A 57,671-nucleotide genomic window follows, 5' to 3' on the forward strand; every position below is an offset into this window, starting at 1 on the left:
CCAGCCAGATAGAAATGTCGTGTTTTTGAACGCTGGCATGCTGGTCGGCCCGTTGCGAGCTTTCGGAGTCGACCATGTGTCCAGCCACACTGGTGACATTGAACATGCGCGAACTCGACCGTCTGAAGGTTATCCAGGCCATTGTCGAGATGGGCCTCAAGCCTGGTCGCGCGGCCGAACGTCTGGGCTTGACCGTGCGTCAGGTTGAGCGCCTGGTAATCCGCTATCAGGAATCTGGTGCGGCGGGACTGGCCTCGCGCAGACGTGGCCGTTCTGGCAACCGGCGGCTGGACGAAGAACTGGCTCAGCGGGCGCTGGCGATCATTCGAGAGCGCTACGTTGATTTCGGGCCGACGCTGGCGTGCGAGAAACTCGCCGAGTGTCATGGCGTGGTGCTGGCGAAGGAAACCGTGCGGCGCTGGATGCGTGAGGCCGGGCTGTGGATTCCGCGCAAACAGCGGCCGCCGAAGCTGCACCAGCCGCGAAACCGCCGTGCGTGTCTGGGCGAACTGGTGCAGATCGACGGCAGTGATCACCGCTGGTTTGAGGAACGCGCGCCGGCGTGCACGCTGCTGGTGTTCATCGACGATGCGACCAGCCGGCTGATGGCGCTGCATTTCACGGCGACCGAGTCGACCTTCAGTTACTTCGAGGCGATGCGCCACTATCTTGAACAGCATGGCAAGCCGGTCGCGCTATATAGCGACAAGGCCAGCGTGTTCCATTGCAACAGCCATTCGGTGACGCCTGGCAAGGGCGTGACGCAGTTTGGCCGCGCGCTGTACGAACTGAATGTGGATACGTTCTGTGCGAACAGCAGTCAGGCCAAGGGGCGCGTCGAGCGTGCCAATCTGACGTTGCAGGACCGGCTCGTGAAAGAACTGCGGCTACGCGCAATCAGCACGAAGGAGGCGGCCAATGCTTACGCGCCCCACTTCATCGCTGACTTTAACGGCCGGTTTGGCAAGATGCCGCGGAGCACATTCGATGCACACCGGCCGCTGCGTGCCGACGACGATCTTGATCTGATCCTGACGGTTCGTGTGCCGCGGCGCGTGTCGAAGGTATTGACGGTGCAGTACGACCGGGTGATCTACCTGCTTGAGGACACGGTGACGAACCGCAGCCTGATCCACCGTTATCTGGATGTGTTCGAGTATCCGGACGGACGTATCGAGATCCGGGTGAATGGCGCTGCCCTGCCCTGTGTACCGTATGACCGGCTCTCGGAGATCGATCAGGCGGCGGTGGTCGACAACAAGCGGCTCGGACACACGTTGCAGATGGCGCAGATCATTCAGGCGCAGCGTGATGACCGGCGGACGTCGGGTTCGCCCTCGAGGACCAATCAGGGTGAAGCGCCGCGACTGAAGGAGCGCAAGGCAGGCACACGGAAGCAGCGCGAACTGACGCTTGAAGGCGCGGTGCTGCGCAACGCCAGAAACGAAGGAAGGGTTACAAGCGGAAGTTTGTGACCCCTCTCGTTACTACTCAAAGTTTTTGAATTTAAATTGTCCGTCTTAAGACGACGGGCTTCCCGCCCATCTTCTGTTTGGTCATCCATGCGGCAAGCGCTGAATCGAGATAGTCAGCGTGCCCCGGAAACCAGCTAAACAGGTGCATGCCGATATCACGGACCATCGCAGCGCCCGCCTGGCCCTGCTCAACTGCCGCCTTGAGTTCGCGAACCGATTTCAGCACGGCAGCGTGTTCATCGATGTGGCAGTCACGCGGGGGAAAATTTGTCGTGCGCATCCATTCGTCTTCCTGGTCGAAATGACTGATCGCGTGTATCTCGAATGCCTCGATTGCAGCTAACGCGGTTGCATCCGAACAGGTCACGAGTCCGAGCGCCACCTCGTAGAATTCCTTATGCACATCATCCATCGGCGTGAAGCCCAGCAGCCGTGCGTCGGACCAGTCCATGCTGTTATCGCTAGCCCGTACCGGGGCTTCATTGTCTCGTGCTCGTTCCATCGTGCTCATTGCTTTAGAGTAACCCGCCCGTTGCATCCCTTAGCGCCGGCACCATGTTGCCAAGCAGGGACGGAGACCAGGTGATTGAAAAAATGCGATCGAAGATCACCCACAGCGCAACGGTCATCAACATCGACAATAGTACGGAAGTGCGCCACCGCTCGGCAAACTCGAAACGCGCGAGCAGCAACATGAAAACGAGCAGCGCAGGTATCAAACCAATGGCATACCCCAACACCAGTGCGCCGGAAATCCAGATGAAGAAGCGCAGGCCCCGGTTACGTACCACGTGCGCCGGTACCGACTCTGAGTATTGCGGCATTTCGTGCGTGTGAGCGTTCGACGCTTCAGCAGCTACCGTACCGCCCTCGATCGTCACAAGGTGTCGCAGGAAGATCAACACGCAAAACAGCAACGCGGCTGATGCCGCCGTCATCGGCATCAGCCTTGCACCGAAATTCCAGTCCCGTGCAGACCAGACTGCAGCGGCCGGAACCAGCATCATCGCGAACGCAAACAGCGTGCGATGATCGAAACGGCGCACGACCCAGCCGGTTTTCGTGTGCTGCACCACCTCTGCCGCGTTCCTGTTCTTCAAGCGTCGATACCCACGGCGCACGGCAGGCCCGATCACGACCCACAGCGCGGCCAGCAACACGATCAGCACGACCGGACGCATAAAGAAGCCCGCACCGTAGACCTCGGTCGAAATGAAGTAGTAGCGCTCGCACATGCTACCGAGCACCAGGCCGAGAATCAGAGGCGGCCGAGGCCAATCAAGACGCTTCATGATCCAGCCGAACACACCAAACAGCACGAGTGAACAGATGTCGCCCCAACTCATGCTTGCGTTGAACGCACCGAGAAAGAGAATCGCGAGGATCAGCGGCAGCAGTACACCGACACGTACGGTCGCAAGCTTCGCGAACAGACGGCTAGCCGACAGACAGATGACGGCACCCATCATGTGAGCAATCGCCAGCGTCCAGATGATCGCGTAAGTGACGCTGAGATGCTTCGTCAACATTTCCGGGCCGGGTGTGAAACCGTGCATCATGAATGCGCTCAGCAATAGCGCCATCGATGCACCCGCAGGCATGCCGAACGCAATCGTCGGAATCAGGTGACCACCTTCCTTCGCGTTGTTCGAGCTTTCCGCTGCAATCACGCCGCGAACGTCGCCCTGTCCGAACGATTCGGGATTCTTCTCAGTGCGCAGCGCATGCGCGTACGCCATCCAGTCGATCACCGCTGAGCCGACGCCAGGCACGGCACCTAGCACAGCGCCTAACGCGCTGCAACGCAGGACAAGCCGCCAATTGCGCATGGCGTCGCGAATGCCGTCCCACTGGCTGCCGCTGACCGCTGTCGTATCCGTATGGCGCGCGATACTCGTGCGCTCGATTGCCATATCCGCCAGTTCGGGAATCGCGAAGATACCGAGCGCGACCGGCACGAGCGGTAAATGGTCCCACAGATAAAATGAACCGAAGGTCCAGCGAAGCGTACCGGTCTGTGGATCGGAACCGACGAGCGACAACATCAGCCCGAACGACGCGACAGCCAGTCCTTTGAGTGGCGCCTTGCCGCTCAGCACCGCAATCATGGAAAGGCCAAATATGCAGAAGGCCAGCAACTCGGCCGAGCCTATGTACATCACAAGCTTACGCAGAAAGGGCAACAGCAGCGCGAGCAACAGCGCACCAAAAATGCCGCCGGAAAGCGAGGACATATACCCTGCACCGAACGCACGTGCCGCCTGCCCCTTACGTGCCATCTGATGACCGTCGATCACGGTTGCCGCCGCTCCAACCGTGCCGGGCACGCCGAATAGAACAGCGGGAATCAGGTCTGACACAGTAGTCACTGCCGCCATGCCGAGCAGCAGCGCAAATGCGGTGTAGCCGTCGATATGGTAAGTGAACGGAATCAGCAGCGCGAGCCCGACGATACCGCCAAGGCCTGGCACGACACCGAGTGCGAGACCCAGGATGACACCGCCCAGCATCGTGAGCAGTCGCATCGGGTCCATCACGATGACGAGCGCATGAAGGGCAGCGTTTAGCATGATGGTCGCTCCGGTTGAATATACACGCGCAGTGAACCCATCAGCTCATGATGAGCGGACATGTTGTTGTCTCCGTTGTTATCGTATTACCCATGGCCCAGCGGCGCTGCTTTCGCCAGAAACAGCGAGTGGCAGCGCCGCCAGTCCTTGTATTGCTGTCCGCGTTCAGACCGCAGTGCGATTCACCTTGCGCTGCAGGTAATCGAAATTGATGGTGAACTGCTCCGGTCGGGTCACCTGATCGTGCAGACGACGCACGTCTTCGTCCGGGAACACGTCGCCCTCGCCGCCTGCCGCCTCCATCAGCAGCTGGATATGGCAGGCCTCATCGAGCGCCAGCGCGAGAATCACAGCTTCCTCGATCGTGTGACCGGCGATCGCTACGCCGTGGTTGCGCATCAGCACCGCTTTCGAATTGCCGAGCGCCTGCGCCACGCCCCGCCCCATATCCTGCGTGCGAATCAGGTTCACCGTGTCGGTGTAGTACGGCACGCCATCTGCGAAAGTGCAGGCAGGCTGACTGACCATCTTCAACGGCTTGCCGGTCGCAGACAGTGCAACAGCGTGAATCGGGTGCGTGTGAATCACGCTCATCACGTCAGGTCGCGCCTTGTAGATTTCCGAGTGAATGAACACCTCGCTGTGGCGCCGCCCTGCGCCGCCGATCTTCTCGCCGTCCAGGTTACACACGACGATATTCTCGGGTGTGATTTCATCGAAACCGTAGCTGTGCGGCTTCATGATGAACATCGACGCGTCACCCGGCACGCGCACCGACACGTGCCCACGCGTGAAATCTCCCTGGCCATTGGTTTCGAGTATACGGCCGGCGTCGATGAGCTTCTGTTGCGCTTCTTCAAGTGTCATAAAAATCCCTCGTGCAATTGACGAACTGATGTGTTGATGGATTGCTCAATTGAGCAACGGGGCAGCGCCTCCCCGTTCATGTGCCGGTTGCGTTACATCCGCCCGCCAACTGCAGCCTTGGCCTTCGCAATCTGCTCCGGCGAAGTCTGGTACACGTCTTCCAGCACCGTGCTGATCTGTTGCGGCGAAACGTAACGGACCTCGACACCCAGGCTCTTCGCATCGGCAAGGAATGCCGGGTCTTTCATCGTGTCTGCGAATGCCTTGCGCAGCGCGTCAGCACGATCGGCCGGAATGCCGAGAGGCGCTGCGAACGGACGGGCAAGCACCTGGCTTGCTGCAATAACCTTCAGTATTTTTTTCGTCTCTGGATCGGACGTAAGATCGGACAGCAGCGGCACGTTCGGCAGGTCGGGATGCTTCTCAAGCGCCATCTGCACGATTAAATTGACCTTGTGGTCTCGCAGCCAGTCCGGGTGACGCATGCGCAACGTGCTCCATGACGTGCCGCATTCGCCGTCGATTTCGCCGCGCTGCATCGCGAGCGCACTTTCGTTGCTGCCGGGGTAGCCTGTCACGAGTTGCAGTTTCGCGTGGAAGAGATTCTTGATGGTGTTCGCCATCACGTCAGGATCGGAACCGGCACCCTGACCGCCAAAGCGCGAGGGCTTCGTGAGCAGGTCCTGGAACGTCTTGATGGCCGACGTATGCCACGTCACGCACAACGACACATCGCTGTCCATGCTACCGAGCCAGACCAGCTTGCGCGCATCGTAATCCGCTTGACCGAATAGCGGCTCTTCCGGCATCGTACGACCGAACGTACCAATCGTTGCGCCGTCCTTCGGCGCAACGCTGTAGAGATAATTGGCCGCCTTCAGACTGCCGGCACCTGGCATGTTTTGCGGCGTGATGGTCGGCTTGCCGGGCAGGTGATCACCGAGGTGCTTAGCGAGCAGCCGTGCGTACATGTCATAGCCCCCACCGACCGAGTAGCCGATGTTCAGGTTCACCGTACGGCCGCTGTAGAAATCCTGCACACTCTCGGCGTATGCGATACCGAGCCATGCGGTAGATATTGCCAGTGCCGCCGAAATGATCCGGTGCCAGCGGTCACGACTCTGCGTTGTTTGCCCTTTCATCGCTTGTCTCCTTCCAGTGTCTTATGCACGTGATGTCTGTGGCAGTACCCGGCCGCAGTCAGACACGGCCGGGTACCACGGTCTTTAATACTGGAAGCTCGGGGTCTCTTCCTTCCTGTTGCCTGCCGCATTGCGCCCTTCGAACACCTTCACAATATCCTGCGCGATAGGCGAATATTTCGCATGCGTGCGCAGCATGAAGCTGGAGAAGCCGTCACTGTTGTGATGCTTGTCCTTCTCGTTCGGCAGCACGATGCACTCGTTCTTCGCTGCATCGCGGACAATGCCCTTGGGGTCCTTCCCATCTGCCACGTTGCGGATTTCACGACGCAGCATCTTCCGGTACATTGCAATGCCGATATCGGTCGAACCCAGATTCTCGGCCGTGCGATCCGCAATTGTGCCCTGCGTGATCCAGGCCATCATGTCCTGACCGTCAACGTTGTCCACGATGAACTCGCCGTCCGCATCCTTGTACGGTACGTTGTACGTGTACACCTTTTCATACAGGTGCGCTGGCACTTCGGCGCTCTTCGGCGGAAGATAGGCGTTGTACCAGAGGTGCAGCGTATGCTCGTCGTCAACCGGCACGCGAATCTGGAACGAGTAATAGCGCGTGGCCTCGCTGCCGTTGCCGACTGCCAGCATGTTCGGGAACACGATCGGGTGACCGACCTGCCAGTCGTCCGACTGTTCCGAGTGGCCCTCCAGCAGACGGTGTTTGGTCATGCCGTACTCGAATTCCTTGAAGTCGATCTTCGCGTGGTGCGTGCTGATTGCGACCTTGATGCCTTCCTGTTCCTTCAGGAATTCGTAGTGGTGACCGTGCAGCCACTCGGTGTGAATCGGATCGAGTGAATTCTCCATGATCTGCAACCAGTTGATCGGCAGCACCACGCGGCCCATCATGCGGATTGCACCCTTCGCAACGAAACCGTCAAACTTCGGCAGCAGCGGTTTCAGTTCGGACGGCCCCATGTATGCAAACAGCAGGCCACCCAATTCCTCTATCGCATAGGAGTCCGTTGCGACTGATTTTCGAAATTCCGGATTGTCCTTTTCATTGGGCTGGTTCAGGCACTCACCTGCGCCATTGAATTCCCACCCGTGATACGGGCAGCGAATGCCATTCTCGGTCGGAATACCGTGCAGGAACGATGCGCGGCGGTGCGGACACTGTGCCGCGATCAGACCGAGTTTGCCCTGACGATCCCGGAACAGCACGAGGTCTTCACCCAGCAGCCGCACGCTCTTCGTCCACTTGCCATCCATTTCCGACAGCGCGGCAAACGGCTGCCAGTAACGGCGCATCAGGTCGCCCATCGGCGTGCCGCGCCCCACGCGCGTCAGTTCGTCATTCTGCTCTGCAGTCAACATACAGGTTCCCTCAATAGGTTACGGTGAAATGATTCGACAGCTAACTTTCCATAAATAATAAACTTAGGCGACTAAGTAACAATGCTGGTAAACACTTACCCGAAACTTTTCCAAAAATTTCCGGGTCGAGCCCTATTCCATCGCAACGTGGCTCACGCAGGCGAGATTGGCGAAGTGAACAATAGCAATTAATTGACAACATAAACTTAGTTAGCTAAGTTTACGCCAATCACACGGAGAATCCATGAACACAACCACGAACCCGGCAGCGCGTGTGCGCGTTGGCATGGTCGGATTCGGTACGGCAGCGCGCGCTTTCCTGCCTGCCCTCTCTCATCGCCCCGAATTCGAACTGGCCGCTATCGTTGACCCTGTCGAGCACATCCGCGCGGAAGCCGCTGTCGAATTCGGCATCGCGACCTACGCCCGGATCGAAGAGATGCTGCTGCATCCCGGTCTTGATTGCGTGTATGTCGGCTCACCTACGCAATTGCACCGCGAGCACGTAGAACTGGCATGCCGTGCTGGCAAGCATGTGCTGGTGGAGAAACCCATGGCGGTCAGCCTTGGCGATGCGCAATCGATGGTCGAGGCTGCAGCCGGGTCAGGCGTTGTGCTGCTGGTCGGCCATTCGCATAGCTACGACGAGCCGATTCACGCGATACACGGCCTGATCGCAGGCGGTGACCTGGGTCGGGTGCGGATGGTGAACACCTGGTGTTACAGCGACTGGATTTATCGTCCGCGGCGCCCCGACGAACTGGATGACAGCGAAGGCGGTGGCGTAACAATCCGTCAAGGCGCGCACCAGTTCGACATCATCCGGCTGTTGTGTGGCGGTGAGGCCCGCACAGTGCGTGCCAAGACGTTCGATTTCGACCCGCAGCGCAGCGCGACCGGCGCACATATCGTGTTCATCGAATTCGCAAACGGCGCGGCGGCAACGGCTGTCTACAACGGCTATGGCCGCTTTGCCAGTACCGAACTGGTCGGCGGCGTCGGCGAATGGGGTTTTGACGCACCCGCGCATGCCCCTGCACGCTCACGCACGACCGCCGCGCCCGAGGACGAATTGCGCGCCAAACAGGCACGCGCAAAGCACGCCATTCCCGGCCGCGCGCCGCATCAACCCCATTTCGGCCTTACGGTCGTCAGCTGCGAGCGCGGAGAAATTCGTCAGTCGCCGGACGGGCTGCTCGTCTACACAGATAACGGCATGTCCCCACTCCCGTTGCGCACAGACACATCACCACGTGAGCGCGTGATCGCGGAATTTTACGACGCCATCACCGGGCGTCGGCCCGCGCTGCACGATGGTCAATGGGGACTGGCAAACCTCGAGATCTGCCTGGCAGCACTGGAGTCGTCGCGCAACGGCTGCGAAATGTCGCTGACGCACCAGTGCAAGCCAAAATCCTTTTAATTCTGGGAGACACCGGCAACACCGGTTTGAAGAAACATGAATGACACGATGCTGCTCAATGTTACCGGCAAGACTGCGCTTGCTGACGGCATTTACCAATTCGAATTCCGCTCGCCTGACGGCAAACCGCTACCGCCGTTCACTGCCGGCGCGCATGTACTGATCGAAACGCCGTCGGGTATCGGTCGCCGCTATTCGCTATGCAATGCACCGTCCGAGCGCGACCGTTACGTTGTTGCGGTCAAACTCGATCCGGGCAGCCGGGGCGGCTCCGTCAGCATGATCAATGATGTGAAAGTCGGCATGCGCATCCGGGTATCGGTACCGGAAAATTACTTCGCGCTCACAGACGACGCGTCCGACTACCTGCTGGTCGCGGGCGGTATCGGCATTACGCCCATCCACGCCATGATGGCCGAACTGGATGCACGCGCTGCGCGCTACCGTCTCGTGTACTGCACGCGCTCACCGGAAACGACGGCCTTTCTCGCCGAACTTTCATCGCTGCCGTCGAGCCGCGTGCAGATTCACCACGACTACGGCAACTCCGACCAGTCACTCGACTTTGCGAAGCTGCTCGCCACGCGTGAAGGTAATACGCACCTGTATTGCTGCGGCCCCCGCCCGCTCATGCAGGCTGTCCGTAACAATGCGTCGGGCTGGCCGTCGTTGGCGGTGCACTTCGAGGATTTCGGCACCAGTGTGTCGAATGGCGAAGCATCCAGCGGCTTTACCGTCACGCTGCAACGCAGTGGCATCCGCGTGAATGTGGCGGCGGGACAAAGCATCCTCGAAGCGGTGCGTGAGGCTGGCGTCGAAACGCCGAGTTCTTGCGAGGCCGGAACCTGCGGAGCCTGCCGGACGACTCTTTGTTCCGGCGAGGCTGATCATCGAGATTTTGTGCTTGATGACGACGAACACGACAGAGCGATCATGATTTGCGTTTCGCGCGCGAAGTCGGATGAACTGGTCATCGATCTTTAATTCCTGAAGGAGATAGTGTGAGCAAATTGCAGCTTTCGGTTGCGGTCGGACCCTACGACCGCATGCGCCCCCTCGTTGACGGGGAAGTACAGATTGAGGGCGTCGATCCGACGTTCATGTTGCAGGAGCCTGAGGAAATCTTCTTCCGCGCATTCCGCCATGCCGATTACGACATCTGCGAACTGTCGCTGAGCAGTTATTCCGTCAAGACCGCAGCCGGCACATCGCCGTACATCGCCGTGCCTGTATTCCCGTCGCGCGCGTTCCGTCACACGTCCGTGTACGTCAACGCGAATGCCGGCATCAACAAGCCGGAAGACCTGAAGGGCAAGCGCATTGGCGTGCCCGAATATCAACTGACTGCGAATGTCTGGGTACGCCTCTTTCTTGAAGAAGAGTACGGGGTCAAACCGTCTGACGTGACCTGGGTGCGCGGTGGCTACGAAGACCCGGCGCGCGTCGAAAAGATCACGCTGAACCTGCCCGCCGACGTGAAGCTGGAGAACGCAGGCGAAGGCAAGACGATTTCGGGCATGCTCGAGGCCGGGGAAATCGATGCGTTGATCGGCCCGCGCGCACCGTCGTGTTTCGATCGCGGCTCCCCGAACGTGAAGTATCTGTTCGACAACCCCCAGGCCGCCGCCGCCGACTGGTATCGGCGCACGAAGCTGTTCCCGATCATGCACACGCTTGGCATCCGCCGCACGCTCGTTGAACGGCACCCTTGGCTGCCAATGTCGGTGATGAAGGCATTTGAGAACTCGAAAACGGTTGCGCTCGCGCGCCTGACCGATACGTCGGCTACCAAAGTCACGCTGCCGTTTATCGAAGATCAGTTGCGTGCTGCCCGCACGCTGATGGGTGAAGACTTCTGGTCATACGGTTTCGCGGCGAACGAACACGCGATGAACCGCTTCCTGAAACGTCACCATGAAGAAGGTTTGTCCAGTCGTCTTCTCGACGCGAAGGAACTGTTCCACCCGGCCAGCCTCGAAAGTTTTGGCATTTAATCCGCTGCACTGCACAGAGCCGCTAGCATAAAAGAGACGCCGGCAAATTTGAACTGCACCCCAAAAGTTGGACGCCCGTCCAACGATTAGGGGTGTTTTTTCATGAGCAAGTACAGCGTGCAGTTCAGGCAGTCGGTTTCAGGGCAGCTCGGTGCTAGCCAGCGAGGCAGACCTCACGATGAATGAGGTCACGCAGCAAAACACAGCCCTGGTCGAGCAGGAAGCCGCCGCGCAATCGATGCAGAATCAGGCCACGAATCCGCAACGTGGAGTCGGTGTATTTCAGCTGTAGCGAGGGCCCAGCGGAGGCCCGTTTCGAGCAGGAACAGGATTGCGCGTTGAGGGCGGCCCGATGCTCGACGGAGCCGACGACCCGTGGGGAACTCTCCCGGCGAAGTTTCGGCGCCGGGAGTCAATCTTGTTTCATTGCATCAGAAACGTTTCTCGAGACCGAGGCGCACGTACGCCTGGTGATTCGTTGAAGACGGTGTGATGTTGTAGATCGACGCAACAGCAGCGTGCCCGGTTGAATCCGTACCGCTCGCCTTCTGGTAGATACCCAGCAGATAAAGCAACGTCGTCTTCGAGAGTGCGTACTGAGCGCCAAGCGCGGCCTGATTGTACGATGCACCCGTGTAGCCGCTCACACCGGATGTTTTCGTGTACTGGTACACGGCACCGAGCAGGACAGCACGCGTTACCTGCCAGGTAGCGTTGATTTCGCCCGTGTTGAAGGTTGCCGTTCCGCTGATCCCGCGCGCTGGAACCGGTCCGGCCGAACGATTACCGAGGCCCCGGAACTGCGTATTCGAATAGTTCGCACCGAGCGTCATCGATCCTAACTGGTACGCCGCACCGACCGCGATCGCCTGCGTCGAATTCGCGGACGCAAATCCTGTCGTCACGGGCGAGCCGGCGAAGTTTGCACCCGGCACGCCGTTCGATGTCGCAGCGGGCGCCCCCGTATCCCCCCAGAGCGAGACATTCGGCTGACGCACGTTCAGATAGCCGACGCCGGCGGTAAAAGGACCGTGCTCATAGCTTCCACCGAGCGAATAAATCTGATTGCGCGAGAAGTCGCCCGGCACCCCGCCCATTCCATACAAACCACCGGCGCGAAAGCCGTAGAAGTCCGGACTCATGTACTTGATCGAACTGTTGGTACGATTGGTGTGCGCCATCTGGTCAACGTCGCCGGGGTGCGCAAGCGGCGGCCCGCCCCACGTGTTGGCAACAGCAAACGGATTGACAAAATCGACAATCGAATCGTACTGGCGACCCAACGTCACGGTGCCGTAATGCTGGTTTGCCAGCCCAACATACGCCTGACGGCCGAACATCAAACCACCCTGTCCGAGTTTGCCGTTCGTTATGTCGAAACCGTTCTCGAGCCGAAATACTGCCGCCAACCCGCCGCCCAAATCTTCCCTGCCCACCAACCCAAAGCGACTGCCGTTCAACATGCCCGAAGTCATGTTGACAAGCTGCTTTCCGCCTGCGTTGCTCGTATAGTTCACACCTACGTCGAGCAAGCCATACAGTGTCACGCTGCTTTGCGCGAATGCTGTACCAGCAATGCCTAGCCCGGCACCTAGAACAATCCATTTCTTCATAAGGCCTCCTTTGTTGATATTTATCTCGCAGCATTCCTGTCAGGACGGGAATTTCGATGTACCTCAGGCGACGCACGTACGGCACGCTTCGACTTTCGGCGCCTCCGTGTTCAACACCTTGATTTACTTAGGTGACTAAGTTAATATTTTCCAATGCTATCATCTTCGTCAAATACATGGATGCTAGGGTTAACTCACATATACGGTGTATGCGATCGCGAGCTCGGTTGATCATAGACAAGTGTTTTACTTAGGCATCTACTAAGATGACGTACCTAACTCACGGAGTGCACCAGATGAACTTAGCCAGAATCGATACACCGAAATCCGCACCGCGCGTGGGCAATGACGAGCGCATCGCGCATCTGGTCAAGGATGCTTACCGTGGCTTGTCGAGTGCGCTACAGAGCCGCCTGAAAGCACATGGCGTGATGTATGGCCACTGGACATTCCTGCGCATCCTTTGGCAGACGGACGGCATTACGCAGCGGCAATTGAGCGAGCAGGCCGGCGTCAAGGAACCTACGACTTTCACGGCACTGCAGTCGATGGAGAAACTGGGGTACGTCACGCGCCAGAAAATGCCGGACAACCGCAAGCAGGTCAGAGTGTTTCTCACGTCCAAGGGCGCGTCGTTGCGGGCGTTGCTGGTACCTGCCGCGGAGGAAGTCAACGAAATCGCGCTCGCCGGTATTCCAGCAAAGAATGTCGCGATCATGCGCGAGACACTGCTTGCGATCATCGACAACCTTGCGCGCGCCAACGCCTTTGCACTGAACGATGCGCAAAACGACGAACCCACCGCATAAAACTTCTCTATGCAACAATCCGCGACGCAGCAGGATGGATTGACCGGCGGTCGGTTTTATTTCGGTGTGTTTGCTATTTCACTTGCTACAGCACTCGGCATGCTCGACAGCGTGATTGCAAATGTGGCATTGCCGACCATCACGAAGACGATTCACACCAACCCGTCGGATTCAGTGTGGATCGTCAACGCGTACCAGCTTTCGATCATCATGTCCCTGCTGCCGCTGTCGTCGCTGGGAGACCGTGTGGGCTACGCGCGCATCTATACCGCGGGGCTCGCGCTTTTCACGTGTTCATCGCTGATGTGCGCGATGTCGCATTCGCTTGATGCGCTCATCTTCGCGCGCGTTTTGCAGGGCTTCGGTGCGGCAGGTATCAGCAGCGTCAACACTGCACTCGTCAAGACGATTTATCCGTCGCGGCTGCTCGGCCGTGGTGTAGGCATCAATGCTTCGGTCGTTTCGATTTCTACCGCTGCCGGTCCAACGATTGCGGCGGCGATTCTGTCCGTTGCGCCGTGGCCCTGGTTGTTCGCGATCAACGTGCCGCTTGGGCTTATAACGCTCTTTGTCAGCTTCTCGGCGCTGCCCCGTCCGCCCGTAACAAAAGCGCCCTATGACTATGGCAGTGCCCTACTGAATGCGGCGGCGTTCGGCCTGCTTGTGCTAGGCGTGGATCGTATGGGGCACAGCAATGGGATCACCGCAGGCGTCGTAACCCAGCTCGTTGCGGCCGGGCTTTGCGCGTGGCTGCTCGTGCGTCGCGAGCGGGGTCGCACACAACCGCTGCTCCCCGTCGACCTACTGCTCAAACCCGTGTTTCTTCTGGCCGTACTCACTTCGATTTGCTCTTTCACCGCACAGATGCTGGCGTTCGTGTCGCTGCCTTTCATGTTGCAGGACGCGCTCGGGCACAGCGCAATGGAAACGGGCGCGTTGATTACGCCGTGGCCGCTCGCCATCATTATTGTGGCGCCTCTCGCTGGAGCGCTGTCGAACCGCTACGAGGCGGGCGCACTCGGCGGTGTCGGACTCGCCATTCTGGCCGCAGGTCTGACGCTGCTCGCGCTGTTGCCTGCGCACCCGGCTTCGGCCGATATTGGCTGGCGTATGGCTGTGTGTGGAATCGGTTTCGGATTGTTTCAGACGCCGAACAATCGGGCGATTCTCGCTGCCGCGCCGCCGGGTCGCACCGGTAATGCGAGCGGCATGATCGGAACGTCACGCACGCTCGGCCAGACCCTCGGCGCTGTACTTACCGCGCTTATTCTGATGGTGGCGCCGGGTCACGCAGGTCCGATCGCGTTGACTACCGGAGCGGTCTTCGCTGCGGCTGGTGCGATGCTCAGCCTGTCCCGCCTGGTGCGGCAACGCCCGATCTGAGTGCGTGCGGCAAGTCCTGGAGAACAAGATACGGAATATCGCTTCATGACCGCGTGCTGCCTCGTGCAAAGGGCATACGCGCCCGAGCCAACCAACTCTGCTCGGCAGCACGCGCCCCCCCGTTGTCGCCACTTCCGTGGCAAGCGGTTGAACGGCAGAATGACTGTCCTGCCCTGCACTGCCATCCAGGTAGGCACCTCGTTAAAAGCTTCGCGGCCGAAATGGCGCTGTCGGTGGGTACCAACGGATTCCTCAGTTCATGCCCCAACATGGCTATGAAATCGTTATGCCGCTGGTTGCTTTCCCCTCCAAGGTCACGAGTGTCCACCAATGTCAGGGCCGAGCCGGCGAAAACGGCAAGGTCAAACTGCGGTCAGCGCGATGTGACATGACCCAGATTGCCCTGAGTTGAGCACCGCCCATCGCATCTTGAATTCGTCCTGCAATCTCGTCCTTGCGAACAGCTCGCCAGGGCGGAGGCTTGCCTCGGAAACGCAGCGGCTGCTCCACTGGGCCGTGTCGGGATCAGCTTCTTGCAGATTCCGCCAATGATGCTCACAAAATCCCATGCTCACCACCAACGCGTCCGTCAGTGCGTCACGCATCTGGCGATCGGTCTGCAACCGGCGAAGATAACGTAGGTCAGCCTCCACGAGTTGCCTGCAAACGATGCAGTACTCGGAATGGGCTGCTGCAGGATTTTTCATGACGCTCCGACGTCCCGCGCCATGTACGTGGTGACGCCCGCCGTTAGCTGACGAATCTGCGCGGCTTGCTTTGCTGTCAGCGCAACAGCCACGTTTGCGGCGCTCTCTCCCGCAACTGACGCTAATCGCAGCGCATTACTATCGCCATAAAAATGCCAGCATGGGTTACGGGTGCCTAAACGGGCAAAGAGGAGATTTGATTCCCGCTTGGCGCCCATCGTCGCTCCCCGACCGACCGCTTCCGGAAGAAGCTGGAACGAGGTTGGACGACGATGCCCGGAGCAACGACCGCAGAGATGCCAGGGCGGAACGCAAAAAAGAAGGAATACGAAGCCCGGCCATGGACGATCCAGCAAAGGCAGCAATCGGGGAAACAGACCATCGGTCCACCTATAGTCAGGAAAATGCCGTAACGGCAGGTCAGATCGGACTATAGGCATCATCAGCCACGAGGCCCTGGCGGTTGAAGGAGAATGCCATCTCCATTGGCAGAATACGCGTGGACCGAGGCCGCTGGCAAGCGGCACTCGTCAGTCCCACAAGTCGACAGCGTCTCGCCCTATCTCCGCAGCGCTCCCATCACGTCATCGTGCCGAATCACCCCGCTGTTGATATTGACCTCACGTTTGAAGACGAGCCTGTTCTCGTCGAATTCGCATACGAGCGTATCGCGAAAGGCCGTTTCGGCGAATATCCATGTCATCTGCAAGCGCGACGCGTCGAGCCAGCATGCTCGCGCAAGCACCGGACTGCCCCGCAGATGATAGTTGTGGTGCAGATCGCTGCCGGGCATCTCGTTCGGCGCTTCGATCCAGCGTCCCAAGCCCGCCACGATAACGTGCTGCCCGTCCGCATCGGTCAGACGGAATGTGCATTCGCTGTCGGTAAATTCGAATTGCAGTTCCTCGATGCCCTGCGCGTTCGGCTCCATCGCAAATCGCCGGATACCGGCGGCATCAGGCGGCATGCCGCCAATCGAGCCTTGGGGTTGCGACGCGCGAAGATAAGCTTCTTTCCATACAACCGGCGCGTCCTCTTTCTGCCATTCGACAAGCTTCGCCGCGAGCCGCGCATCGGCGCCCTCTTTCGACCCCGCGCCGAATGCCGCCGGAAAATATCGGTCGATAAAAGGCATCAGCTGTGCGCTGTTCCTGATCGCGCCAGTCACGGCCAGCGTCGCGCCATGTTCGGGAAATACCACGGCCATCTGAACGAATACGCCTCTCGCGCTGTATGCACCGTTCGGATGCGTCCACCAGTGATACCCGTAACGCCCCGACTCGACGTGTGCCTTCGTCGAATCAGCAACCCACGCGGCAGGCAGCAAACGCTTGCCTTCCCAGACGCCGTTCTGCGCATGCAGAATGCCGAGTTTCAGCAGATCGGCTGTTTTCGCCCATAGTCCGTTGCCGCCGGGGTTGATGCCGTCTGGACCGACGTCCCACGTTTCACCGGTAATGCCCAGCGGTTCGAGCAAGCGCGGCTTCAGATAGTCGTGCAGCGTATCTCCTGTCGTGCGGCTCAGGACGGCCGAGAGCATGTAGCTCGCGGCGCTCGTGTACAAAAAGGCGCCGCCCGGCCGTTCGACGAGCGGAATCCGAAAAAATGCCTCGGTCCAGCTACTGCCCATCCCGCGCCATCGCGCGCCGGACGTCGTGGTCCCATGGCCCACGCGCATCGTGAGCAAGTCCTCGATCGTCATCGCCGCGAGCCAGTCGTCCACCACGTCCGGAAGCGCCTCGGGGAAAAACGACACGACCTTGTCGTCGAGGCGGAAGTGGCCTTCTTCGATCGCGAGGCCGATCGCGCAAGCGGTGAAACTTTTCGCGGTTGAATGCAGGTTGCGCAGTCGATCCGCGCGGTACGGCCAACGCCACGCTTCTGCCACCACGTTACCGTTGCGGTGGATCATCAGCGCGTGCAAGTCGAGGTTGGCGGCCTCCACGTCATCCAGAAACGCCACGATCGCGTCGGCATCCACGCCCATGGACGACGGATTTGCGCGCGTGAGGCCATCCAGCGCGGTACCGCTCAACAATAACGAAGGTTTTACACCACGCTCGGAAAAAGAGTCTGACATGTTGTCTGCAGATTGATTAACGTTGGACAGCAGCGGCAACATTTGCCCCCTTCGCTAGGCGAGCGTGCGCGCTTCGGACGCCACGACTGCCCATACGCGACCCTGCTCGCCGGCTCCCGTATGGACAAGCTGGACAAGCACTCATGCCGTCAGCGCAACACGCAGCTGCCCAGCCGTCGTTTCCAGTACGGGTGCAACGAACTGATAGAGATCCTTAGGATCTGCCGGTGCGGGAATCAGGTCAATATTCTCGCCGATGTTCCGTGCGTCGGTCACGTCGCGCAGATAGCGCAATGCCGAGAAATCCTCAAGCGCAAAGCCGACTGAATCGAACACCGTAACCTGCGCCGCATCCTGACGTCCGGCGACTTCGCCCGACAGAACCCGCCACAACTCGATCACCGGAAAATCCGCGGGAAGCTGCTGGATGTCACCTTCGATCCGCGTCTGCGGTTCGAACTCGACGATCACGCGACCGCCCTTCAGCACGTCCGCATGCAGTTCGGTCTTGCCCGGACAATCGCCGCCGACGGCATTGATGTGCATGCCCGGTTCGATCATATCCGGCGTCAGAATCGTCGCGTTGGTTTTATCCGCGGTTGCCGTCGTGACGATATCCGCGCCGCGCGCCGCTTCAGCCGCGCTGCCGGCACGGATGAAGGTCAGGTCCTCGAAGCCGGACAGATTGCGAATCAGTTTTTCCGTTGCAGCCGGATCGATATCGAACAGACGGAACTCCTTGATGCCGAGCATCGCCTTGAACGCGAGCACCTGAAATTCGCTTTGCGCGCCATTGCCGATCAAAGCCATCGAGCGGGAATCCGGCCGCGCCAGTACTTTCGCGACGAGTGCCGAAGTTGCGGCGGTGCGCAGCGCGGTCATGATCGTGAACTCGCTGAACAGCACCGGGAAACCGGAGTCGACTTCCGCCAGCACCCCGAACGCCATCACGGTCAGCATGTTGACGTGCGTGTTTTTCGGGTGACCGTTGACGTACTTGAAGCCGTATAGCGTGCTATCGGACGCCGGCATCAGTTCGATCACGCCGCCCGGCACATGGTTGGCGACGCGCGCCGACTTCTCGAATTCGTTCCAGCGCAGATAGTCCGAGCGGATGTAGTCCGCCATCGTGGTGATAAACGCTTCCACGCCGATCGATGTCACCAGCTTGCGGACATCGCTTACATCAATATATCTCGTCATTTTTTGCCCAGCCTTGTCAACATTCGAAGCAGGTCATGCGCTCAGCAGATTGCCCGAGCGGATCACTTCGTGGCCCGACACCCGCCCAAGCGGATCGCCTTGCCGCACGTATCGCGCGTCTCTTCGCATATAGAAAATACCCGCGGTACGCGAGTGAATCGATGTTCTCGTGCCGTCCACTGTATCGACGATCACGAAAATCTGTTGCCCGACGCGAACGTCCGCACCGGCTTCCACGCAATGCAGCAGGATGCCCGCGGACGGCGCGTAGAACTGTTCGCTGCCGGCCAGCGGCGTCGCTGGCCAGGTGAGCGGCGGCAACGGAGCCGCTGGCACGTCGATCGCGCCGCAATACGTCAGGTAGTCGACGATCGCTGTGGCGTCCTCTTGCGCCAACTCGTCGGTCACGTCACGCTGGCCGCGATGTTCGACCGTGATCGCGGTGCTGCCGCGCGGAATCGGGAACTGCTCGCCCAGGCGTTGTTGCAGTTGCCACCAGGTGAAGCTATGCGCTTCGTCGAACGACTGGCCGCCCGAATCCACCGCCAGCAGCGACGCCCTCGCCCCCAGATAGCGCGCGAGCGGCTCCGCGTCCGGCCAGATCGCTTCGCCGGTATAGAGATGCAGCGTCGCTTCGCGCGAGCAATGCAGGTCGAGAATGATGTCCGCGTCCAACGAGAGCAGCATCAAGGTGCGCTGCAAATCGTCGAACGCCTGGCGAGGCTGTTGTGCGAGCAACAACTCGCGCCACACTGCACGGATCGCCGCACGGTTCGCGTCCGCGTCGGCGCCCAGCTTGCCTTCCACCGCCGCGGCGATTTGCGGCGCGAGCAGCGGAAAGCCCCGATTGAAGTTGCGGCCGCTCGCCAGGTCGAACCGTCCAATCCCATAGCCGAGCACATATTGATTCAGGCCAATCGGATTGGCCGCGCTGACGAGCACCACTTCACAGCGCAAGCGCCCTTGCTGCTCCAGGTGTTGCAGCTTCTCCATCACGGTCAACGCGACCAGCATGCCGGGGATTTCGTCCGCGTGCAGACCGGCCTGGATATAAATCTTCTTGCCGTGGCCTTCGCTGCCGAAGTGATGTGAAATCAACTGATGCGCGGTGCCATCGGAAGCGGCAAGAAGGCGGTGTTTAGCGCTGTGCATTAAAGAATCGTCCTGTGGTTCATCAACTGACCGCGACGATTGTGGCAGGCGCGCCGGGTTAGCTTACTTCGCGCGCCCGGCGGATTGCCGCCTTGCCTGACGAATGCCAGCAACGTCGAGGTACAGATGAGATGCTAAGCATTCGCGCGAACAGCAGGAAGCGTGCTCCGGGTTATCGTGATCGGCAATTTAGATCGCCCTCACCCATGCAGCCGCCGCGCCGTGTCAGTTGTTTCTCGCCATGCCGCGTGTGAGCCGCGCATACGAAACCATCATGCTCGCCAGTTCCTGCGAGATCGACGTCAGCGGCGAGTTGCTGCGACGGATCAGGCAAATGTCGCGCGGCTGGAAGGTCTCGCGGATCGGCACCCTGACGAGCGACCCCGAAAACAGTTTGAAATCGGCGAGCACGCCGGGGTCCATCGTCAGATAGTCGGTCTCGCAGACGAGAAACAGCGACTCCAGCAGCGTCTCCGCGGTCACGACGATCTTCGGCATGCCCAGCCCGTTGGCGGCGAACATGCCCACCAGCCGATTCGCCGCGATGCCCACCACCCCCTCGCGCTTGAAGCCCACCCATTCGGAATCGGCCAGTTCGGCAATCGAAGTCGCGTTAGCCTTCGGGTGGCCGGCGCGCGCCAATACAGCGGGCGAGGAACGGTAAAGCCGGTCGATGTGCAGGTCGACGACGTCGTCGAGTTCTGGCGCGAGCGGGCAAAGCGCGAAATCGAGGTGGCCGTCGCGAATCCGTTCGATCAACATTTGCGACGACCCGTTCGACAGATGCACGAGCACGCGCGGATAACTCGCGCTGAAGCGTTTGAGCGTCGGCACCAGCAGTTCGGCGAGCGGCTCGGACGTCAGCCCCAATGCGATGCGTCCGGTCGGCTCGCCTTCCAGTTCACGCATGTCCTGATCGATCCGCTCGCAATCCTTGAGTATCGACGACGCCCGCGCAAGCAGTTTCTCGCCGAACGGCGTGAGGCTGATTCCCAGATGCGAGCGGGTCAGTAAAGGCACGGCGAGTTCGGCTTCGAGGCTCTGGATCGCGTGGGTCAACGCGCTCTGCGCGATATCCAGCGAACGCGCGGCCGCGCGAAAACTGCCCTGCTCGACGACCGCGCAAAACACTCTGAGTTGACTCAACGTCATGGGATCACCTTATGCGATTGCGCTTGCTGTGCGCTTGTTTTGCATTCACTAACAGTTCTTCGGCCCGCTGCACATACGGGTATTTCTGTGATCTGCCGATTAGATCGTGATGCCATGGATCGGTCTTCCGAGTCAAAAAATGAACACATAGGATTTGCCGCAACCCGTGCTTGCGCGCAGGCCCGCTTCACTGCCACCCGTTTCACTTCACCTTACTTGCATCCGGCTATGCCGAGGATAAATACGATGAAAAAGACCTTACCCATGATCGCCGTACTCGCTGCATTCTCCGGCGTCGCGCATGCGCAGAGCAGCGTGACGCTGTATGGCCTCGTCGACACCGGGTTGGCGTTCAATTCGAACGCCAAAGGAGGCCGGCAATACTCGGCGGCCTCCGGCAATCTGCAGGGCGATCGCTGGGGCCTGCGCGGCACGGAAGACCTGGGCGGTGGGATCAGCGCGATCTTCCGTCTCGAAGGCGGTTTCAACATCGACAACGGCACGCTCGGCCAGGGCGGCGCGTTGTTCGGCCGTAAAGCCTACGTGGGTCTGTCCGGTCCTTATGGTACCGTCACCCTCGGACGCCAGTACGACCCGCTCGGCGACTACGTCGGCAGCTTCGAATCGGCCAATGCCGAAGAGCTCGTGACCGGCACCGAATGGGGCAGCATCTACGGCGCTCACCCGGGCGACATGGACAACCTCGACAACTCCGACCGCATCAACAACGCCATCAAGTACGCGAGCAGGAACTACGGCGGCTTTACGTTCGGCGGCATGTACAGCCTCGGTGGCAAAGCCGGCGACTTCACCAGCAACCAGTTGTTCGGCGTCGGCGCCGGTTATCACAACGGTTCGTTGAGCCTCGGCGTCGCGTACGAAAAAGCCAAGGACCCGAACTACTCGGTATTCGGCACCAACCCGAGCGCCAATTCGCCGACGTCGACGAGCACGCTCAACATGTCGAGCCCGGTGTACAGCGGCTTCGCTTCCGCCGGTGCATGGCAGGTGATCTCGGCCGGTGCGGCTTACCGGATCGGCAATGCGACGATCGGCGGCGTGTATAGCAATGTCGCGTTCCAGAACCTCGGCAGCGAAGCCGGCGCGGGGCTGAACCCGAAACATCTGAGCGGCACGGCGTCGTTCAATATCGGTGAACTGAACTTCGCGTATCTGGTGACGCCCGCCCTGCAACTCGGCGCGGCCTACACCTACACGCGCGGCAGTTCGGTCGGCAGCATTTCCGGTGCATCGTATAGCCAGGTCAATCTCGGCGCCGACTACTTCCTGTCGAAGCGCTCCGACCTGTATCTGGTCGGCATCTACGAACACGCAAGCGGCGTCGATTCGACGGGCAAGCAGGCGGTGGCGGCTATCGCCAATCTGTCGAACTCGTCGACAGACGTGCAAACCGCCGTCGTGGTCGGCATCCGTCATAAGTTCTAACGTACTGCCTCCTCCACCGCAGTCAAAAAAGGTGCCTCCGGGCACCTTTTTTATTGCGACTGCTTCTACTGTTTGCGCCGTCCCGACTGCCCGATTCGAACCGGCAATCCAGACGGCCTCACGCAGACTCAAGCGCCGTCACGCAAAGCAATGCGATGCCCTTGCGCGCCTCGCGCGACCTCGACCAGATGCGGCGTTCCGTACTGCGCGCTTTGCTGCGCCTCGTCGGGATTGAAGTACGCATCGTCCGCGAGACGCTGCACCGGCACGTCGCGCGACAGCACCTTGAAACCGTCCTGGCGGTTGCCGCGCAACTCCGGCACGGCTTGCAGCAAACGGCGCGTGTACGGATGGCACGGATCGTCGAATACGGCGTCGCGCGAACCCTCTTCGACGATATGCCCGCGCAGCAGAACCAGCACCCGGTCGGCGATCTGTTCGACCACGCCGAGGTCGTGCGAAATGAGCAGACACGCAAAGCCGTAGCGCGCCTGCAGCGACACCAGCATATCGAGCACCTGTTTCTGCACGGTCACGTCGAGTGCCGAGACGGGTTCGTCCGCGATGATCACGGCCGGACGGCTCGCCAGCGCTCTCGCAATCGCCACGCGTTGCCGCTGGCCGCCAGACAACTCGTGCACGAAGCGGCGCGCGTGATCGCCGAGCCCGACGTCGGTCAGCGCGGTCGCGACCCGTTCGGCGCGTTGCGCCGCGCTCAGCGTGCGGTCCGCACGCAGTCCTTCAGCCACCAGCGCGCCGACTCGCATGCGCGGATCGAGCGATGAATACGGGTCCTGGAAAACCATCTGGATCGCACGGCGCGCGGTTTGCAACTGCTTCGCCCCGGTGCCGAGAAAACGCTCGCCGTTCAGTAGCACCTCACCCTCCGCCGGTTCGACGAGACCGAGCACGACCTTCGTCAGACTTGTCTTGCCGCTGCCCGATTCGCCGACGATCGCCAGCGTCTCGCCGGCGCGCAAGCTGAACGACGTGCGATGCACCGCACGCACGCTCCGCTTCGCGCCGAACCACGACGCGACGCCGCCGCTCGCCGCCTGATAGTCGATCACGACGTCACGCACGTCGAGCACCGGAGCGGGCGCCTGAAGCGATTCGGACGATTCGGGTGATTCAGGCGATTCCAGTGACTCGGCCGATTCCGGCGCTGCCGCAGCAGGCAGCCGCCGTGGCAGCGCATCGAGCAAGGCCAGCGTGTATTCGTGCGACGGCCGTGAAAGCACCTGCCCGGCCGCGCCCGTCTCGACCGCGACACCCGCCCGCATCACCAGCACGCGCTCGGTATAAGCCGCCACCAGCGCGAGGTTGTGACTGATGAAGATCAGCGCGGTGCCCTCTTCGCGCGTGAGCTCCGTCATCAGATCGAGGACTTCCTTCTGCACGACGCAGTCGAGCGCGGTGGTCGGCTCGTCGGCGATCAAAAGACGCGGGCGCAGCAGCATCACGGCCGCGAGCATGATGCGCTGACGCATGCCGCCCGAAAACTCATGCGGATAACGCTTCATGCAGCCTTGCGGATCGCGCACCCGAACCCGTTCAAGCATCGCCACGGCCTGCGCCCACGCCTGTGCGCGCGGCACGCCGCGCCGCCGCACGAGTGCTTCGGTCAACTGCTCGCCGACGCGGAACGCCGGATTTAGCGACACCATCGGCTCCTGAAACACCATGCCGATGCCGACCCCGCGAGTCGCGCGCCACTGCGCCGGCGTCTGGTCGAGCAACGACTGGTCCGCGAACGTCACGCTGCCGCCGATGATCTGCGCCGCGTCCGGCAGCAAGCCGAGCAGCGTTTTGCCGATCAGCGTCTTGCCGCTGCCGGACTCGCCCACCACCGCCAGCGACTGTCCCGCATCGAGGTCGAAGCTGACGCCATGCACCACCGGCTTCGCGCCGCCATCCGGCGTGCCGAAACCCAACGTCAGATCGCGCACGCTCAGGAGCGGCCGGCTGGTTTGAGCGCCCGCTGCATGAACGCCATGCGCGGATGCCGCGCTGGTTGAAATAGCGGGCGCGGATTCACGCGTCATCATTTAGCCCCTCCGTTCATGCGCGGGTCGAGCAGATCGCGCACCGCGTCGCCGAGCATATTGATGCCGAGCAGTGCGAGCGAAATCGACATGCCCGGGAAAATCGCCAGCCAGATTGCGCGGTCGATGGCGTTGCGGCTGTCGGCGAGCATCCCGCCCCAGGTCGGCGCGGGTGGCGGCACGCCGAGCCCGAGAAAGCTCAGCGCGCTTTCGGCCAGCAGCGCGGAGCCGAACAGCGAAGTCGAAAAGATCAGCAATGGCGCGACGCAGTTCGGCAGCACATGGCGGCACAGCGTCCACACACCGCCGTTGCCCATCGCCTGCGATGCGACCACGAAATCGCGGCTGCGCAGGGACAACGTGCCGCCACGCGCGAGCCGCGCGACCGACGGCGTATACGCGAGCCCCAGCGCGAGCACGACGGACCACTTCGACGGCCCGAGCACCGTCATGATGCCGAGCGCGAGCAGGAGTCCCGGAAACGCCATCAACGCGTCGACCAGCACCAGCATCAGCCGGTCGAGCCAGCCGCCGATATAACCGCACACCGTGCCGAGCATCGTGCCGAGCGAGAGCGCGAACAGCACCGAGCCGATGCTGACGGTCAGGCTCACCGACGCGCCGGCCATGATGCGCGACAGCACGTCGCGGCCGAACTCGTCGGTGCCGAGCCAGTGATGCAGGCCAGGCCCCGCGTAGCGCGTCACCAGATCGACCTCGGTCGGATCGTAGGGCGTGTAGACGAGCCCGATCAGCGCGGTCGCCACCAGCAACCCGACCAGCACCACGCCGATCTTCAGATTGAATCGTTTGAAGGATCGCAGTTTCATTTAGAGCTTCATGCGGGGATCGAAAATCGGATACAGCAGATCGACGACCAGATTGACAAGGACGTACAGCAACGCGATGACCAGCAGGCAGCCCTGCACCACCGGATAGTCGCGGGCATAGATGCTTTCCACCAGCAGGCGTCCCATACCGGGCAGCGTGAAGACGGTTTCGATCACCGCGCCGCCCGCCAGCAGATGGCCGAGGATCAACCCGACCACGGTGAGCGCCGGACCGAATGCGTTCGGCAAGGCGTGGCGCAGTAACACGCGCGGCTCCGACAGCCCCTTCGCGCGCGCATGGGAAATGTATTCGAGCCGCAGTACTTCGAGGCTGCTCGCGCGCATCATGCGCGTGAGCACCGCGATTTCGCCGAGCGCGACCGCGACCACCGGCAGCACCAGATAGCGCACCGTGCCCCAGCCGACGTCATGGAAAGATTCGTAGCCGAAGGTCGGCAGCCATTGCAGCTTCACGCCGAACAGCCACATCAGCAGAATGCCGATCCAGAAGCTCGGTAGCGAGACCAGCAGAATGCTGGCGAACACGATTGCCGGATCGGCACGCCGGTTCTGCGACCACGCGGCGAACAGGCCCGCCGGAATCGCGATCAGGCTCGCGAGCGAGGTGGCCGACAACACGATTTCCGCAGTGACCGGAAACGTCGAGCGGATCAGTTCCGCGACCGGCTGATGACGCGCGATCGACATGCCGAGATCGCCATGCAGCAGGTGCGTGACCCACAGCATGAATTGCTCCGGCACCGACCGGTCGAGTCCGAACTGATGACGCAATTGCTCAAGCAAAGCCGGATCGTTGACGTCGCCGAGCATCAGCGAAGCCGGGTCACCGGGAATCGCGCGCATCATGCCGAACACGAGCAAGGTCACGATCAGCACGGTGGGCACCGCCATCGCAATGCGTTTGATCATGTAGGAAAACATCGCGTTCTTTAGTCCTTGCTCACGTTAAACAGGCGGATGCGGCGCATCGGCCACGACGACACACCGTGCAGCCGGCTGCTGACCAGCATCAGATCGGGCGTGTAGTACATCCCGAGAAGCGGCGCGTCGACGAGCATCATCTGGTGCAGCCGTTCGAAGGTCTGCTTGCGCGTCGCCTCGTCCGTCACGCCTTCGAGGCTGTGCAGCAGTTCGCGCGCCGCCGGGTTTTCCCACTGCGCCATCGGTGTTTTCGACTTGTCGCCGAGCACGTCGCCGAACATCAGCGCGGGATCGATCCGCGCGGAATAGCCGAACGACATCATCTGAAAGTTGCCCGAGCGGAAATCGCTCACCTGCTTGCCCCATTCGACGATGTCGAGTTCGGTGCGGATGCCCGCTTTCGTCAGCAGCGACTGCGCGTAGACCGCCAGCGTGTACATATGCTCGAAGCGCCGGCTGGTTTCGAGTTTCAGCGTCTGACCGTGATAGCCCGCCTCGGCCAGCAGACGCTTCACCTCGGGCAGGTTCTGCGTATAGCCGCTTGCGTCGATCGGCGAGAACAGCCTGTTCGCGTCCGGCACCAGCGACGGGTTGTAGCGTGCGTGGCCGTCCGTCACCGCGTTGACAATGCCGGGCAGATCGAGCGCGAGCGTAATCGCGCGGCGCATCCGTACGTCGGACAGCAGCGGGTCGCGGGTCTGCATCAGCAGCGCGGCGGGGTCGGCGCTCGGACCTTCGACGATATGCCAGCGCGGATCGGGTGGCAGCAGACTGTTCTCGCTGATCGCCATCAGGTCGATCTGGCCAGCCGTCAGCGCGGACTTCTGCGCGGCTTCGTCGGGAATCACCACGAAGCGCACGTCCGCATGGGCGACCTTGGCGCCCGCGCCGCCGCTCGGCGGCTCCGTGCGCGGCCGGTACTGCGCAAACGGCTTGAGCAGCACGTACTGGCCGCGCTTCCAGTCGGCAAAGACATAAGGGCCGGTCGCGACCGGCTTCAGCCATTTGCCGTCGCTGTCGACGCTGGACGGATGCAGCACCGCCAGCGGACAGCGCGGGTCGACTGTCTGCTTGAGAAAGAGCGCGTGCGGCCGGTCCAGTTCGAACACCACGGTGTACGGGTCCGGCGTGCGCACAGCCAGGACCTTCACACCGCGCCGGCCGTCGAACACGCTGCGGCACTCGAAACCCGAACTGCGCTTCATCAGAAACTCGAAACTCCACTTGACCTCGGCCGAGGTCATCGGCGCACCGTTGTGAAACAGCACGCCATGGCGCAGATGAAACGTGTAGGTCTTGCCGTCGGGGGAAATCGTCCAGCTGTCCGCGAGCATCGGCCCGACGCTCAAGTCGGCACGCAGCGCAACCAGCGATTCGACCACGTTGCCGAGGATGTTGTCGGTTGCGGTGTTGCGCTCCACGTTGCCGGGCATCGAAGTCGGCGTGTCCGTGCCTTCGGCCACCCTGATCTCGTGCGTGACCGGCTGAATTGCCGCCCGGCCCGGCGCCGGCTCCGTGGGCGAAGCCGACGCCCAAACCGCCGAAGCCGCGGCACACCCGCTGAGCAGCACGGCGATCTGCAGCAGATGCCGGGAGAAACGAGTCCTGCAGTCGGTCACGAACGGCACTCCACGAAGGTCTGCGCCTCGATGTGGGGGATACAGTCGACACCGGGTAGCACAACGGGAATACACGTTTGCGGGAAAAGATTGGGCGGGAACATCGGGTCTCCGTGCGTGGGAATCGATCTGCTTGGGTTTGTGGACATCGACCCATTGCAGCGATGCTAAGCACGCCGCTATAGCGAAGGAAGTCACGACAAAATATCGTGATCTATTTTTTAGATCACTCTCCTCGCGCAAAACCCTCAATTGCGCGAGAGGAGCAAAGACAAGGGTCGCCGCGAGGTGCGCCCAGAGCGGGCCTGCGCGTCAGCCGGCAGGCGCGACCAGCGCCCCATCTATGCGATGGCGAGCCAGCGCCTCGGCCACAAATCCGGACGACTTCATGTCCTCGACAAACTCGCGCAGGAAGCGCGCGGCGTCGCCGCCCCGGCTTCCCGGCATGCCCATCGCCTGCCGGATGACCATGAAGCGCTCGTCCAGCAGCCGCAAACCGGGGTGGCGCGCGGCGTCCGCTTCGAGCTGCTGCCTCACACCCGCAGCAACCTCCAGCCCGCCATCGAGGAACGTCCGCACCACGGTGGGCGAACTCGGCGCCCGCACGATCTGCGCGTGACGCAGTTCGCGCGTCAGAAACAGGTCATAGGCACTGCCTTTGCCAACCGCGACGCGATGAGCCGCGACGTCGACGTCCGCATTGCTGCGAATCGCGGATTCGTTGCGCACGAGGTAATAGCCTTCGATCAGTACATAGGGCGCGGTGAACTCGATGCTCGCGCCCCGCGCGGGATCGACCGCGAAGAAACCGATGTCGGCCCGCTCATCGGCGAGGGCCTCGACCGACTTGCCTGCGGTGTCGAACACGACCTGCTCGACCTCGACGCCGAGGCGCCGGCCGAATTCGTCGGCCAGATCGATGGAAACACCAAACAGCCGGCCGGTCGCGGCATCGCGGTTGGCGAGGATCGGATTGCCGAGATTGAGCGATGCTCTGAGTTTGCCAGTCGGCGTGAAAGCAGCACGGATCGAATCGGTGACGGCCATGGTCGAGTCTCCAGACGGCGCGATTCGGACGCGCCGCGTCTACAGTTCAAAAATCAGGGTTTAAGGAGGCCGGCAATCTTCGACAGCGCGTCGAGCGTATGTTTCAGGTGTGCTCGCAAAGCCTCGGATGCCTCTTCGTTGCGATCTTTCTCGAGCAGGCTCAACACCTGCAGATGCTGCTTGCAGTGCTTCACATAGCGCTGCCGGTCCTGCATCGAGCGGTACGAAAGCAGCCGGCGCACGCGGTTCACGCGCCTGATCGTATCGATGAAAAACGGATTGCCGGATGCTTCGACCAGCGACTCGTGAAACCGCACACCGCGTTCGTGCAGTTGATCCGCGGTATCGGTCTGAATGCCGCCGTCGAGCAAGTGCTGCTCCGCGGCCCGGCAGCGCGCGAGCACGCCCGGCGCCAGACGAAAGCCCGGCTCCAGCAACGCCGCGGGTTCCAGCGCCAGCCGTAGCCGATATGACTGCAGCAGACTGTCCGGCGTCGTCAGCATGGTGGAGAACACCCAGCCATAGCCCGGCTTCCGGTCGGCCCATCCTTCCTGCGCGATACGGCCGAGCACGGCGTTCAGTTGCGTGTTGGTCAGGCCGTAGCGCGTGCGGATCAGTTGCTCGGAGAAGGTCTGCGGTAGCGCGCCTTTGAGCAGATCGTCGGCGATACGGAAGTAGACGCTCGTCACCACATCTGATTCGGCCAGGCCGAGCGCGTCGACCACGTCCGAAAGCGGCGCTTCGACGGGCTTGGCGAGAAAGAAGCCGCGGTTGCGTTCGCGGCTCAGCACACCCTTCTCGTGCAGAAGCGAAAGCGCTTCGTTCACCGGCGAGCGCGACACGCGAAGCCGGTCGGCCAGCATCTGCGCGGGCAGATGGCTGCCCACCTCGATGCCGTTCGCCTGGATCAGTTCGACGATTTTGCTGGCAATGGATTTGTCGTGATTCATCAGTGTGAAGTCGTATCGCGGCCGCGCTGTCGCCCGGCCGCTCGCATCAGCGGGATTGCGCTGCGATCGTGCTGCGCAGGATCGAAGGTATCACGCCACCCGAGCGCAACAGTTGCACCTCCAGCTGTGTTTCAATCGCCGCGCGGGCTTCAAAAGCGTCCGCTGCACCACTTGTGCGAACCACGCGAATCGCCACCGCGCAGCGCGGCGCCAGCGCGTCGGCGGGCGCGTCCACCTCGATGGTGTCGCCAGGCTCAATGCGCAACGTCGCGGGATTCACGCCAGGCGGCAGACGCAGCGGCAGAATCCCCATCCCGATCAGATTCGAGCGGTGAATCCGTTCGAAGCTCACTGCAAGCACCGCGCGGATGCCGAGCAGACGCTGTCCTTTGGCCGCCCAGTCGCGCGACGAACCGGTGCCATAGCGCTCACCCGCGATCAGCACGACCGGGTCGCCGTGCTGCCGGTAACGCTCGGCCGCGGCGAAGATCGGCAGCACGTCGCCGCTCGGCACATGCAGCGTATGGGCGACCGGCACGTCGGGCTTGAGCAGGTTGACCAGCGTTTTGCTGTGGAATGCGGCCCGTACCATCACCTCCCAGTTGCCGCGACGGGACGCGAATACGTTCAGGTCGTTGCGGTCATCGCCACGTTCGACCAGATAATCGGCGACGAGGCTGTCTTGCGGAATCGCACTCGCCGGGGAGATGTGGTCGGTCGTGATGTCGTCGCCGACCACGAGCAGCGGATACGCCCGATAGCAGCCGAGTTGGCTCGCTTCTGTCACGGTCGCGAAAGGCGGCCGGCGCAATGCGGTCGACGCCGGGTCCCATGGAAAGCGTTCGCTCTCCGGCGCCTTCAGCGCATGCCAGACGGGATTCAGGCTGGCGGCGGCGAATGCGCGCGGATAGTCGTCCGGCTGTGCGGCAATGCTTAACAGTGCGGTGATTTCCTCGCGCGCCGGCCACAGATCGCGCAGATGCACCGGCGTGCCGTCCGCCGCGATCTGCACCGGCTCGCGGCTCAGGTCCACCTGCGCGTCGCCGGCCAGCGCGAACGCGATCACGAGTGGCGGCGACATGATGAAACCGAGATCGAGATCCGGATGAATGCGGCCGGCGAAGTTGCGGTTGCCGGAAAGCATCGCGACTGGATGAATCGAACCGGCTGCGAGCGCCGTGCGAATGGGTTCGGTCAGCGGCCCCGAATTGCCGATACAGGTCGTGCAGCCGTAGCCGACGATATCGAAGCCGACTGCGGCCAGGTCGTCGATCAGACCGGCCCGCTCGAGATACGCGGCGGCGGCGGGCGAACCCGGCGCGAGCGACGTCTTGACCCAGGCGGGTGTCGTCAGGCCGTGACGGCGCGCGTTGCGCGCGACCAGACCCGCCGCGATCAGCAGCGCGGGATCGGACGTGTTCGTGCAACTCGTGATCGCCGCGATCGCAACCGGGCGTTTCGGCAAGCCGGCCGGTTCGCGGGCCGGCCTGAAATTCAGCGCGGCCAGCGCCGTCGCGGTATCGGCATAGCTCAGCAGGTCCTGCGGCCGGCGCGGCCCGGCGACGTGCATGCCGATCGCGCCCAGATCGATGTCGAGCACGCGTGTATAACGCGGCTCCGCGTCCGGGTCGAACCACAGGCCGGTATTTTTCGTGAACGCCTCGACCAGTTCGATGGCCGCCGCGTCGCGATGGGTCGCCTTGAGATAGGCGAGCGTGTTTTCATCGACGGGGAAGTAGCCCGTCGTCGCGCCATATTCCGGCGCCATGTTGGCCACCACCGCGCGGTCGCCGGCGCTCAGCGTCGAGACACCGGGGCCGAAGAACTCGACGAACTCGCCCGATACGCCGATCTGACGCAGGCGTTGCGTGACCGTCAAAGCCAGATCGGTCGCCAGCGTCCCGGCCGGCAACGCGCCGCTCAGACGAACGCCGACGACATCAGGTATCCGCTGCATGACTGGCAGGCCGAACATCACCGTCTGCGCTTCGAGTCCGCCGACGCCCCAGGCCAGCACGCCGATGCCGTTGATCATCGGCGTATGGCTATCCGTACCAATCAGCGTGTCCGGCACCGCCCAGCTTTCGCCGTTACGGTTTTCGATCGACACGACGCTCGCGAGTTGCTCGAGGTTGATCGTATGCATGATGCCGGTGCCCGGCGGATGAATCCGCACGCCCCGCAACGCGCGCGACGCCCAGCGCAGGAACCGGTAGCGCTCCTCGTTGCGGCGCAGTTCGAGTTGCAGGTTGCTTCCCGCGGCGTCCGGGCGGGCGAAGTACTCGACGGCCAGCGAATGGTCGACGGACACGTCGACCGGCAGGACCGGATTCAACGCGGTCGGGTCGATGCCCTCCTCCGCCAGCGCGTCGCGCATCGCGGCTACGTCGACAAGCGCCGGGGTGCTGGTCGTGTCGTGCATCAGCACGCGGCCTGGATGAAACGCGATCTCCGATTCGCTGGTGCCGGGTTCGAGCCACTCGAAAATAGCCTGGACTGCGCTATCGCGATCACGTCCCTCCGTGCTGCGAACAATATTTTCGAGCAGCACCCGCAGGACAACCGGCAGGGATCGCAGCTGCGCGCCGAAGAGTGCAGGAAGATTAATGAACCGGTAGGACGCCTCGCCTACGCTCAAACAGTGTCCGCAGGGCGGATAAACGTTACCCACGATTGTATTTTTTCACCGAAAAATGCAATATACAGGAAATTTCGGCGATCCGTAAAGCGGCGTCGGAGCAGTTATTGGAGCGACGCAAGCATCCTAAAGAAACCCAATCGAAATCCACGGCACCGCCGCCACCAGAATCAATCCCACGCCCAGCGCCAGCATGTACGCGATCATCGGCTTCATGCCATCTTCCGGATTGATGCGATTTATCGCGCAAGCCGTGTAGTACCCCACGCCGAACGGCGGCGCGAACAGCCCCATGCCCATCGCGAGGATGGCAATCATCGCGTAATGCACGGGATGCACACCGACCGTCGCGGCGATGGGAAACAGCAACGGGCCGAACAGCACGATCGCGGGAATGCCTTCGAGCAGGCTGCCGAGTACGATGAACAGCGCGATCGATGCAATCACGAACGTCACCTTGCCGCCCGGCAATTGCGTGAAGAGCGTGGCCAGGTCGTCGGAAAAACCGGATTGCGTCAGACACCATGCCATGCTCGTCGCCGCACCGATGATCAGCAGGATCGCGCCTGATAGCGCGGCCGTTCCCACCAATATCGGCCAGACGCGCCGCACGTCGAAGCGGCGGTAAATCAGCAGCCCCGCCAGCACGGTATAGACAATGCCGATGGTCGACACCTCCGTCGCGGTCGCCACGCCTTCGACCACGGCAAGGCGAATCACGAACGGCAAAGCGAGCGCCGGCAAAGCGATCCAGAAACTGCGCAGCAATTCGCGGTGCGTGGGGCGGGCGGCGCCCTGCCCGTCCTCGTGTGTCATATGGCGATGCCGCCACCACACCAGCGCGCACAACATCAGCCCGACCACGAGGCCGGGCAACAGACCGCCCGTGAACAGCGCGCCAATCGACACGCTAGTCACGGAACCGAGAATGATGAGCACGAGGCTCGGTGGAATCGTTTCGGTTTGCGCGGCGGTGGCCGAGAGCAGCGCGACGAATTCACCGGGCTTCGTGCCGCGCGCCTTCATCTCGGGGTACAGCACGGGCGCCAACGCCGCCATATCCGCCGATTTCGAGCCTGAAATGCCCGACACCAGATACATGGCGCCGACAAGCACATACGACAAGCCGCCGGGCACATGGCCCAGCAGATTGGCGAGGAACGCCACCAATGCCTTCGCCATGCCCGTCATTTCCATCAGCATGCCGAGGATCACGAAGAGCGGCACCGCCAGCAGCACGATCTGCGACATGCCCTGGTCCATCCGGCTCGCCATCACGAGCAACGGCAGATGTGTGGCGATCGCCAGATAGCCGAACGATGCGAGGCTGAACGAGAACGCGATCGGCACGCCGGAAAACACGCACAAGCCCACCACCCCGACGAAGAAAATAATCAGGTTCCAGCTGCCGATACCGAGCAGCATGGGTTGCAGCAGATAAAGACCGGCACCCACCGCGCCGGTCAGCGCGATCGCGGCGAGCACCGGCCGCCAATGCTCCAGCCGGGCGAGTTGAAACAATGAACTCGCCATCATCAGGCAGATGCCGGTGGGCATCGCCGCGGCTCGCCAGGCATTTGAAATGTCGAGGGCCGGGTCGGTCAGATTGGCTTCGTCGATCACGTAGTCGAGCGTCGCGCCGCACACCAGTACGAGGAACGCCAACGGCGCGATCAACGCCAACGCGCGCCAGAAAGCCTGCCACGCCGGCGGCGCCATTCGGACAAACGCGGCCATGCGCATATGTTCGTTGCGCTGGAACGCGATCACCGCGCCCATCATCGCCAGCCAGAGAAAGAGCAGCGAGGCGAGCCCATCGGACCAGATCAGAGAGTGGCGAAACACATAGCGCGACACCACGCCGATTAGAAGCAGCACGATTTCCGTAGCGACCAGCAAGCCGGCGACGCCTTCGGTGAGCAGCACGAGGCCACGCTCCAGCGCCCCGAACAGATGCTGCAGTTTGAGCCGGTTCTCAGCCAGAACAATGCGCATGGTTCACCCCAGCGGACCGGTGTATTTCTCGAGCAACGCCCAGGCTTGCGGGCCGAATTTCTCACGCCATTCCGTGTAGTACCCCGCCTGTTTGAGCTTGTTGCGAAAGAGCTCACGATCGGGATTGATGATCGTGATGCCGGCCTTCGTCATCTGGTCCGGCACGACCGCGTCCACTTTCACCATGTCATCGCGTTGTGCGAGCACCGAGCGCGTGAATTCCTCCGTGATGACGCCCTGGAGATCTTTCGGCATCGCCGCCCACATGCGCTGATTGCCGAGAATCCAGTAGCCGTCCCACATGTGGTTGGTCATGCTCATGTACTTCTGGATCTCATACAGCTTCATCGCGTAGAGCAGCGACGGGTAGTTCTCCGCGCCGTCCACTACTTTCGTCTGCAGGGCCGTGTAGAGCTCGTTGATGCTGATGGGCGTCGGACTCGCGCCCAGCGCCTTGAACTGCGATACCCACATCGGGCTGATCGGTACGCGAATCTTGAAGCCTTGCAGATCGTCCGGCGACTTGATGGGCTTGTTGCTGATGATTTGCCGCCAGCCGCCCTGCATCATTGCCGGAATGGCGAACAGGCCGACCTTTTCCATCTGGCCGCGCAGATAGGCGCCCACGTCGCCGTCGAGCGCCTTGAAAGCATCCGGCGAGTCCTTGAGGCCATAAGCGAGCCCCGGCAATGCACAGGCAGGCACGATCGGCACCGCGAGTTGCGACGACGACAGGAAGAAATCCAGCGAACCGCTGTGCACCTGGTTGAGCATGTCGCTGCCCAACTGGCTATTCGGAAACAGGTTCATTTCGACGCGGCCATTGGTACGCGTTTTGATCCGTTCGGTAGCCTCCTTGATCCGCACATTCATCGCGTAGGCCGGCGGCGTGTCGCTGCCGATCTTGATCCGGTACTCCGCCGCGTGCGCAAAGCGCGCCACCAGAGGCGCCGCAAACAATGCCGCGCCACTTTTCAACACCAGACGACGAACTGGCTTGTCCATGATCCTCACCCTCCTTTACCTTCTCGTGCCGGTCTATCCGGCTGGTACTGCATGTCTCCGATTTTTTTGGGGCGATACCGATGAAATCGGTGCTATGGCACCGCGTCCAGCGATTCCGCGTCTTGCACCACGGCAGGCAGCTCGACGGTGCGCCCGCTCCGCATCGCCTGATGCACGGCATCGAGCGTACGCATCAGGCGGATGCCTTCGTCGGCGCTGACCGAGTGATTCGGCTGCCCCGCAATGGCGAGCGTGAACTCGCGGAACTGGCGCTGGAACTCAATCGCCTCGTCGAGGTAATGGCGTTTTTCATCATCGCCTTGCGCCACGATCAGGTCGCCGTTGAACACCAGTTGAGTGTCGTTCTCGATCACGGCCGTACCGCGTTCGAACACCAGCACCTTGCGATTCTCAACGGGCCGCTGATTGAACGACAGATGCACCGAGGCGAGCCGTTTGCCAGAATACGCGAGCAACATCATGGCTTCATCCTCGCCGGCCCAGAAATCGTTGCAGCGCACCGCTTCGGCATGCACGCGCAACGGGTCGTCCCGCATCACCATCTGCACGAAATCGAGCACATGGGGGCCGTTCAACGCGACCACGAGGCCGCTCGCCTTGTCCGCTTCACGCCACCATGGCGCCTGCGCGTCGGGCCAATACACGCCGAGGCTGACCTGCGCGGAAATGAGTTTGCCGAATTGCGATTGATGTTCCGCCAGGTAGCGGATCGCCCGGAAATGACGCCGGCATTGCGCGACGGCAAGCACCACCTGACACGCGCGCGCGGTTTCGGCCATCGCGCGCGCGTCCTCCGCGGTGTCGGCCATCGGTTTTTCGACCAGTACGTGCTTGCCGGCGCGTGCGGCCTGGATGGCCACCGGTGCATGCAGATGATTGGGCAGGCAGATCACCACCGCGTGCACATCGCTGCGTGCGAGCGCTTCGTCCACGCTGTCGAACGCCACCTGGGCGCCGTAACGCGTCGCGGCATCGCGCGCGAGGCGGATATCGCTGTCGACCGTTGCAATCAGCGTCGCCAGTTCCGGCTGTGACGACACCGCAGCCAGATGCGACCGCGAAATGCGTCCGCAACCGATCACCGCAATTCCAGGCACAAGGCTCATACCGACCTCCGGTTATCCTGTCTCCGGCCGGGATCGCACCCGGCGCGTTTGTGGTTCATTCCGATTCGTTGTGACGCGTCTGGCGTTCGCGCGCCGGGCCGTCGCGCGAGATCGCCTTGAAGTCGCGCGTGCGCTCCGTCAAGGCAATTTCCGTCGGCAGCCGCTCCATTGAACTGGCGCCGTAAAAACCGTGGCACGACGGGCACGCTCGCAACACATAGGCGGCATCCTCGGGTGTCGAGATGGGGCCGCCATGGCACAGCACGATGATGTCGCTGCGCACCCGCGTTGCCGCGCGCGCCCAGGCCTCGATCAACGCGGGGCATTCCTCCAGCGCGACGCCGGTCTTCGCGCCTATCGCACCGCCGCTCGTCAGCCCGAGATGCGCGACGATGATGTCGGCGCCAGCTTCGGCCATCGCCGCGGCTTCGCTCGCGTTGAACACGTAGGGCGTGGTCAGCATGCCTTTGCGGTGCGCCATGCGGATCATTTCCACTTCGAGTGCGTAACTCATCCCCGTTTCTTCGAGGTTCTGGCGAAATACGCCGTCGATCAGTCCCACGGTCGGGAAATTCTGCACGCCTGAGAAACCCATCTGCATGAGTTCATCGAGGAACCTGTCCATATCGACGAACGGGTCCGTCCCATTGACGCCGGCCAGCACCGGCGTGCGCCTGACGACCGGCAAGACCTCGCGCGCCATGTCCTTGACGATCTCGTTGGCGTTGCCATAGGCGAGCAATCCCGCGAGCGAGCCGCGCCCCGCCATCCGGTAACGCCCCGAGTTGTAGATGACGATCAGATCGATTCCACCGGCCTCTTCGCATTTGGCCGACAAACCTGTCCCTGCGCCGCCACCGATAATCGGTTCGCGCCGCGCGATCATCTCCCGATAGCGGGCGAGCAGTGCAGTTCGTTCGAAACGTGGCATAAGTGGTTCACCTCGTCGTGAGAGGGTGCCGCAGATGCGAGCCGGCGAGCTCGCGGTACGCGGCAACGACCGCATCCGCAAAAGCGGCGTCGTTGATATGCAGCGGCAAGCGCTCGATACGCCGTGCCGGTGTCGTCTGAAGCGTGGCTTCAAGCGCCTCGAATAGCGCGCGGTCAGCGTCGGGGTCGTAGAACGGCATGCCCTCGGCGTCGATGGCCGACACGCCGCGCTCGGGAATGAGCAACCGTACCGGTCCTTCACAACGGTTGAGCCGCTGCGCGATCCATGCGCCGATTTGCCGGCATTCCTCGACGGATGTCCGCATCAGCGTGACCTGCGGATTGTGCGGATAAAAGAGCCGCTGCGCGTAGCGCGCCGGCACGGATTCAGGGGCGCCGAAGTTGACCATGTCGAGCGCGCCGCACGAAACGACGTAGGGCACCTTAGTGCGCGCGATGGCGCCGAAGCGATCCGCGAGACAGGGAAACACGCCGCCCGCGAGAAAGTCCGCCACTTCGGTGGTGGTCAGGTCGATCGCACCTTCTATCATGCCGCTGTCGATCAGCTTTTCGAGCGACTGGCCACCGGTACCGGTGGCATGAAATACCAGACATTCGTATTCCCCCTCCAGCCGTTCGCGCAACTGGTCGACGGCGGGCGTCGTCACGCCGAACATCGTGATGCCGACAGTCGGCCTGGAATCCGTGGCCGGTGATCCGTCCTCGCGCGTCGCGTCGCGTTTCACCATGCCGACCATGGCATTCGCCGCATTCGAGAGAATCGCGCGGCTGATGCGATTCAGCCCGGCGATATCGACCACGGAATACATGAGCAGGAGATCGCTCGCGCCGACGTACGGCGCCACGTTGCCCGATGCCACGGTGGACACCATCAGCTTGGGCAGACCGACCGGCTGCGCGCGCATTGCCGCGGTGACGAGCGCGGTATTGCCCGAGCCGCCGAGGCCGATCATGCCGCCCACGTCGTCGCGTGCCGCCATGAACCGCGACAGCGCGTGACCCATCATCGCGATGGCCGCACCTCGATCAGGAGCGTGGCGCACAGCGTGCGCGCCGTCAGGATGGCAGGCCGCGACGGTGCCGGCGTCGACGTCCGGTTGCACATGGCCGCGTGGTTCGCCGAGCGTGCCGACGTCCACCAGTACCGCGGGCACGCCGGCCGACCGCAGCCGCTCCCGCACGAAGCCGAGTTCAGCGCCCTTCGTGTCACAGGTCCCGATGACGTACACCGTGCGCATGATGTCTCCCGTGTAATGACGGCGAGCCGGCTAGATGGTCAGCACGCCGCCGTTGACGTCGATCGTCGCGCCCGTGATGTAGCGGGCGCGATCCGACAGCAGAAAGACCGCGACGTCCGCAAGATCGTCTGCTGTGGTGAAACGGCCTAGCGGTATGCCTGCCAGTTGGCGCTCGCGATCTTCCTCCGTCAGCAGGCCCGCGACACGCTCGCCCTCGGTCGTGCCGGGCGCCACTGCGTTCACGCGCACGCCATGTGCACCGAACTCCTTCGCCAGATGGCGCGTGAGCCCCAGCACGCCCGCCTTTGCCGCCGTGTAGGGGGAACCGAGCGCCGGACTCGTCTGTCTGCCGGCGAGCGAACTGAAGTTCAGGATTGCGCCGCCGCCGCGCTTGATCATCAAGGGAATCGCGGCCTGACAGCACAGGAATGTGCCTTTCAGATTCGAATCCATCACGAGGTCGTATTCCGCCTCGGTAATATTCAGCGTCGGCACGAGCGGCGCATAGCCGCCCGCGCAATTCACCAGCAGATCGACACCGCCCGCTTCTTCGTCCAGGTGGCGAAAGAATGCCTTGACCTGCTCCGCGGAGGTCACGTCCAGCGTCGCCGCTTTCGCCGATGCGCCCAATTGCTGCGCCGCCTGCCGCGAACGCTCGCTGTCCAGATCCGGCACATGAACCGTGGCGCCCTCGTTGATCAGATAGCGGGCGATCACGGTGCCGATGCCCCGGCCCGCGCCAGTCACGACGGCAACTTTCCCTTTGAACGTGTCCATCTGCTGCTTCTCCTTTCTGACTTCATGCAGTTGCGATTGCGCGTCCAGTCTGGCGCGCGACGGTTAAGCAAACTGGTTAATCGAGCACCACACCGCCGTCCACCATGAGCGTTTCGCCGTAGACGAACGACGCCTCGTCGGAGAGCAGAAACAGCACGCCTGCCGCGATTTCTTCCGGTCTGGCGAAGCGGCCCATCAGCACCGAGTTTTCGACGGTCGCACGTTCCTCGGCGGTCATGCCGAGATGCATATCCGTCCAGATTGGGCCGGGGCAGAGGCAGTTCACGCGGATCGCGCCGCGATGCACCGCGAGTTCGCGCGCGAGCGAGCGTGTCAGCGTGACCACGCCGCCCTTCGACGCGCCATACGCGGAGGTGGACAGCCGTCCCGCGCCGCGCTTGGCGGTATCCGACGCAACCGTCACGATCCGGCCGCGTTTGCGCGGCACCATCGTGCGAAGCGCATGCTGGACACACAGGAACGTGCCGCGCAGATTGATGTTCATCACCCGGTCCCATTCGCTGACGGTCAGATCGAGCACGCGCGTCTTGTTCGTGACCCCGGCGCAGGTGACGATGCCTTCCAGCACGATGCCGCTCTCGCCGGCTTGCTGGAACACATTGGCAATCGACGCTTCCGACGCCAGATCGGCGACGACCGGCACACAACGCACGCCGAGACGCTCGGCCTCGCTCGCGGTCTTCGCGAGACCGTCCGCGTTCGCATCGACACAAATCGTGTCCACACCGCGCGCGGCCAGATCGAGTGCGACTGCGCGGCCAAGGCCGCCGGCACTGCCCGTCACCATCACGCCCTGAAGATCGAAGTTCATGCGCGCCCTCCCGCGATTGTTCGGTCTTTCACCGGCCATTCGAACAGCCCGACCGCCGACGCCGCCGCTCGCGCGGCGATCGACGCCGGCTCGGCGCGAGCGTAGTCGGGATTGAAAAGCTCGACGGTCCACCAGCCGTCATAGCCGCATGCAACGAGCGCATCCACCACCGTCTGGACCGGCGCCACGCCCTCACCAGGAAATACGCGGTCCGCGAGCATGTCCAGTTGCGCGAGCGGCTTGTCTTTCGCGTCGGCGAGTTGCACGTTGAAGATGCGTTCGACTGGAATGTGCTGAATGTCGCTGACGCGGGAGCCGCCCTGATGAAACAGAAACGTATCGATCAATATTCCGCCGTTCACACGATTGGCCATGTTCACGAGTTCGGCGGCACTCGCCAGCGTCGAGATTTGCGGCGAGGTTCCCATGAATTCGAGGCATAGGCGTACGCCGTAAGGCCGCGCGAGATCGCACAGCGAAGCGAATTCTTCCGCGGCAACGGCGAGATCCCCCGTTTCGCGCAAGGCCGGCACGGCAGTCACGTTTGCGCACTCGAACGCCTCGCAGTGCTGCAAAAACGTATGCAGACGACGCAGCAGGATCTCACGCGCTTCGTCCGCGCCACCACCGCGTTGCCGCCGGCTCACGAGCGGCACGCCGCCGTGGTACTGCCATTCCGCAAGAAACGCAGCCTCGGCGAAATGCAGACCGTAAGCGCTCAGCCAGCCGCGTACCTCGGTTGCCTTCCCGCCTTGCGCGAGGTAGCGCTCAAACTGGTCGTAGCGCAAGCCGATGCCGCTGAAACCCGCTCGCGCAGTCTGTTCGAACGCCTGCTCGAACGTGCATTGCGCGAGCGTCACGGGGCTCAAGGCGAATCTCCGCTGCGAAGGCGCGCGATTCACGATACTTCTCCGGCAGCGCGCGTTCTGGTGCCCACTGGCTTCTTTTCACGCCTGAGTTGCGCACCCTCGGCCTTTGACGTGTCCGCAAGCGGCTTCGCTAGCCGCTCGGGCAGCATGATTTCATTGGTCATCAGGCGAGTCGGCAATCTGACGATTTCTCCCTCAGCACCGTTCCGGCCGATCAGACCCAGCAGCATGCGCACCGCGATCCGGCCGATCTGATGCGTGTCCTGCGCGATGACGGGCATCGGCGGATCGACGAGCCGCGCCCACGGCACGTCGTCGAAACCAATCACTTCCACGTCGCGATTCCGTTGAAGACCGAGTTCGCGCATGGCGAGCAGCGCCCCCTCGGCGATCGTGTTGCTGGTCGCGAACAACGCGCTCGGACGATCTTCACTGTCGAGCAGCGCCAGCGCCGCGGCGCAGGCCGAATGGGCCTGCAAACCGCCGAACCTGATCCAGTCCCGGCGCACGGGAATGCGTGCTTCCTTGAGCGCGTTTCTGAACCCGGTCATCCGTTCACGCGAGGTCATGAGGCCGCGTGACCCCGCTAGCGCGCCGATCCGCGTATGGCCCTGTTCGATCAGATATTGCACTGCAAGGCGCGCACCGCCCTCGTTGTCGCTCAGCACCGCGCCGCAGGGAAACTCGTCGATCATGCGATTGATCGCGACGAGCGGAAACCGCTCGGGCAAGTCGCGCTCCATGTACCTGTGGTCGCCTTCCGCGGGCGCGACGATCAGGCCGTCCACGCGTCGCTCCATCAGGCCCATCACCGCCGCCCGCTCGCGTTCGAGATCTTCACCGCTATTGGCAAGGATTACGGAGTAATGGTTGAGCGCCGCTTCTGCCTCGACACCCCCCACCACTTCCGCAAAAAAGAGGTTGGCCACATCCGACATCACGAGTCCGATGGTGCGCGAACGATTCGTGCGCAAGCTGCCTGCCACGCGATTCATCCGGAATCCAAGTTGCTGCGCTGCGGCGATGACAAGCTCGCGTGTGGCGGGACTGACCCGCTCCGAGCCGTTCATCACACGCGAAACAGTCTGATAGGACACGCCAGCCTGTTTGCCGACGTCTTTCAATGTCGGCGCGCGATCGTTTTCGTCAGATTTCATTTTTCCCGGCAATGTGATCGTTCACATGACCAACTATAGAAAACCCGACGCGGAAGTAAACCCGCTTATGCGAACGTTCACACGGTTTACGGGTAAACCTGATCGGTACATGGGAAATAACGAAAAGCGTGACGTACGCTGTATCGCTGGTTGTTTTGCAATCAGGCTTTAAGTTGTCCATCGCGGCATGTTGCGCGATGGACATGCGATCTTGTGCGTCGCGAATGCGGCGACCGGAGAGGAATGACCTGGGCGTCGCGATTGCGACTGCCGGAGGGAAGTGAGGTCGTGCGAAAGCGCGGCCAAATGCGAAGAGCCGGTGCAAGCGCCAGGCGTTGTTATTCGCGCATCATTGCGCCCGAAGAATCCGCTGCGCCTTCAGAATGACCGGCATGTCCACCATCTTTCCATCCACGGCCACCGCCGCGCCCGCGCTCCTGTCTACGGCCTCCATCACACGCGCCGCCCACGCGCGCTCGGCGTCACTCCACGCATAGGCCCGATGCACGGCCTCGACCTGTTTCGGATGAATACACAGCTTTCCGCCGAAGCCGAATTTGCGGGCAAAACGCGCATGCTGTTCGACGGCCTGCGCATCGTCTATGACGGTCGACACACCGTCCACTGGCGCTTCGATACCCGCCAGACGCGAAGCGAGCACGATCATCGAGCGAAAGGCGTTCAGTTCCTCACCGTCGCCATCAATGCCGAGATCGATCTGAAAATCGAGTGTGCCGAACGCCACCCGCGCGACGCGTGGCGCGCCACACAGTTCATCGAGATTGGCCATGCCGCGCGCGGTTTCGACGAGCGGCATCAACGCAAGCGCGTCGTGCGCGTGCTCGAGCACGGCATCGATCTGCGCGCGTGTCTCACACTTCGGCAACACGATGCCCGCAACGCCGGCATGCGCAGCCAAGGCGGCTACATCGCCGGCAAACCAGCCGGTGTCGGCCGCGTTCACGCGTATCCACATCGGGCGTGAAGAATCGCGGTGCGCGCAAGCCAGGTACGCAGCAACAGTGGCGCGCGCGGCCTCCTTGTCAGCGGGCGGCACCGCGTCTTCGAGATCGAGGATCACCGCGTCGGCGCCTGCCGAGCGGGCTTTCTCGATACGCTCGGCGCGGTTGCCGGGAACGAACAACCACGAACGTGGCGACGCGGCCGTCATGCGGCCCCCTCCGGAAACAACGTGACGACCGTATCGCGTGAGGCAATCTGCCAGGCGTCGGCGATGATCCGCGACACCTCGTCGTCCGACGCCGCACCCGAAAACGCCGCCAGCCGACGCACCTTCTCCGTGATTTCATCGCGCGACAGCGTGTTGCCCGGATCGCCCTTCGGTTCATCGACACGGCCTGTATGCACGCGGCCGTCACGCGTCCTGACGGTGACCTTGCCGATCCATCGCGCCGGATACGCGCGATCGACTTCGTCGTCGTAGACCATCTGCACGCGGTCGCGGAACGCCGCGATGTCCGCTGCGTCGTAACCCTGTTCGAACTCGTTGACCCCGGCGTAACCATGCACGGCCACGAGCCCCAACACCGTGCCCATGTTGAATTTCGCCTGATGCACGGTGCCGGGCACGATCACCGCGCCCAGCACGTCGAGCGCGCCCTGGTGAACGTGCGCGGTCACCGATTCGATATCCTGCGCGCCGAGCCGCTCGCGCGTCATCACCGCTAGCAGCGCATCGGCGGCCGGGTGCGTATGGCGGCACGACGCGTGATACTTGAACGACGTCTCCGCGGTCGCCCAGCGCTCGCCGAGGCGATCCGTCAGGCGCGCCGGATCGGCGTCTTTCGACATCCCCGCAGCCATGCCCTGCTCCCCTTCCAGAATCCGCTTTGCGCCCTTGAAGCCGTCGCGCGCCAGTTCTGCTGCCATCAAACCGTTCGCCGCGGCCATCGCCGTGTGAAGCTGCTTCGAATCCGCCACGTCGCGCAGGAACTCCCAGAGCCCGCTCGCCCGTGTGCCGGCCGAGCCGAACGCATCCAGCATCTGCTCCGGCGAGAGCGCGAGCAGGCGGCCTGCGGTCGCCGCGGCCGCGATCGTTCCCACGGTGCCGGTCGTATGAAAGATCTTGTAGTGGGAACGGCCGAGAAATTCGCCGACACGGATTCCGACTTCATAGCCCGCGACCACCGCCGCGATGAACTCGCGGCCGCTCGCCCCGCGCGCCTGAGCCAGTGCGAGCGCGACGGGAAACACCACGGTCGCCGGATGGAATACCGAGCCGTTGTGCACGTCGTCCTGCTCAGCGAAGTGCGACGCGGCGCCGTTTATCATCGCCGCGAAGTACGGGGTTGCACGGGTCCGGTCGATCAGTACGTCGGCCGTGCCCGGACCGGACGGCGAGCTGCCCGCACGGCGCGCAAACGCCGCGATCGTTTCGACCGGCCGCGCGCCTCGTCCGGCGAGCGCCGAGCCGAGCCAGTCGACATACAGGTTCACGGTCCGCTCGACGACCTCGCCCGGAATCGCGTCGAAGCGCACTCCGGACGCGAAAGTCGCGAGATTCAAGCTGGGATGAGATAACGTATTCGTCATGGCGTAGAGGTCCTTCAGATCGTGCCGGCCGCACGCAACGCGTCGATTCGCGCGCGATCGTAGCCGAGTTCGGTGAGGATGGCGTCGGTGTGCTGGCCGAGTGCGGGCACCGCATCCATGCGTGGCTCGACGCCCTCCGGCAGCCCGGGTGGTAGAAGCGCGGGCACCGTGCCGGCCGCTGTCCCGACCGAGCGCCAGCGTTCGCGTGCCGCGAGTTGTGGATGCCGCCACACATCGTCCAGCGTGTTCATTTGCGCGTTCGCAATGCCGGCGGCATCAAGCCGTTGCATCACGTCCGCCGCGCTCAGCGCCGCAAAGGCCTCGACGATCAATGCATACAGCGCCTCGCGCGCCGCATTGCGTTTCGAATTGGCATTGAAGCGCGGATCGTCGGCAAGTGCCGGCTGCCGCAGCACCTGCTCGCAAAACAGTTTCCACTCGCGCTCGTTCTGCAGTCCCAGCATCACGATCTTGCCGTCCCCAGCCGGGAACGGACCATACGGATAGATCGTCGCGTGTGAGGCGCCCGATAACGCCGGCGGACTTTGCCCGTCAATCGCGTAATAGAGCGGGTAGCTCATCCACTCGATCATGCTTTCGAGCATCGACACGTCGATCCGGCAACCCTGGCCGGTTCGGCCGCGCATCAGCAGCGCACTCAGGATGCTCGAATACGCAACCATGCCCGCCGAAATGTCCGCGATCGAGCATCCGGCCTTGGCGGGCTGGCCCGGCGAGCCGGTGATCGACAGAAAGCCGGACTCGCTCTGGATCAGCAGATCGTAGGCCTTCCTGTCGCGATACGGTCCGTTCGAACCGTACCCCGAGATGTCGCAGACGATCAGGCGCGGATGCCCCGCTTTCAGCGTCTCGTAGCCGAGACCGATACGCTCGGCCGCACCGGGCGCAAGGTTCTGCACCAGCACGTCGGCATCGGCGAGCAGCGCCTTCAGAATTTCCACCGCCTCGGGCTGCTTGAGGTCGAGCGCGAGGCTTTCCTTCGAGCGGTTCACCCAGACGAAATGCGACGACAGTCCGTGCACACGTTCGTCGTAGCCACGCGCGAAGTCGCCGCTGCCCGGCCGTTCGATCTTGATGACGCGCGCGCCGAGATCGGCTAGCTGACGTGTGCAGAACGGCGCCGCAATCGCGTGTTCAAGCGTGATGACCTTGATTCCGTCCAGTGGCCGCATGATGATCTCCACTCAGAACGAACGCGGCAGGCCGAGCAGATGCTCGGCGACGTACGACAGGATCAGGTTCGTCGAGATCGGCGCGACCTGATACAGGCGCGTCTCGCGGAACTTGCGCTCGACGTCGTATTCGCATGCGAAGCCGAAACCGCCGTGAAACTGCAGGCATGCGTTTGCCGCTTCCCACGAGGCGTCGGCCGCGAGCAACTTCGCCATGTTGGCCTGCGCGCCACATGGCTCGTGCGCATCAAAACGGCGGGCTGCCTCAAAGCGCATCAGGCTCGCCGCCTCGACATTGACGAACGCGCGCGCAATCGGAAACTGCACGCCCTGGTTCTGCCCGATCGGGCGGCCGAACACGACGCGCTCCTTCGCGTATGCGCTCACCTTGTCGATGAACCAGTAGCCGTCGCCGATACATTCCGCAGCGATCAGCGTGCGCTCGGCGTTCAGTCCGTCGAGAATGTATTTGAAGCCCTGCCCTTCCTCGCCAATCAGGTTCTCGGCCGGAATTTCCAGGTTGTCGAAGAACAGTTCGTTGGTCTCGTGATTGACCATGTTCAGGATCGGTTGAACCGTCAAACCGTTGCCGATGGCCTCGCGCAGATCGACGATGAAGATCGACATGCCTTCGGATTTTTTCTTCACGTCGGCGAGCGGCGTGGTGCGGGCGAGCAGGATCATCAGGTCCGAATGCAGAACGCGCGAGATCCACACTTTCTGGCCGTTGATCACGTAGCGGTCACCGCGGCGCTCGGCCGTCGTCTTGATCTTCGTGGTGTCGGTGCCGGCGGTCGGCTCCGTTACGCCCATCGACTGCAGGCGCAATTCACCGCTCGCGATCTTCGGCAGGTACTTCTGTTTCTGCGCGGCCGAGCCGTGACGCAGCAGCGTGCCCATGTTGTACATCTGGCCATGGCACGCCCCCGAGTTGCCGCCCGAGCGGTTGATCTCTTCCATGATGATCGACGCCTCGGTGAGGCCGAGGCCGGAACCGCCGTATTCCTGCGGAACCAGCGCGGCCAGCCAGCCGGCCTTCGTCAGCGCCTTGACGAAGTCGTCCGGATAGCCGCGCGCTTCGTCGATCTTGCGAAAATATTCGCCGGAAAACTGCTGGCACAAATCACGTACCGCTTCGCGGATGTCCTGGTAGGCGTTCTGTTGCGTCGTTTGCATGATCGATATTCAGTTATGGATTGGAGCCGGTTCAGACAAGCATCGCGATGGCCTGCATCGTCAGAGATTGACGCATGCAGGCGGGCCCGGCAATTTGTATCTTGCGAATCCGGGATTCGGCCCGCGTTAACCGGATGTGCGGCGACACGCTTGTTTTTCGTTCCGCGAGCCGAAACATCCGGATTCAGACTGGTCGATCGCATCTGCGCTTACCATGGTCCGCAAACGCTGCCATCAGGATTTCTCCGTACTTCCGCCAATTTTCGTGAGCTGGGTGGCAAGCGATAATCCGGTGACATTCAGGAATGACCTCATGCGTTTCGATCTGATCGATCTCAATCTCTTTACTCATATCGCCGAGGCCAACAGCCTCACCCGAGGTGCGGAGCGTTCGAATCTGTCCCTTCCCGCGGCCAGCACCCGCATCAAGAATCTGGAGGAACAGGTCGGCATCAAGCTGTTGAGCCGCACGAGCCAGGGAGTCAAAGTCACGGCGCCGGGAGAGACGCTGCTCACGCACGCCCGCCGCGTGCTGCGGCAACTCGAACAGTTGACCGGCGACCTCCAGGAGTACGCGTCCGGCATCAAGGGGCACGTCCGCGCCTTTGCGAATACCACCGCGATGAGCGAGTTCCTGCCTGCCGTGCTGCGCGGCTATCTGGTCGATCATCCGGACGTGACCGTGGACATCCAGGAGCGGCTGAGTCCGGACATCGTCCGGGCGGTGCAGGAAGGCGTCGTGGACTTCGGCATCGTTGCCGGCAATGTGCATACCGAAGGGCTCGAAGTGATGCCCTACCGGCGCGATCGTCTGGTCCTCGTCTGTGCGTTGAACCATCCGCTCGCGGCCCACACGCACACAGCCTTTGCCAATACGCTCGATTGCAATTTCGTCGGCCTTCTGGAAGCGAGCGCGATCCACAACTTTCTCAAGCGTGCGGCGGCGGATTTGCAGCGCACGCTGCGCTGGCGTATCCAGGTCAGCAACTTCGAGACCGCCTGCCGGATGATCGAGGCGAACGTCGGCGTCGGCGTACTGCCCGAAGGCACGGCGCGCCGCCACGCAAAGACCATGGCGCTGCGCATCGTTCAACTCGACGACGATTGGGCCGAACGCCAGTTGCAGATCTGCGTCGCGGATCTTGACGCGCTGCCGCTGTTCTCACGCAAGCTCGTCGACCTGCTCGTTGAAGATGGCTTGGGGCGCCAGGGTTGAGCAAGGCTCCGTCGCAAATCATGTGGCTGGCGCGGCGAACGGGTTGGGCGTGGCGCCGGGGGATCTGAATCTCGGCGAAACGAATCTGACAGGCGGCTCACTGATAATGCCGGTCAAGCGAATGGCAGAGACCGGGACTAGACCCGGTTGCTGCGTTCGGAGAAATAGCGGCCCGGTGACTCACCGAACGCCTTGCGGAACATGGCGATGAAATTGCTCGGCGTCGCGTAGCCGAGCACGTCGGCAACGTTCGCAACGGCCTCCCCGTTTGCGAGCTTTTCGAGCGCCAACGCGAGGCGGGCCTGTTGGCGCCACTGCACGAAACTCATGCCGGTCTGCGCCATGAAATGCCTGCGCGCGGTTCGCGCCGAAAGACCGGCCCACGACGCGAGTTCGGGAAACGTCCGCTCATCTTCGGGATGCTCGATCAGAAGGTTCGCTATCGCCAGCAGCCGGCGCTCGGCCGGCATCGGCAGATGGAGCACTTCGCGTCGAGCCAGGCGGATTTCGTCGAGCAGCACGGCGACGACGCGCTCCTGCTCAGGCTGCAGATCGTCCCTGGCGGTCCAGCTTGCCGCCCGGCGTACGAGCGCGCGCAGCATCTCGCTGACACCGATCACACACGGGTCTTCCGGCAAGCCGGCGGTGACGTCCGGCCTCAGCATCACGCCCCACCCGCTCAATGCCCCGCTTACACTCGCCTTGTGATCGACGCCGGGCGGGATCCAGCCTGCGCGATGCGGCGGCAGCAGCCATGATCCTCGCGCGGTGCGAACGCGGATCAGACCGCTTTCGATGCAGAAGAGCTGACCGCGCGCGTGGCGATGCCAATCGTATTCCCGCGTTCCAAGCCGGAATTCGTCTTCCGGCTCATCCATGCTCCAGAAAGCGAACAGGGCGGGACCATCCGGGCGATCGTTCGGATCCGACATGCGCTTATCTCCCCGTTCGAAATTGGCCATGTTTCATTGTTTATCGTCCAACTGTCATTATCAGGCTACCACGGTTGACCGTTAGCCTTGAGTGCATCCGAGGAGTGGAATGGCCGCTCCTGATCCAACCAGGAGGACGAATGCAACGTGCGCATATTTCGATCATCGGTGCAGGCCTTGGCGGGTTATGCCTCGCGCAGGGTCTCAAGCGGGCGGGCATCGACTTCGATGTCTACGAGCGGGATCCGGCCGCCACGAGCCGCGGCCAGGGGTATCGGATCAGGATCGACGCCGACGGGCAGCAGCCGCTGTCGCAATGCCTGCCTGCCGGCCTCTACGCGCTATTCCGGCAAAGCTGCGGCGCCGCCAGAAGCGTCCAGTTCCTGAATGGCAACCTCGAGCAGACCGCAGGACGGCCGGCCAGAAGCTGGCAGGCATCCGCCGTCGAAAGCGGCCCACAACCCAAGGCCCACGATCTCAGCGCGAACCGGCAGACCTTGCGTGAAATTCTGCTGAGCGGCATCGAGGAGCGGGTGCATTTTGCCAAGGCATTCCGGCGCTTCGAGCTCATCGGAGAAGGCGAAGTGCGCGTCCGGTTCGACGGCGGCGAGGCGCGGACTTCGACGTTGCTGGTGGGCGCCGACGGCGTGAACTCCCTTGTGCGCGAACAACTCGCGCCCGCAGCGGAGCCGGTCGATACCGGCGCGGTCTGCATCTATGGCAAAACGACGGCCACGACAGCGCTCCGGGACAGCGTCGGCGCGGCATTGTGCAGCGGCACATCCGTGATTTTTGCCGATGGCTTCGCGATGATTCTCGATCCGATGCTGTTTCCAGAGCCGCTGCCCAGCCTCGCGGCAAGGCTGGCACCGGCATGCCGGCTTAACCCTGTCGACGATTACCTTTACTGGGCGTTCATCGGGCCTCGCGCCAGGTTGGGCGTGAGCGCCGCCGCGTTGCCGGATCAGAGCCGCCTGACGGCGCTCATCGACACGATCGTTCACCGCTGGCATCCCCGGCTTCGCACGTTGTTCGCAGAGGCTGATGCCGCCACGCTCACGATCGTGCCGGTCCGCAGCGCCTCGCCGGCCATCGCGACGTGGCGCGCCGGCCCGGTGACACTGCTCGGCGACGCGATCCATGCGATGAGTCCTGCTGGCGGCGTCGGCGCCAACTCCGCGCTGCGGGATGCGGCGGCACTCGCCGGCGCGGCGGCGAACGGGCCGGACCTGCGCCAGGCCGTCGCCCGCTATGAAATCGCGATGCGCGCGTGGGCAGAAGCCGCGATCCGCGCTTCCGAAGCCGGTGCGCGCCGTTTGTTCGGCGCGACATCCGGGATTTCGCCCCCCGTGTTTGTCAGCCAATAGCCATACAGCCCACATCCCCAACAGAATGGGATGTGCCTGCCATATAGGGAGGCATGCGTGGTTGCCGCAAGCAGCCGTTCCTGCAAAAGGAAAATCGTATGTTGATGCGAGACACAATCCCTACCGCCCTGAACCGAGGTGCCGCCCTTCTTTCCGAAGACCCGCTCGCCCCCGCCTCGCTCAAGACCTTCCACCACACGTTCGACATCTATCTGAAGGACTCGAACGCATTCATGAATACGTACTTCTCCCGTTACTTCGAGTGGCAAGGTGTTTGCCGGGAGCGGTGGTTTCATGAGTGCATCCACAACGATCTGCTGGGATCGGACGGCATGTTCGTGACCAAACGCGCGCATCAGGAGTACGTCCACGAAACCTTTCCGTTCCAGCACGTGGATTGCTATCTGAACACGGTGCAGGTCAGGCAATGCTCGGCCTACCTGCTGTTCCGCTTCTGCGTGGATGGGCGGGAGGTGTCGCAGGGTTACCAGCAGATCCTGTACGCCGGGCGGGACCGGAAGATCAGGCGGTTCCCGGAAGGGATCGTCGAGCGGGTCAAGGAATATGAACTGCCGTGGACGGCGCTCGCCGCCTGATCCCAGCGGCGGACTTTCGCCGTTCGGTTTTACCGCTGGGTTTTATCTTTGAGTTTTACCGCTAACTTCCAACCGTAACGGTTACTCGGGACGCCGGCGCAAGGAGCGCGTCGGCGCTTTACTCAATGCACGGTCCGCCGGCGAGCCCGGCACCGGCAAGCGCACGGTGAAGGTGGTGTGCGAACCGCGCATCGACATGCATTCGATCGTGCCGCCCAGCAGCTCTGCCGCGCGGCGGCAGAATGCGAGTCCCATCCCCGCGCCGCTTCCGTGCCGCTTGGTTGAGAAGAAGGCGTCGAAGATATGCGGCAGCACGTCGGGTGCAATGCCGGGCCCCGTGTCGCGGAATCGCAGGACGCAGAAGCCATGCTCCCGAACCGCGCTGATGGCGATCTCGCCCTCGCCGCTCACGTGAATAGCGTGTAGCGCGTTTTTCAGCAGATTGAACAGGACAAAAACCGCCAGCGTGTCCGAGCCCGAAAAGGATAGCGCAGCGTCGATCGGCGCCACGGTGACGCGCGCGCGTTCGTCGCCGCGGAACGGATAGCGCTCCAGCGCCGACGCCACACATTGCTGCATGGAATGCGGGCTGAAGCGGGTGCGATCCAGACGATCCAGAGTAAACGACGCAAGCGCCATTTCGATCATCGCGCTGGTACCGGAGACCTCCCGCCTGATTGCCGTAGCGAGCTGGCTGATGCGCTCGGACTGCCCGGAATGCACCTCCTGATCGTCGTACAGCCCATGCGTGACGGCTAGCCGGTAACCTTTGAACACATGCGACCAGACGCTCGATATTTCATCGGCGTGCATGGCGATTGTCGCGAGCGGTGTCGCGATTTCGTGCGCGATGGTCGCGGCGATCGCATAAGGGTGAATCAGGTGATAGCGGACGATCGTGATCGCGAGCAGCCCCAGACTGAGGGCAATGAACAGCACGCCCGGCGGATAGAACGCGTAGCCGTAGTTGACCGCATAGTCGACGGCGGCGAACGAGTACAGGCAAAGGCTCGCAAAGCAGAGGTCGAGCCGCCTGCGCGCCTCACCGCCGGCCTGTTTGCGGGCGGCGAGCAGAAGCTGTCCGCTGCGAGCGGCCAGCAACACGGTCTGCAGGACGTGCAAAGGATGCAGCGGCCCGGCGCTCGGATAGTAGCCAAAGAAAAAATGCCGGTAGCCGGCGACCACTTCGTTGCCGGGCAGCAGCACGGCGAGGACAAGACACATGCCGTAAGACGCGAGCAATACCGGCTGCTCGCGGCGCCTCGCCGCCACCTCCGTGACGAAGTGATAGAACGTGGTGGGCAGGAAGAGAATGAAAAGATAACCGATCCGGACCAGCACGCTTGCAATGTGGGGATCTTCCGTCTGGAACAGCACCGTCCACGTGCCCTGCCAGGCAAAGGTCGCCGTGCACATCAAAAGAAACGGCGCGGACAGACGCGTCACCCCTTGTGTAATGAGCACGTAAAGGCCGAACACCACGAACAGCGCAGACACAAAGGCAGTCGGAATGGCGTACATGTGGCTCAATGGGGCTGGAAACGGGGGGCTATGCCGGTATGTTTATAGCAGAGTACGCGAAGCGGCCGGTGCTTCACGTGTGGACCTGTTGATTCCGGTCACTGCGCCATTGAGAAAATGTCGTCGTGTTCAGACCCACGTCGGTCGGATCTATTCGGGTCCAGCAATAGAAAGCGTCTTCCCAGCCCGGGATGGTTTGCGGCGTGACCGTCCTGAAGTCCGTACCCGGACGGAAAGCCAGGTGGGGCCAGAAAACCGGCATCGTTTCGCGCACCGCCATCCGCCTCAGCAGATCCGCCGGCCCGCTCTCGTCCGCCACGATTTCCGCCTGAGCGATCCAGTCGTTCTCGGCCCACGCGAGGAAAACGCTCGGGTTGCCGGCGCGGTCGAACATCAGGATGGCATTCTGCTCCGGGCGCCAGTAGTACTCGACGATGCCTTCCGCGGCAACCACCGCGTCGATGGCTTTCCTCGTTCTGGGATCGCAATAGGTCATGCCGTTTTCGCCCAGACCTAACCAGCCGGCCTCTGAACAATGCCTGTTTCTGGCGTCTTTCAGAAAATGAACCAGCCGCTCGGCTGAATCGCTGTCTGTTTTTCTCAGATACAGATCGACGATGCCGGCATTGAAGGCTTTCACCGCCACGGTTTCGTCCGCGACGCCGGTCAGGAGCACCTTTGCGCAACGTAAATTGGATATGGACGAAAGGAATTCGACACCACTTAGTCCGGGCATATCGTAGTCGACGACCACCGCGGCCACTTCTGAAAATCGGGAATCCCGGGCCAGCACGTCCCGCTCGGCCGAGGTTTCGACAAACCGCTCCATGCCGACCTCGCTCAGACCGGCCGACGCCGGCGCAAACACCAGCGAATTCTCGCGGGCATGGTTGCGGATAAAAGCGAGTGCCGTTTGAGGCCGCGTGAAAAACAGATTGGTGGAAATATCCGGAAAGAATCGGCGTAATGCATCAAGGTAGCTGTCGCTGTCATCCACGAAAACGACGGATGCCGGATAGTAAACAGGGGGGCGAATAAAATTGTTCATGTTTTTACGTGGCATAGGCGGCGTGTCTCGCACCGGCTTGCACGCCGGCTTCTCTCGCGCGGGCTCCCGGGCCGATTCCCGCTGAACCATATAGTACCGGGGTCTTTGCATAAACAGTGCAAACCTGGGCAGCCTTTGCGTCAGAGTATGCGGATGGAATAATTTAATTTTAATCGGTCGAGCCGATTAATCCGCGCGCGATGAAAGGTAATGCCGGGCATCACGGTTTTTCCAGCGTCCCAGCCTCCTGCCCGGCAAACCACTGCAGGATGCGTTGCCGCCCCGGATGCAAAGCGCCTGCGGTTTGCAGCCAAAGCACATAGACCCCTTTGGTCTTCAAAGGTGTGCCGAAAGGGACAACCAGATCGCCGCGATTGATTAATTCCTGCGCCAGGGTCAAGTCCGTCATCGCGACGCCCAAGCCGCGAGCAGCAGCATTCATGGCGAGCTCGTCGAGATTGAAGGTGATGTGCTTGTAATGTCTGGCCGCCGATCCCCCCTGCGCCTTCAACCACGTCGTCCACTCGTGCTGGCCCGTGGAACCGTGAATCAGCGTGTGCTGCGCCAACGCTTCCAAAGACCTGGGAAGCGGTTTGTTGTTGACAGAGGAAGGTGCGCATACCGGCACCAGGACTTCCTCGAACAGCGTGAGGAACGTCGGCGACTCCGGTGACGGATCCTCCCGCGCTTCGGGCAGATAAAGGATATAGGCGTCGCAGTGACCCGATGGATCGACCACTTCCGTCGCAACCGTTTCGATCGAAAGGGATAGATCGGGATGCCGGGCATAAAAATCGGTCAGCCGCGGCAATAACCAGCGGACCGCCAGCGATACGAAGATGCGGATGCGGAATGGCCGGTCCCGCGGCGATATCCGCTCATCGAGCGTCTGCAGCTCCCCGAGTATCTTGCGCGTCACCTCCAGTACCGCCTTGCCTTGCTCGGTCAGTTGCACGCTGCGGCTATTGCGAACGAACAGCGGCACGCCGTAGTGGCTTTCCAGTTGCTGAATCTTCCTGCTCACCGCACTTTGGGTCAGATGCAGCTTTTCTGCCGCATCGGTGAAGTTGTCCGACTCCGCGACGAGCAACAGCGCCTGAAGGCTTCGGATAGACGGCGGACGATAGAGCTTATCCATGCGTTTTTGGAATTCTTCAATGAATTTATAGCGCTGGATAACGCATCCAGCTCCCAATATATTGACACTCAAGCCAAGGCGATGTCGATCAAGCATGCTGATTATTCATGCTTTCGGCAGCCTGGTCATCTACGGCATCGAGAGGGGACACTATTTTGGTCAAAAATATATGCGGCTGGATCGCTCAGGCCGGCGTCTCGCCTCCAGGCGCGAGCCTGACGGGAACGCAGAAGGCGGATTGGCTGGTGATCGGCGGAGGTTTCACCGGATTGTCGGCAGCCCATACGCTTGCCGAACTGCATCCGCAGTCGCGCATCGTGGTGGTCGATCGGCAGCGCGCCGCTCAAGGCGCTTCAGCGCGGAACTCGGGTTTCGTGGTCGCTTACGAGCGGCCTGCCGCTGACGAACTCGCTGGCCGGCCGCGCAATGCGCATTACCACGTCGCGACTGCAATCGGCAAAGCCGCATGCGCCGAAGTTGGCCGGCGTGTGGCGAACCTCGGCATCGCGTGCGATCTGAGCGACGCCGGTTACTTCTTCGCGGTTCACGATCCGGCCAAACTTGAAGAAGCGGACGTTCAGGTGCAAACCCTGCGTGAAGCAGGTGCGGCGGCCGAATTGCTGCAAGGCGAAGCATTATCGCAACGGCTGGGCTCGCCCTTCTACCGCGCGGGGATTTGGTGTCGCGGCGGGAACGGGCTATTGCAGCCGGCGAAGTATGCAAGAGGTCTGCTGGATACGTTGCCCAAGAATGTTTCAGTCTACGAGAACACCGAAATCGCCGGGCTCGAGCACTTGAGCCGCGGCGGTATCCGCGCACGCTCCGTCGACGGTGACATCGAGGCGAAGCAGGTGCTGGCGTGTGTCGGGGCATTTCTGCCACGGGTCGGCCTGGCGGACAGTGCGGTCTTCCCGCTCGAGCTCAGTGCCTCGCTGAGTCGGCCGTTGAACGACGACGAGTATCTCCGGCTGGGGCGCGCGGCCCCCTGGGGCGTACTGTCGACTCGCCCTGCCGGCGCCACGCTGCGCCTGACGCCGGACCGGCGGCTGCTGATCCGCAACACCGTGGAATATCGGCACCGCGACCTTGCCGGCCCTTCTCTGGCGGCGCGCCGGGCCCGGCACCTGCGCGGATTGCAGCGACGCTTCCCGTGGATCACGGATGAACATCTGCAATTTACCTGGACCGGGCACCTGAGCGCGACGCGATCTGGCGAGCCCCGTTTCGGAAAACTGGCGGAAGGGGTTTATTCCGCGGCCGGATGCAATGGCTCCGGGGTCGCGCGCGGCACGCTGTGGGGCCGGCTGCTTGCCGAAATGGCGTCGGGCGGCCAGTCAGCGTTACTGACTTCCGTGCTTGGCAATGCAAACCCTGGCTGGCTCCCTCCCCGGCCATTTTTCGACATCGGCGCCTCGATACGTTTGCGATATGAAGCGCATCAGGCAAGAACCGAGTCTTGAGCGCGGCATGCGTCATTCGCATAGCCACGCGAACCCACCTGCTCAACTTTCATCCGCCAAGGAAAACACCATGCGCGCCTGTCATCCCGTCACCCGTCTGCGCCGCGCGGCCTTCACCAGCGCCTGCATCGCGGCAGCCCTCTCGGTATGGACGGCGTCCGCCGCCCGCGCCGCGGACACCGAACTGAACGTGTACAACTGGTCGGACTATATCGCGAAGGATACGATCCCGAGCTTCGAGAAACAGACGGGTATTCATGTCCGCTACGACAACTACGACAGCAACGATACGCTGCAGGCGAAGCTGCTCGCGGGCAGTTCCGGCTACGACATCGTGGTGCCGACGTCGAACTACATGGCGAGGCAGATTCAGGCCGGCGCTTACCAGAAGCTCGACAAATCGCAACTGCCCAATCTGAAGAACCTCAGCCCCGTGCTCATGCAGATGGTTGCGGGTGCCGACCCGGGCAACCAGTACGGCGTGCCCTGGGCATTCGCCGTCACGGGCATCGGCTACAACGTGCAGGCCGTGCAGAAGGCGCTCGGGCCGAATGCGCCGGTCGACAGTTGGGCGTTGGTCTTCGATCCGGCCAACCTTGCGAAGCTCAAGGGTTGCGGCGTCTCGTTCCTCGACGAGTCGGTCGACGTGTTCGCCGCGGCGCTGCAGTACATGCATAAGGACCCGAACAGCACCAACCCGGCCGACTACCAGGCCGCGTTCGAGATGCTGAAGAAGGTGCGCCCGTACATTACCGAGTTCAACTCGTCCGGCTACATCAACGACCTCGCGAACAATGACGTCTGCGTAGCGATCGGTTTTGCCGGCGACGTCGGCATCGCGCACCGGCGCAGCGCCGAGGCCAAACGTTCGTATGACGTCCGGTTCTCAAACGTGAAGGAAGGCGGTCTTCTGGCGTTCGACGTGATGGTGATCCCGAAAGACGCACCGCATCCGCAAGCGGCGCTCAGATGGATCAACTATATCGAGGACCCGAAGGTCAACGCGGCGATTACCAACGAAGTGTTCTATCCGACGGCGAACCACGCGGCACGCCA

The 57,671-nt window shown here is 62.2% G+C and carries 47 protein-coding genes, 1 pseudogene and 1 riboswitch (1 of these 49 running past the window's edge); of the genes and pseudogenes, 12 read left to right on the forward strand and 36 right to left on the reverse strand.

Annotated elements, in window-relative coordinates:
• Positions 1–98 precede the first annotated feature (98 nt).
• The gene (locus PQQ95_RS16615; protein ID WP_408438707.1) at positions 99–1,475 is read left to right on the forward strand and encodes an ISNCY family transposase; all 1,377 of its coding nucleotides are present in this window, start codon (positions 99–101) and stop codon (positions 1,473–1,475) included.
• A gap of 31 nt (positions 1,476–1,506) precedes the next feature.
• Here PQQ95_RS16615 and PQQ95_RS16620 read toward each other — a convergent pair whose 3' ends face one another.
• The 5 genes from PQQ95_RS16620 to PQQ95_RS16640 form a co-directional block, all read right to left on the reverse strand.
• Positions 1,507–1,986 (reverse strand): bacteriohemerythrin, encoded by a 480-nt coding sequence (locus PQQ95_RS16620; RefSeq protein ID WP_408438463.1) that lies wholly within the window; start codon positions 1,984–1,986, stop codon positions 1,507–1,509.
• A 4-nt stretch (positions 1,987–1,990) separates the two neighbouring features.
• Positions 1,991–4,045 carry a tripartite tricarboxylate transporter permease gene (locus PQQ95_RS16625; protein ID WP_408438464.1) on the reverse strand — a complete coding sequence of 685 codons (2,055 nt, stop codon included), beginning with the start codon at positions 4,043–4,045 and terminating at the stop codon, positions 1,991–1,993.
• A gap of 165 nt (positions 4,046–4,210) precedes the next feature.
• Positions 4,211–4,912 carry a class II aldolase/adducin family protein gene (locus PQQ95_RS16630; RefSeq protein ID WP_408438465.1) on the reverse strand — a complete coding sequence of 234 codons (702 nt, stop codon included), beginning with the start codon at positions 4,910–4,912 and terminating at the stop codon, positions 4,211–4,213.
• A 92-nt stretch (positions 4,913–5,004) separates the two neighbouring features.
• On the reverse strand, positions 5,005–6,054 hold the full coding sequence (locus PQQ95_RS16635; RefSeq protein WP_408438466.1) for a Bug family tripartite tricarboxylate transporter substrate binding protein: 1,050 nt from the start codon (positions 6,052–6,054) through the stop codon (positions 5,005–5,007).
• An 84-nt stretch (positions 6,055–6,138) separates the two neighbouring features.
• Complete coding sequence (locus PQQ95_RS16640; RefSeq protein ID WP_408438467.1) at positions 6,139–7,431, reverse strand: Rieske 2Fe-2S domain-containing protein; 1,293 nt, start codon at positions 7,429–7,431, stop codon at positions 6,139–6,141.
• A 244-nt stretch (positions 7,432–7,675) separates the two neighbouring features.
• Here PQQ95_RS16640 and PQQ95_RS16645 point away from each other — a divergent pair, with 244 nt between their 5' ends.
• The 3 genes from PQQ95_RS16645 to PQQ95_RS16655 are packed head-to-tail and all read left to right on the forward strand — an operon-like array spanning position 7,676 to position 10,848.
• Positions 7,676–8,854, forward strand: a complete 1,179-nt coding sequence (locus PQQ95_RS16645; protein WP_408438468.1) for a Gfo/Idh/MocA family oxidoreductase — start codon at positions 7,676–7,678, stop codon at positions 8,852–8,854.
• Between the two features lie 36 nt (positions 8,855–8,890).
• On the forward strand, positions 8,891–9,838 hold the full coding sequence (locus PQQ95_RS16650) for a PDR/VanB family oxidoreductase (protein WP_408438469.1): 948 nt from the start codon (positions 8,891–8,893) through the stop codon (positions 9,836–9,838).
• Positions 9,839–9,855: 17 nt separating this feature from the next.
• The gene (locus tag PQQ95_RS16655; RefSeq protein WP_408438470.1) at positions 9,856–10,848 is read left to right on the forward strand and encodes an ABC transporter substrate-binding protein; all 993 of its coding nucleotides are present in this window, start codon (positions 9,856–9,858) and stop codon (positions 10,846–10,848) included.
• A 431-nt stretch (positions 10,849–11,279) separates the two neighbouring features.
• Here PQQ95_RS16655 and PQQ95_RS16660 read toward each other — a convergent pair whose 3' ends face one another.
• Positions 11,280–12,461 carry a porin gene (locus PQQ95_RS16660; protein WP_408438471.1) on the reverse strand — a complete coding sequence of 394 codons (1,182 nt, stop codon included), beginning with the start codon at positions 12,459–12,461 and terminating at the stop codon, positions 11,280–11,282.
• A 296-nt stretch (positions 12,462–12,757) separates the two neighbouring features.
• Here PQQ95_RS16660 and PQQ95_RS16665 point away from each other — a divergent pair, with 296 nt between their 5' ends.
• Both PQQ95_RS16665 and PQQ95_RS16670 read left to right on the forward strand, forming a co-directional pair.
• The gene (locus PQQ95_RS16665; RefSeq protein ID WP_408438472.1) at positions 12,758–13,270 is read left to right on the forward strand and encodes a MarR family winged helix-turn-helix transcriptional regulator; all 513 of its coding nucleotides are present in this window, start codon (positions 12,758–12,760) and stop codon (positions 13,268–13,270) included.
• Between the two features lie 9 nt (positions 13,271–13,279).
• On the forward strand, positions 13,280–14,653 hold the full coding sequence (locus tag PQQ95_RS16670) for an MFS transporter (RefSeq protein ID WP_408438473.1): 1,374 nt from the start codon (positions 13,280–13,282) through the stop codon (positions 14,651–14,653).
• Between the two features lie 202 nt (positions 14,654–14,855).
• Here the strand turns inward: PQQ95_RS16670 and PQQ95_RS16675 are convergent.
• The 6 genes and pseudogenes from PQQ95_RS16675 to PQQ95_RS16695 form a co-directional block, all read right to left on the reverse strand.
• Positions 14,856–15,076: pseudogene (locus PQQ95_RS16675) on the reverse strand (two-component system sensor histidine kinase/response regulator); the annotation flags it as partial.
• A 280-nt stretch (positions 15,077–15,356) separates the two neighbouring features.
• Positions 15,357–15,803 (reverse strand): hypothetical protein, encoded by a 447-nt coding sequence (locus PQQ95_RS36625; protein ID WP_494471479.1) that lies wholly within the window; start codon positions 15,801–15,803, stop codon positions 15,357–15,359.
• Positions 15,787–15,853: riboswitch (Fluoride riboswitch) on the reverse strand. (Overlaps the previous gene by 17 nt.)
• Before the next feature lie 66 nt (positions 15,854–15,919).
• Positions 15,920–17,440, reverse strand: a complete 1,521-nt coding sequence (locus tag PQQ95_RS16680) for a serine hydrolase domain-containing protein (RefSeq protein ID WP_408438474.1) — start codon at positions 17,438–17,440, stop codon at positions 15,920–15,922.
• Positions 17,441–17,581: 141 nt separating this feature from the next.
• On the reverse strand, positions 17,582–18,643 hold the full coding sequence (gene ocd / locus PQQ95_RS16685; protein WP_408438475.1) for an ornithine cyclodeaminase: 1,062 nt from the start codon (positions 18,641–18,643) through the stop codon (positions 17,582–17,584).
• A 33-nt stretch (positions 18,644–18,676) separates the two neighbouring features.
• Positions 18,677–19,795, reverse strand: coding sequence for a succinylglutamate desuccinylase/aspartoacylase family protein (locus PQQ95_RS16690; RefSeq protein ID WP_408438476.1), 1,119 nt, complete (start codon positions 19,793–19,795; stop codon positions 18,677–18,679).
• A gap of 225 nt (positions 19,796–20,020) precedes the next feature.
• Positions 20,021–20,947 carry a LysR family transcriptional regulator gene (locus tag PQQ95_RS16695; RefSeq protein ID WP_408438477.1) on the reverse strand — a complete coding sequence of 309 codons (927 nt, stop codon included), beginning with the start codon at positions 20,945–20,947 and terminating at the stop codon, positions 20,021–20,023.
• A 246-nt stretch (positions 20,948–21,193) separates the two neighbouring features.
• Between PQQ95_RS16695 and PQQ95_RS16700 the strand changes: the two genes are divergently transcribed.
• Positions 21,194–22,393 (forward strand): porin, encoded by a 1,200-nt coding sequence (locus PQQ95_RS16700; protein WP_408438478.1) that lies wholly within the window; start codon positions 21,194–21,196, stop codon positions 22,391–22,393.
• Between the two features lie 128 nt (positions 22,394–22,521).
• Here the strand turns inward: PQQ95_RS16700 and PQQ95_RS16705 are convergent, their stop codons facing one another.
• From PQQ95_RS16705 to PQQ95_RS16800, 20 genes are all read right to left on the reverse strand, one after another.
• The gene (locus PQQ95_RS16705) at positions 22,522–24,441 is read right to left on the reverse strand and encodes a dipeptide ABC transporter ATP-binding protein (protein ID WP_408438479.1); all 1,920 of its coding nucleotides are present in this window, start codon (positions 24,439–24,441) and stop codon (positions 22,522–22,524) included.
• Positions 24,438–25,268, reverse strand: coding sequence for an ABC transporter permease (locus PQQ95_RS16710; RefSeq protein ID WP_408438480.1), 831 nt, complete (start codon positions 25,266–25,268; stop codon positions 24,438–24,440). Before PQQ95_RS16710 ends, PQQ95_RS16705 begins: the two co-directional genes overlap by 4 nt.
• The gene (locus tag PQQ95_RS16715) at positions 25,269–26,210 is read right to left on the reverse strand and encodes an ABC transporter permease (protein ID WP_408438481.1); all 942 of its coding nucleotides are present in this window, start codon (positions 26,208–26,210) and stop codon (positions 25,269–25,271) included. It abuts the gene before it with no gap.
• 8 nt (positions 26,211–26,218) lie between these two features.
• Positions 26,219–27,829: an ABC transporter substrate-binding protein gene (locus tag PQQ95_RS16720; RefSeq protein ID WP_408438482.1), complete on the reverse strand. Its 1,611-nt coding sequence runs from the start codon at positions 27,827–27,829 to the stop codon at positions 26,219–26,221.
• A gap of 312 nt (positions 27,830–28,141) precedes the next feature.
• Positions 28,142–28,876 (reverse strand): ABC transporter substrate-binding protein, encoded by a 735-nt coding sequence (locus PQQ95_RS16725; protein WP_408438483.1) that lies wholly within the window; start codon positions 28,874–28,876, stop codon positions 28,142–28,144.
• Between the two features lie 53 nt (positions 28,877–28,929).
• Positions 28,930–29,826 carry a GntR family transcriptional regulator gene (locus PQQ95_RS16730; protein ID WP_408438484.1) on the reverse strand — a complete coding sequence of 299 codons (897 nt, stop codon included), beginning with the start codon at positions 29,824–29,826 and terminating at the stop codon, positions 28,930–28,932.
• A gap of 46 nt (positions 29,827–29,872) precedes the next feature.
• Complete coding sequence (gene acnA / locus PQQ95_RS16735) at positions 29,873–32,464, reverse strand: aconitate hydratase AcnA (protein ID WP_408438485.1); 2,592 nt, start codon at positions 32,462–32,464, stop codon at positions 29,873–29,875.
• Between the two features lie 126 nt (positions 32,465–32,590).
• On the reverse strand, positions 32,591–34,459 hold the full coding sequence (locus tag PQQ95_RS16740) for a TRAP transporter large permease (protein ID WP_408438486.1): 1,869 nt from the start codon (positions 34,457–34,459) through the stop codon (positions 32,591–32,593).
• A gap of 3 nt (positions 34,460–34,462) precedes the next feature.
• Entirely contained in the window at positions 34,463–35,464 is a 1,002-nt protein-coding gene (locus PQQ95_RS16745) for a TRAP transporter substrate-binding protein (RefSeq protein WP_408438487.1), read from the reverse strand.
• Between the two features lie 92 nt (positions 35,465–35,556).
• On the reverse strand, positions 35,557–36,591 hold the full coding sequence (locus tag PQQ95_RS16750; RefSeq protein WP_408438488.1) for a Gfo/Idh/MocA family protein: 1,035 nt from the start codon (positions 36,589–36,591) through the stop codon (positions 35,557–35,559).
• 55 nt (positions 36,592–36,646) lie between these two features.
• Positions 36,647–37,522 (reverse strand): phosphoenolpyruvate hydrolase family protein, encoded by an 876-nt coding sequence (locus PQQ95_RS16755; protein ID WP_408438489.1) that lies wholly within the window; start codon positions 37,520–37,522, stop codon positions 36,647–36,649.
• A 7-nt stretch (positions 37,523–37,529) separates the two neighbouring features.
• Positions 37,530–38,780 carry a Tm-1-like ATP-binding domain-containing protein gene (locus tag PQQ95_RS16760; protein WP_408438490.1) on the reverse strand — a complete coding sequence of 417 codons (1,251 nt, stop codon included), beginning with the start codon at positions 38,778–38,780 and terminating at the stop codon, positions 37,530–37,532.
• Positions 38,781–38,810: 30 nt separating this feature from the next.
• Complete coding sequence (locus PQQ95_RS16765) at positions 38,811–39,557, reverse strand: SDR family NAD(P)-dependent oxidoreductase (RefSeq protein WP_408438491.1); 747 nt, start codon at positions 39,555–39,557, stop codon at positions 38,811–38,813.
• A gap of 76 nt (positions 39,558–39,633) precedes the next feature.
• Positions 39,634–40,389, reverse strand: coding sequence for an SDR family NAD(P)-dependent oxidoreductase (locus PQQ95_RS16770; protein ID WP_408438492.1), 756 nt, complete (start codon positions 40,387–40,389; stop codon positions 39,634–39,636).
• The gene (locus tag PQQ95_RS16775; protein WP_408438709.1) at positions 40,386–41,249 is read right to left on the reverse strand and encodes a sugar phosphate isomerase/epimerase family protein; all 864 of its coding nucleotides are present in this window, start codon (positions 41,247–41,249) and stop codon (positions 40,386–40,388) included. The genes PQQ95_RS16770 and PQQ95_RS16775 overlap by 4 nt, the downstream gene beginning before the upstream one ends.
• 38 nt (positions 41,250–41,287) lie before the next feature.
• Complete coding sequence (locus PQQ95_RS16780; protein ID WP_408438493.1) at positions 41,288–42,415, reverse strand: LacI family DNA-binding transcriptional regulator; 1,128 nt, start codon at positions 42,413–42,415, stop codon at positions 41,288–41,290.
• A 349-nt stretch (positions 42,416–42,764) separates the two neighbouring features.
• Positions 42,765–43,586: an HpcH/HpaI aldolase/citrate lyase family protein gene (locus tag PQQ95_RS16785; RefSeq protein ID WP_408438494.1), complete on the reverse strand. Its 822-nt coding sequence runs from the start codon at positions 43,584–43,586 to the stop codon at positions 42,765–42,767.
• Positions 43,583–44,968, reverse strand: a complete 1,386-nt coding sequence (locus PQQ95_RS16790; protein WP_408438495.1) for an MmgE/PrpD family protein — start codon at positions 44,966–44,968, stop codon at positions 43,583–43,585. Before PQQ95_RS16790 ends, PQQ95_RS16785 begins: the two co-directional genes overlap by 4 nt.
• Before the next feature lie 14 nt (positions 44,969–44,982).
• A complete protein-coding gene (locus PQQ95_RS16795) occupies positions 44,983–46,161 on the reverse strand; it encodes a CaiB/BaiF CoA transferase family protein (protein WP_408438496.1) in 1,179 nt (392 codons plus the stop codon).
• A gap of 12 nt (positions 46,162–46,173) precedes the next feature.
• Positions 46,174–47,337: an acyl-CoA dehydrogenase family protein gene (locus PQQ95_RS16800; protein ID WP_408438497.1), complete on the reverse strand. Its 1,164-nt coding sequence runs from the start codon at positions 47,335–47,337 to the stop codon at positions 46,174–46,176.
• Between the two features lie 313 nt (positions 47,338–47,650).
• On the opposite strand from PQQ95_RS16800, the gene PQQ95_RS16805 reads away from it, so the two are divergent.
• A complete protein-coding gene (locus PQQ95_RS16805; RefSeq protein WP_408438498.1) occupies positions 47,651–48,553 on the forward strand; it encodes a LysR family transcriptional regulator in 903 nt (300 codons plus the stop codon).
• A 137-nt stretch (positions 48,554–48,690) separates the two neighbouring features.
• Here the strand turns inward: PQQ95_RS16805 and PQQ95_RS16810 are convergent, their stop codons facing one another.
• Positions 48,691–49,485: an AraC family transcriptional regulator gene (locus tag PQQ95_RS16810; RefSeq protein ID WP_408438499.1), complete on the reverse strand. Its 795-nt coding sequence runs from the start codon at positions 49,483–49,485 to the stop codon at positions 48,691–48,693.
• Positions 49,486–49,625: 140 nt separating this feature from the next.
• Between PQQ95_RS16810 and PQQ95_RS16815 the strand changes: the two genes are divergently transcribed.
• Both PQQ95_RS16815 and PQQ95_RS16820 read left to right on the forward strand, forming a co-directional pair.
• Positions 49,626–50,852 carry an FAD-dependent oxidoreductase gene (locus PQQ95_RS16815; RefSeq protein WP_408438500.1) on the forward strand — a complete coding sequence of 409 codons (1,227 nt, stop codon included), beginning with the start codon at positions 49,626–49,628 and terminating at the stop codon, positions 50,850–50,852.
• A 98-nt stretch (positions 50,853–50,950) separates the two neighbouring features.
• The gene (locus tag PQQ95_RS16820; RefSeq protein WP_408438501.1) at positions 50,951–51,448 is read left to right on the forward strand and encodes an acyl-CoA thioesterase; all 498 of its coding nucleotides are present in this window, start codon (positions 50,951–50,953) and stop codon (positions 51,446–51,448) included.
• Positions 51,449–51,529: 81 nt separating this feature from the next.
• On the opposite strand, the gene PQQ95_RS16825 is transcribed toward PQQ95_RS16820, so the two are convergent.
• The 3 genes from PQQ95_RS16825 to PQQ95_RS16835 all read right to left on the reverse strand — a co-directional run bounded on the left by PQQ95_RS16825 (position 51,530) and on the right by PQQ95_RS16835 (position 55,251).
• Positions 51,530–52,969, reverse strand: a complete 1,440-nt coding sequence (locus PQQ95_RS16825; RefSeq protein ID WP_408438502.1) for a sensor histidine kinase — start codon at positions 52,967–52,969, stop codon at positions 51,530–51,532.
• A gap of 73 nt (positions 52,970–53,042) precedes the next feature.
• Positions 53,043–54,017 carry a response regulator gene (locus PQQ95_RS16830; protein WP_408438503.1) on the reverse strand — a complete coding sequence of 325 codons (975 nt, stop codon included), beginning with the start codon at positions 54,015–54,017 and terminating at the stop codon, positions 53,043–53,045.
• A gap of 220 nt (positions 54,018–54,237) precedes the next feature.
• Entirely contained in the window at positions 54,238–55,251 is a 1,014-nt protein-coding gene (locus tag PQQ95_RS16835; RefSeq protein WP_408438504.1) for a LysR substrate-binding domain-containing protein, read from the reverse strand.
• 11 nt (positions 55,252–55,262) lie between these two features.
• Here PQQ95_RS16835 and PQQ95_RS16840 point away from each other — a divergent pair, with 11 nt between their 5' ends.
• Positions 55,263–56,615, forward strand: coding sequence for an NAD(P)/FAD-dependent oxidoreductase (locus PQQ95_RS16840; RefSeq protein WP_408438505.1), 1,353 nt, complete (start codon positions 55,263–55,265; stop codon positions 56,613–56,615).
• Positions 56,616–56,685: 70 nt separating this feature from the next.
• A protein-coding gene (locus PQQ95_RS16845) for a polyamine ABC transporter substrate-binding protein (RefSeq protein WP_408438506.1) crosses the window boundary here: on the forward strand, positions 56,686–57,671 show its 5' portion. The gene runs 145 nt beyond the window's last position; 986 of the gene's 1,131 nt are visible here — the first part of the coding sequence; its start codon is at positions 56,686–56,688; the stop codon falls past the right edge of the window.

Origin of the sequence: Paraburkholderia caffeinilytica (genome assembly GCF_046030355.1) — a bacterium.
GTDB lineage: Bacteria > Pseudomonadota > Gammaproteobacteria > Burkholderiales > Burkholderiaceae > Paraburkholderia > Paraburkholderia caffeinilytica_B.

Excerpts from the sequence above, each read along its gene's own strand:
- PQQ95_RS16665 (WP_408438472.1), top strand. The coding sequence starts at position 12,758 with ATGAACTTAGCCAGAATCGATACACCGAAATCCGCACCGCGCGTGGGC.
- PQQ95_RS16635 (WP_408438466.1), bottom strand. The coding sequence starts at position 6,054 with ATGAAAGGGCAAACAACGCAGAGTCGTGACCGCTGGCACCGGATCATT.
- PQQ95_RS16835 (WP_408438504.1), bottom strand. The coding sequence starts at position 55,251 with ATGCTTGATCGACATCGCCTTGGCTTGAGTGTCAATATATTGGGAGCT.
- PQQ95_RS16815 (WP_408438500.1), top strand. The coding sequence starts at position 49,626 with ATGCAACGTGCGCATATTTCGATCATCGGTGCAGGCCTTGGCGGGTTA.
- PQQ95_RS16765 (WP_408438491.1), bottom strand. The coding sequence starts at position 39,557 with ATGGACACGTTCAAAGGGAAAGTTGCCGTCGTGACTGGCGCGGGCCGG.
- PQQ95_RS36625 (WP_494471479.1), bottom strand. The coding sequence starts at position 15,803 with ATGATGCCTATAGTCCGATCTGACCTGCCGTTACGGCATTTTCCTGAC.
- PQQ95_RS16625 (WP_408438464.1), bottom strand. The coding sequence starts at position 4,045 with ATGCTAAACGCTGCCCTTCATGCGCTCGTCATCGTGATGGACCCGATG.
- PQQ95_RS16740 (WP_408438486.1), bottom strand. The coding sequence starts at position 34,459 with ATGCGCATTGTTCTGGCTGAGAACCGGCTCAAACTGCAGCATCTGTTC.
- PQQ95_RS16800 (WP_408438497.1), bottom strand. The coding sequence starts at position 47,337 with ATGCAAACGACGCAACAGAACGCCTACCAGGACATCCGCGAAGCGGTA.
- PQQ95_RS16780 (WP_408438493.1), bottom strand. The coding sequence starts at position 42,415 with ATGAAATCTGACGAAAACGATCGCGCGCCGACATTGAAAGACGTCGGC.
- PQQ95_RS16670 (WP_408438473.1), top strand. The coding sequence starts at position 13,280 with ATGCAACAATCCGCGACGCAGCAGGATGGATTGACCGGCGGTCGGTTT.
- PQQ95_RS16640 (WP_408438467.1), bottom strand. The coding sequence starts at position 7,431 with ATGTTGACTGCAGAGCAGAATGACGAACTGACGCGCGTGGGGCGCGGC.
- PQQ95_RS16840 (WP_408438505.1), top strand. The coding sequence starts at position 55,263 with ATGCTTTCGGCAGCCTGGTCATCTACGGCATCGAGAGGGGACACTATT.
- PQQ95_RS16750 (WP_408438488.1), bottom strand. The coding sequence starts at position 36,591 with ATGAGCCTTGTGCCTGGAATTGCGGTGATCGGTTGCGGACGCATTTCG.
- PQQ95_RS16770 (WP_408438492.1), bottom strand. The coding sequence starts at position 40,389 with ATGAACTTCGATCTTCAGGGCGTGATGGTGACGGGCAGTGCCGGCGGC.
- PQQ95_RS16680 (WP_408438474.1), bottom strand. The coding sequence starts at position 17,440 with ATGTCAGACTCTTTTTCCGAGCGTGGTGTAAAACCTTCGTTATTGTTG.
- ocd (WP_408438475.1), bottom strand. The coding sequence starts at position 18,643 with ATGACGAGATATATTGATGTAAGCGATGTCCGCAAGCTGGTGACATCG.
- PQQ95_RS16620 (WP_408438463.1), bottom strand. The coding sequence starts at position 1,986 with ATGAGCACGATGGAACGAGCACGAGACAATGAAGCCCCGGTACGGGCT.
- PQQ95_RS16715 (WP_408438481.1), bottom strand. The coding sequence starts at position 26,210 with ATGTTTTCCTACATGATCAAACGCATTGCGATGGCGGTGCCCACCGTG.
- PQQ95_RS16700 (WP_408438478.1), top strand. The coding sequence starts at position 21,194 with ATGAAAAAGACCTTACCCATGATCGCCGTACTCGCTGCATTCTCCGGC.
- PQQ95_RS16630 (WP_408438465.1), bottom strand. The coding sequence starts at position 4,912 with ATGACACTTGAAGAAGCGCAACAGAAGCTCATCGACGCCGGCCGTATA.
- PQQ95_RS16825 (WP_408438502.1), bottom strand. The coding sequence starts at position 52,969 with ATGTACGCCATTCCGACTGCCTTTGTGTCTGCGCTGTTCGTGGTGTTC.
- PQQ95_RS16795 (WP_408438496.1), bottom strand. The coding sequence starts at position 46,161 with ATGCGGCCACTGGACGGAATCAAGGTCATCACGCTTGAACACGCGATT.
- PQQ95_RS16830 (WP_408438503.1), bottom strand. The coding sequence starts at position 54,017 with ATGAACAATTTTATTCGCCCCCCTGTTTACTATCCGGCATCCGTCGTT.
- PQQ95_RS16710 (WP_408438480.1), bottom strand. The coding sequence starts at position 25,268 with ATGAAACTGCGATCCTTCAAACGATTCAATCTGAAGATCGGCGTGGTG.
- PQQ95_RS16725 (WP_408438483.1), bottom strand. The coding sequence starts at position 28,876 with ATGGCCGTCACCGATTCGATCCGTGCTGCTTTCACGCCGACTGGCAAA.
- PQQ95_RS16660 (WP_408438471.1), bottom strand. The coding sequence starts at position 12,461 with ATGAAGAAATGGATTGTTCTAGGTGCCGGGCTAGGCATTGCTGGTACA.
- PQQ95_RS16645 (WP_408438468.1), top strand. The coding sequence starts at position 7,676 with ATGAACACAACCACGAACCCGGCAGCGCGTGTGCGCGTTGGCATGGTC.
- PQQ95_RS16650 (WP_408438469.1), top strand. The coding sequence starts at position 8,891 with ATGAATGACACGATGCTGCTCAATGTTACCGGCAAGACTGCGCTTGCT.
- PQQ95_RS16755 (WP_408438489.1), bottom strand. The coding sequence starts at position 37,522 with ATGCCACGTTTCGAACGAACTGCACTGCTCGCCCGCTATCGGGAGATG.
- PQQ95_RS16820 (WP_408438501.1), top strand. The coding sequence starts at position 50,951 with ATGTTGATGCGAGACACAATCCCTACCGCCCTGAACCGAGGTGCCGCC.
- PQQ95_RS16805 (WP_408438498.1), top strand. The coding sequence starts at position 47,651 with ATGCGTTTCGATCTGATCGATCTCAATCTCTTTACTCATATCGCCGAG.
- PQQ95_RS16790 (WP_408438495.1), bottom strand. The coding sequence starts at position 44,968 with ATGACGAATACGTTATCTCATCCCAGCTTGAATCTCGCGACTTTCGCG.
- PQQ95_RS16810 (WP_408438499.1), bottom strand. The coding sequence starts at position 49,485 with ATGTCGGATCCGAACGATCGCCCGGATGGTCCCGCCCTGTTCGCTTTC.
- PQQ95_RS16695 (WP_408438477.1), bottom strand. The coding sequence starts at position 20,947 with ATGACGTTGAGTCAACTCAGAGTGTTTTGCGCGGTCGTCGAGCAGGGC.
- PQQ95_RS16730 (WP_408438484.1), bottom strand. The coding sequence starts at position 29,826 with ATGAATCACGACAAATCCATTGCCAGCAAAATCGTCGAACTGATCCAG.
- PQQ95_RS16760 (WP_408438490.1), bottom strand. The coding sequence starts at position 38,780 with ATGCGCACGGTGTACGTCATCGGGACCTGTGACACGAAGGGCGCTGAA.
- PQQ95_RS16705 (WP_408438479.1), bottom strand. The coding sequence starts at position 24,441 with ATGATGACGCGTGAATCCGCGCCCGCTATTTCAACCAGCGCGGCATCC.
- PQQ95_RS16785 (WP_408438494.1), bottom strand. The coding sequence starts at position 43,586 with ATGACGGCCGCGTCGCCACGTTCGTGGTTGTTCGTTCCCGGCAACCGC.
- PQQ95_RS16745 (WP_408438487.1), bottom strand. The coding sequence starts at position 35,464 with ATGGACAAGCCAGTTCGTCGTCTGGTGTTGAAAAGTGGCGCGGCATTG.
- PQQ95_RS16690 (WP_408438476.1), bottom strand. The coding sequence starts at position 19,795 with ATGCACAGCGCTAAACACCGCCTTCTTGCCGCTTCCGATGGCACCGCG.